The organism is Microbacterium sp. NPDC059771, from assembly GCF_042732495.1.
GTDB classification, from domain to species: domain Bacteria; phylum Actinomycetota; class Actinomycetes; order Actinomycetales; family Microbacteriaceae; genus Microbacterium; species Microbacterium sufflavum.
Window position 1 is genome coordinate 2,068,666 of sequence record NZ_JBHWHK010000001.1, and the last position, 56,499, is coordinate 2,125,164.

At 69.9% G+C, this 56,499-nt stretch carries 54 protein-coding genes (1 of these 54 only partly in view); 36 read left to right on the top strand and 18 right to left on the bottom strand.

The features are described from left to right. Nucleotides 1-143: 143 nt before the first annotated feature. Nucleotides 144-1,223: a GNAT family N-acetyltransferase gene (locus ACFV3I_RS09820; RefSeq protein ID WP_247638731.1), complete on the bottom strand. Its 1,080-nt coding sequence runs from the start codon at nt 1,221-1,223 to the stop codon at nt 144-146. 131 nt (nt 1,224-1,354) lie between these two features. Next, nucleotides 1,355-1,639, bottom strand: a complete 285-nt coding sequence (locus ACFV3I_RS09825) for a hypothetical protein (protein ID WP_136034554.1) — start codon at nt 1,637-1,639, stop codon at nt 1,355-1,357. A 550-nt stretch (nt 1,640-2,189) separates the two neighbouring features. Between ACFV3I_RS09825 and smc the strand changes: the two genes are divergently transcribed. From smc to ACFV3I_RS09840, 3 genes are read left to right on the top strand one after another with little or no spacing between them, the layout of a single operon-like run. Further along, nucleotides 2,190-5,738, top strand: a complete 3,549-nt coding sequence (smc, locus tag ACFV3I_RS09830) for a chromosome segregation protein SMC (RefSeq protein ID WP_247638732.1) — start codon at nt 2,190-2,192, stop codon at nt 5,736-5,738. A 35-nt stretch (nt 5,739-5,773) separates the two neighbouring features. Continuing rightward, a complete protein-coding gene (gene ftsY, locus ACFV3I_RS09835) occupies nt 5,774-6,646 on the top strand; it encodes a signal recognition particle-docking protein FtsY (protein ID WP_136034558.1) in 873 nt (290 codons plus the stop codon). Between the two features lie 43 nt (nt 6,647-6,689). Beyond that, on the top strand, nt 6,690-7,190 hold the full coding sequence (locus ACFV3I_RS09840; RefSeq protein WP_136034560.1) for a DUF2004 domain-containing protein: 501 nt from the start codon (nt 6,690-6,692) through the stop codon (nt 7,188-7,190). 20 nt (nt 7,191-7,210) lie between these two features. Here the strand turns inward: ACFV3I_RS09840 and lipA are convergent, their stop codons facing one another. Beyond that, nucleotides 7,211-8,200, bottom strand: a complete 990-nt coding sequence (gene lipA, locus ACFV3I_RS09845; protein ID WP_136034562.1) for a lipoyl synthase — start codon at nt 8,198-8,200, stop codon at nt 7,211-7,213. Next, a complete protein-coding gene (gene lipB, locus ACFV3I_RS09850) occupies nt 8,197-8,850 on the bottom strand; it encodes a lipoyl(octanoyl) transferase LipB (protein WP_136034564.1) in 654 nt (217 codons plus the stop codon). Before lipB ends, lipA begins: the two co-directional genes overlap by 4 nt. A 93-nt stretch (nt 8,851-8,943) precedes the next feature. Here lipB and ACFV3I_RS09855 point away from each other — a divergent pair, with 93 nt between their 5' ends. Then, nucleotides 8,944-9,531 carry a TetR/AcrR family transcriptional regulator gene (locus ACFV3I_RS09855; protein ID WP_136037014.1) on the top strand — a complete coding sequence of 196 codons (588 nt, stop codon included), beginning with the start codon at nt 8,944-8,946 and terminating at the stop codon, nt 9,529-9,531. Between the two features lie 36 nt (nt 9,532-9,567). Beyond that, nucleotides 9,568-11,124: a signal recognition particle protein gene (gene ffh / locus ACFV3I_RS09860; protein ID WP_136034568.1), complete on the top strand. Its 1,557-nt coding sequence runs from the start codon at nt 9,568-9,570 to the stop codon at nt 11,122-11,124. 3 nt (nt 11,125-11,127) lie between these two features. Here ffh and ACFV3I_RS09865 read toward each other — a convergent pair whose 3' ends face one another. Then, nucleotides 11,128-12,042 carry an EamA family transporter gene (locus tag ACFV3I_RS09865; protein ID WP_136034570.1) on the bottom strand — a complete coding sequence of 305 codons (915 nt, stop codon included), beginning with the start codon at nt 12,040-12,042 and terminating at the stop codon, nt 11,128-11,130. A gap of 78 nt (nt 12,043-12,120) precedes the next feature. On the opposite strand from ACFV3I_RS09865, the gene ACFV3I_RS09870 reads away from it, so the two are divergent. Next, nucleotides 12,121-13,014 (top strand): LysR family transcriptional regulator, encoded by an 894-nt coding sequence (locus tag ACFV3I_RS09870; protein WP_247638734.1) that lies wholly within the window; start codon nt 12,121-12,123, stop codon nt 13,012-13,014. A 52-nt stretch (nt 13,015-13,066) separates the two neighbouring features. Here ACFV3I_RS09870 and glpK read toward each other — a convergent pair whose 3' ends face one another. The 3 genes from glpK to ACFV3I_RS09885 form a co-directional block, all read right to left on the bottom strand. Next, complete coding sequence (gene glpK / locus ACFV3I_RS09875) at nt 13,067-14,581, bottom strand: glycerol kinase GlpK (RefSeq protein ID WP_136034574.1); 1,515 nt, start codon at nt 14,579-14,581, stop codon at nt 13,067-13,069. 33 nt (nt 14,582-14,614) lie between these two features. Further along, nucleotides 14,615-15,370, bottom strand: coding sequence for an MIP/aquaporin family protein (locus tag ACFV3I_RS09880; RefSeq protein ID WP_136034578.1), 756 nt, complete (start codon nt 15,368-15,370; stop codon nt 14,615-14,617). Between the two features lie 91 nt (nt 15,371-15,461). After that, nucleotides 15,462-17,171 (bottom strand): FAD-dependent oxidoreductase, encoded by a 1,710-nt coding sequence (locus tag ACFV3I_RS09885; RefSeq protein ID WP_378822759.1) that lies wholly within the window; start codon nt 17,169-17,171, stop codon nt 15,462-15,464. Nucleotides 17,172-17,274: 103 nt separating this feature from the next. On the opposite strand from ACFV3I_RS09885, the gene ACFV3I_RS09890 reads away from it, so the two are divergent. After that, complete coding sequence (locus tag ACFV3I_RS09890; RefSeq protein ID WP_136034582.1) at nt 17,275-18,246, top strand: sugar-binding transcriptional regulator; 972 nt, start codon at nt 17,275-17,277, stop codon at nt 18,244-18,246. Nucleotides 18,247-18,261: 15 nt separating this feature from the next. Here ACFV3I_RS09890 and ACFV3I_RS09895 read toward each other — a convergent pair whose 3' ends face one another. Beyond that, a complete protein-coding gene (locus tag ACFV3I_RS09895; RefSeq protein ID WP_136034584.1) occupies nt 18,262-19,413 on the bottom strand; it encodes a glutamate--cysteine ligase in 1,152 nt (383 codons plus the stop codon). Between the two features lie 207 nt (nt 19,414-19,620). On the opposite strand from ACFV3I_RS09895, the gene rpsP reads away from it, so the two are divergent. Genes rpsP through ACFV3I_RS09925 form a run of 6 tightly spaced genes read left to right on the top strand, consistent with a single transcriptional unit; the run spans nt 19,621 to nt 22,828 of the window. Further along, nucleotides 19,621-20,055 carry a 30S ribosomal protein S16 gene (rpsP, locus tag ACFV3I_RS09900; protein WP_136037018.1) on the top strand — a complete coding sequence of 145 codons (435 nt, stop codon included), beginning with the start codon at nt 19,621-19,623 and terminating at the stop codon, nt 20,053-20,055. A gap of 6 nt (nt 20,056-20,061) precedes the next feature. Next, on the top strand, nt 20,062-20,292 hold the full coding sequence (locus ACFV3I_RS09905) for an RNA-binding protein (RefSeq protein WP_136034588.1): 231 nt from the start codon (nt 20,062-20,064) through the stop codon (nt 20,290-20,292). A 1-nt stretch (nt 20,293) separates the two neighbouring features. Beyond that, entirely contained in the window at nt 20,294-20,902 is a 609-nt protein-coding gene (rimM, locus tag ACFV3I_RS09910) for a ribosome maturation factor RimM (RefSeq protein ID WP_136034591.1), read from the top strand. Between the two features lie 12 nt (nt 20,903-20,914). Further along, nucleotides 20,915-21,622: a tRNA (guanosine(37)-N1)-methyltransferase TrmD gene (gene trmD, locus ACFV3I_RS09915; RefSeq protein ID WP_247638736.1), complete on the top strand. Its 708-nt coding sequence runs from the start codon at nt 20,915-20,917 to the stop codon at nt 21,620-21,622. A 43-nt stretch (nt 21,623-21,665) separates the two neighbouring features. Next, nucleotides 21,666-22,400 (top strand): class I SAM-dependent methyltransferase, encoded by a 735-nt coding sequence (locus ACFV3I_RS09920; RefSeq protein WP_378822760.1) that lies wholly within the window; start codon nt 21,666-21,668, stop codon nt 22,398-22,400. Continuing rightward, nucleotides 22,397-22,828 (top strand): pyrimidine dimer DNA glycosylase/endonuclease V, encoded by a 432-nt coding sequence (locus ACFV3I_RS09925; protein WP_136034598.1) that lies wholly within the window; start codon nt 22,397-22,399, stop codon nt 22,826-22,828. Before ACFV3I_RS09920 ends, ACFV3I_RS09925 begins: the two co-directional genes overlap by 4 nt. A 9-nt stretch (nt 22,829-22,837) precedes the next feature. Here ACFV3I_RS09925 and map read toward each other — a convergent pair whose 3' ends face one another. After that, the gene (map, locus tag ACFV3I_RS09930) at nt 22,838-23,620 is read right to left on the bottom strand and encodes a type I methionyl aminopeptidase (protein WP_136034600.1); all 783 of its coding nucleotides are present in this window, start codon (nt 23,618-23,620) and stop codon (nt 22,838-22,840) included. A 109-nt stretch (nt 23,621-23,729) separates the two neighbouring features. Between map and ACFV3I_RS09935 the strand changes: the two genes are divergently transcribed. The 9 genes from ACFV3I_RS09935 to ACFV3I_RS09975 all read left to right on the top strand — a co-directional run bounded on the left by ACFV3I_RS09935 (nt 23,730) and on the right by ACFV3I_RS09975 (nt 30,805). Next, complete coding sequence (locus tag ACFV3I_RS09935; RefSeq protein WP_378803661.1) at nt 23,730-24,218, top strand: MFS transporter permease; 489 nt, start codon at nt 23,730-23,732, stop codon at nt 24,216-24,218. A 169-nt stretch (nt 24,219-24,387) separates the two neighbouring features. Then, nucleotides 24,388-24,735, top strand: a complete 348-nt coding sequence (gene rplS / locus ACFV3I_RS09940; RefSeq protein ID WP_136034604.1) for a 50S ribosomal protein L19 — start codon at nt 24,388-24,390, stop codon at nt 24,733-24,735. 118 nt (nt 24,736-24,853) lie between these two features. Then, nucleotides 24,854-25,579, top strand: coding sequence for a signal peptidase I (gene lepB / locus ACFV3I_RS09945; protein WP_136034606.1), 726 nt, complete (start codon nt 24,854-24,856; stop codon nt 25,577-25,579). Continuing rightward, a complete protein-coding gene (locus ACFV3I_RS09950) occupies nt 25,576-26,235 on the top strand; it encodes a ribonuclease HII (RefSeq protein ID WP_136037023.1) in 660 nt (219 codons plus the stop codon). The genes lepB and ACFV3I_RS09950 overlap by 4 nt, the downstream gene beginning before the upstream one ends. Nucleotides 26,236-26,288: 53 nt before the next feature. Continuing rightward, on the top strand, nt 26,289-26,615 hold the full coding sequence (locus ACFV3I_RS09955) for a DUF2469 family protein (protein ID WP_017204525.1): 327 nt from the start codon (nt 26,289-26,291) through the stop codon (nt 26,613-26,615). Nucleotides 26,616-26,762: 147 nt separating this feature from the next. Beyond that, complete coding sequence (locus tag ACFV3I_RS09960; RefSeq protein ID WP_247638740.1) at nt 26,763-27,125, top strand: YraN family protein; 363 nt, start codon at nt 26,763-26,765, stop codon at nt 27,123-27,125. Continuing rightward, entirely contained in the window at nt 27,122-28,651 is a 1,530-nt protein-coding gene (locus tag ACFV3I_RS09965) for a YifB family Mg chelatase-like AAA ATPase (protein WP_247638741.1), read from the top strand. Before ACFV3I_RS09960 ends, ACFV3I_RS09965 begins: the two co-directional genes overlap by 4 nt. Continuing rightward, nucleotides 28,648-29,826: a DNA-processing protein DprA gene (gene dprA / locus ACFV3I_RS09970; protein ID WP_136037399.1), complete on the top strand. Its 1,179-nt coding sequence runs from the start codon at nt 28,648-28,650 to the stop codon at nt 29,824-29,826. The genes ACFV3I_RS09965 and dprA overlap by 4 nt, the downstream gene beginning before the upstream one ends. 76 nt (nt 29,827-29,902) lie before the next feature. Beyond that, nucleotides 29,903-30,805 (top strand): tyrosine recombinase XerC, encoded by a 903-nt coding sequence (locus tag ACFV3I_RS09975; protein ID WP_247638743.1) that lies wholly within the window; start codon nt 29,903-29,905, stop codon nt 30,803-30,805. Between the two features lie 95 nt (nt 30,806-30,900). Here ACFV3I_RS09975 and ACFV3I_RS09980 read toward each other — a convergent pair whose 3' ends face one another. Beyond that, nucleotides 30,901-31,548 (bottom strand): murein hydrolase activator EnvC, encoded by a 648-nt coding sequence (locus tag ACFV3I_RS09980; protein ID WP_247638744.1) that lies wholly within the window; start codon nt 31,546-31,548, stop codon nt 30,901-30,903. A gap of 304 nt (nt 31,549-31,852) precedes the next feature. On the opposite strand from ACFV3I_RS09980, the gene rpsB reads away from it, so the two are divergent. The 9 genes from rpsB to ACFV3I_RS10025 all read left to right on the top strand — a co-directional run bounded on the left by rpsB (nt 31,853) and on the right by ACFV3I_RS10025 (nt 38,579). Next, nucleotides 31,853-32,794, top strand: coding sequence for a 30S ribosomal protein S2 (gene rpsB, locus ACFV3I_RS09985; protein ID WP_136031920.1), 942 nt, complete (start codon nt 31,853-31,855; stop codon nt 32,792-32,794). Between the two features lie 43 nt (nt 32,795-32,837). After that, nucleotides 32,838-33,665 (top strand): translation elongation factor Ts, encoded by an 828-nt coding sequence (tsf, locus tag ACFV3I_RS09990; protein ID WP_136031810.1) that lies wholly within the window; start codon nt 32,838-32,840, stop codon nt 33,663-33,665. Nucleotides 33,666-33,755: 90 nt separating this feature from the next. Beyond that, a complete protein-coding gene (gene pyrH / locus ACFV3I_RS09995) occupies nt 33,756-34,472 on the top strand; it encodes a UMP kinase (protein ID WP_136031812.1) in 717 nt (238 codons plus the stop codon). A gap of 66 nt (nt 34,473-34,538) precedes the next feature. Beyond that, nucleotides 34,539-35,093 carry a ribosome recycling factor gene (frr, locus tag ACFV3I_RS10000; protein ID WP_136031814.1) on the top strand — a complete coding sequence of 185 codons (555 nt, stop codon included), beginning with the start codon at nt 34,539-34,541 and terminating at the stop codon, nt 35,091-35,093. 6 nt (nt 35,094-35,099) lie between these two features. Beyond that, the gene (locus tag ACFV3I_RS10005; RefSeq protein ID WP_205814445.1) at nt 35,100-36,242 is read left to right on the top strand and encodes a phosphatidate cytidylyltransferase; all 1,143 of its coding nucleotides are present in this window, start codon (nt 35,100-35,102) and stop codon (nt 36,240-36,242) included. Next, nucleotides 36,242-36,823 carry a DivIVA domain-containing protein gene (locus ACFV3I_RS10010; RefSeq protein ID WP_247981632.1) on the top strand — a complete coding sequence of 194 codons (582 nt, stop codon included), beginning with the start codon at nt 36,242-36,244 and terminating at the stop codon, nt 36,821-36,823. Before ACFV3I_RS10005 ends, ACFV3I_RS10010 begins: the two co-directional genes overlap by 1 nt. A gap of 65 nt (nt 36,824-36,888) precedes the next feature. Further along, nucleotides 36,889-37,563, top strand: coding sequence for a transglycosylase SLT domain-containing protein (locus ACFV3I_RS10015; protein WP_136031819.1), 675 nt, complete (start codon nt 36,889-36,891; stop codon nt 37,561-37,563). A gap of 9 nt (nt 37,564-37,572) precedes the next feature. Beyond that, on the top strand, nt 37,573-37,860 hold the full coding sequence (locus tag ACFV3I_RS10020; protein ID WP_136031821.1) for a hypothetical protein: 288 nt from the start codon (nt 37,573-37,575) through the stop codon (nt 37,858-37,860). Next, entirely contained in the window at nt 37,857-38,579 is a 723-nt protein-coding gene (locus ACFV3I_RS10025) for an alpha/beta hydrolase (RefSeq protein ID WP_168442836.1), read from the top strand. Before ACFV3I_RS10020 ends, ACFV3I_RS10025 begins: the two co-directional genes overlap by 4 nt. Before the next feature lie 27 nt (nt 38,580-38,606). On the opposite strand, the gene ACFV3I_RS10030 is transcribed toward ACFV3I_RS10025, so the two are convergent. Continuing rightward, nucleotides 38,607-39,668, bottom strand: a complete 1,062-nt coding sequence (locus ACFV3I_RS10030; protein ID WP_136031823.1) for an AI-2E family transporter — start codon at nt 39,666-39,668, stop codon at nt 38,607-38,609. Between the two features lie 177 nt (nt 39,669-39,845). Between ACFV3I_RS10030 and ACFV3I_RS10035 the strand changes: the two genes are divergently transcribed. Further along, complete coding sequence (locus tag ACFV3I_RS10035; RefSeq protein WP_378822761.1) at nt 39,846-41,807, top strand: glycosyl transferase; 1,962 nt, start codon at nt 39,846-39,848, stop codon at nt 41,805-41,807. Next, on the top strand, nt 41,804-42,739 hold the full coding sequence (locus ACFV3I_RS10040; protein WP_378803665.1) for a tetratricopeptide repeat protein: 936 nt from the start codon (nt 41,804-41,806) through the stop codon (nt 42,737-42,739). The genes ACFV3I_RS10035 and ACFV3I_RS10040 overlap by 4 nt, the downstream gene beginning before the upstream one ends. Nucleotides 42,740-42,790: 51 nt before the next feature. Here ACFV3I_RS10040 and glgB read toward each other — a convergent pair whose 3' ends face one another. The 3 genes from glgB to glgX all read right to left on the bottom strand — a co-directional run bounded on the left by glgB (nt 42,791) and on the right by glgX (nt 49,204). After that, nucleotides 42,791-44,998: a 1,4-alpha-glucan branching protein GlgB gene (gene glgB / locus ACFV3I_RS10045; RefSeq protein ID WP_136037392.1), complete on the bottom strand. Its 2,208-nt coding sequence runs from the start codon at nt 44,996-44,998 to the stop codon at nt 42,791-42,793. Beyond that, nucleotides 44,995-47,067 carry a maltotransferase domain-containing protein gene (locus ACFV3I_RS10050; protein WP_378803666.1) on the bottom strand — a complete coding sequence of 691 codons (2,073 nt, stop codon included), beginning with the start codon at nt 47,065-47,067 and terminating at the stop codon, nt 44,995-44,997. Before ACFV3I_RS10050 ends, glgB begins: the two co-directional genes overlap by 4 nt. Nucleotides 47,068-47,131: 64 nt before the next feature. Continuing rightward, nucleotides 47,132-49,204 carry a glycogen debranching protein GlgX gene (gene glgX / locus ACFV3I_RS10055; protein ID WP_378822762.1) on the bottom strand — a complete coding sequence of 691 codons (2,073 nt, stop codon included), beginning with the start codon at nt 49,202-49,204 and terminating at the stop codon, nt 47,132-47,134. A 104-nt stretch (nt 49,205-49,308) separates the two neighbouring features. Here glgX and ACFV3I_RS10060 point away from each other — a divergent pair, with 104 nt between their 5' ends. From ACFV3I_RS10060 to ligA, 3 genes are read left to right on the top strand one after another with little or no spacing between them, the layout of a single operon-like run. Beyond that, entirely contained in the window at nt 49,309-50,484 is a 1,176-nt protein-coding gene (locus ACFV3I_RS10060) for a cysteine desulfurase family protein (protein WP_378803668.1), read from the top strand. A 9-nt stretch (nt 50,485-50,493) separates the two neighbouring features. After that, the gene (mnmA, locus tag ACFV3I_RS10065; RefSeq protein WP_136031836.1) at nt 50,494-51,591 is read left to right on the top strand and encodes a tRNA 2-thiouridine(34) synthase MnmA; all 1,098 of its coding nucleotides are present in this window, start codon (nt 50,494-50,496) and stop codon (nt 51,589-51,591) included. 38 nt (nt 51,592-51,629) lie between these two features. Then, on the top strand, nt 51,630-53,945 hold the full coding sequence (gene ligA, locus ACFV3I_RS10070; protein WP_378803669.1) for an NAD-dependent DNA ligase LigA: 2,316 nt from the start codon (nt 51,630-51,632) through the stop codon (nt 53,943-53,945). A 15-nt stretch (nt 53,946-53,960) separates the two neighbouring features. Here the strand turns inward: ligA and ACFV3I_RS10075 are convergent, their stop codons facing one another. The 3 genes in view from ACFV3I_RS10075 to ACFV3I_RS10085 are tightly spaced (at most 46 nt apart) and all read right to left on the bottom strand, a layout consistent with a single transcriptional unit that may run on beyond the window. Beyond that, on the bottom strand, nt 53,961-54,422 hold the full coding sequence (locus tag ACFV3I_RS10075) for a GNAT family N-acetyltransferase (RefSeq protein ID WP_378822763.1): 462 nt from the start codon (nt 54,420-54,422) through the stop codon (nt 53,961-53,963). A 2-nt stretch (nt 54,423-54,424) separates the two neighbouring features. After that, a complete protein-coding gene (locus ACFV3I_RS10080) occupies nt 54,425-56,275 on the bottom strand; it encodes a DEAD/DEAH box helicase (protein WP_378822765.1) in 1,851 nt (616 codons plus the stop codon). 46 nt (nt 56,276-56,321) lie between these two features. Continuing rightward, nucleotides 56,322-56,499: the final stretch of a long-chain-fatty-acid--CoA ligase gene (locus tag ACFV3I_RS10085; RefSeq protein ID WP_378822766.1), read on the bottom strand. Its footprint extends 1,523 nt past the window's final position; only the last 178 of its 1,701 coding nucleotides appear in the window; its start codon lies off the right edge, out of view; its stop codon occupies nt 56,322-56,324.

Genomic DNA, 56,499 nt, shown 5'->3' on the forward strand with positions numbered 1-56,499 from the left:
GATTCTTTTTGCAGGATTGCGACTTAAAATCACGACCGTTTTCATTCCTCCCCCCCCCTCCCCCCCTCCCCCCCCTTCCTCCCCCCTCCGGGACCCCCCCTGGGACAGGCCCCCCCCGGGAGCCCCCCCCCGCTCCCGCGGGATCAGAGCTTCTTCTGCCACGCGCCCGCGTACGAGACCGGGCGGAACCCGATCGCCTCGTTGATGTCGAGCATCGGCCGGTTCTCCTCCGCGTTGAAGGTGGAGACCACGGTGGCATCCGGCACGAGCTCACGCCAGCGGAGCAGGTTCGCGCACTTCACGATCATGCCCAGACGATGCCCGCGGTGGTCCTTGGACACCAGGGTGCCGAACTGATGCGTGACGCCGGTGCGCTCCGCTCCGATGACCAGCTCGTTGTACGCGACGATGTCGCCGGTGGGCACGTGCTCCACGGCGACGACGGACACCGTCTGCCCGGCGCCCGTCAACCGCGCATCTCGCCGGGCCACCCGGTCGGCGTCCCAGACCTCCGCGACGAAGTCCATGTCGCCGCTCGGAGCGTCCGTCGACAGCCGCGCCAGCACCGCCGCGTACCCGGAGCGGAGCTCGGGCGGTGTGGGCAGCAGCCACTCCACCACGCGGTAGTCGGGTCCTGCCGCCTGCGTGGCCTCGGCCAGAGCGGCCTCCAGAGGAGCGGGGTCCGCGCGCAGGTTGAATTCACTGTTGCGCTCGACCTGCTCCAGTGTGAATCCGTGGGCGTCGACGAGGTCGCTCAGCGGCGTCGCCGGAATGCGGCCCCATCCGGTCCGAGGAACCAGCATGCGAGATGTCTCCTCCGGACGATGCAGGCTCCAGATCTGCAGCACGCTGCGCCCGCGGGCCCGTGCCTCGCTCTCGGCTCGCGCGAGGAGCGCGTCTTCGATGCCTCGGCCCCAGTGTGCGTCAGACACGAGCAGGTCGACCTCGGCAGCGTTCGCGTCCGCCTCCTGCGCGAAGGACACCGTCACCATGCCCACGATGTCGGCACCGTCGCGGGCGACGAAGCCGAGGTCGAGGGAGTCGGTGTCGTCTTGCCAGCCCGGGAGCATCTGCGCGGCATCCGGCGCGAGATCCGGGATACCGACCTGCTCGTCGCAGATCTGCCGGTTGAGTTCGCCGTACGCGCGGAAGTCGGCGGCGTCGTCAGCGTCGAGCGCGGCGGGGACGGTCAGCGGTGAGATGGTCAGTTCCGCGATGGTCATGTCGGTTCCTTCGGGGTGGCGGGCGGCTGCGGGGGAGACGGCGAAGGGCCGTCCACGGTCTCCTCCGCCCACGGACGGGGCGGAGGAGACCGATGGTGCGGTGTCGACGGCGTGCGATGCGGTCATGCGGATCAGCGCATTCCCCGCTGCATGTCGAACATGAGCATGGCGTTCGACTCCGCTGCGGAGCGGTGACGCTGCTCTCCGACGAGGAACAGGTCGGCCGGGTCGAGGGTCAGCCCTCGGCGCGGCCGCCGCGGCCGCTGAGCCCGCTGGAGCAGCCAGAGGCCGATCCGGAGGGAGAGGCGGTCCGTCAGACGGAGCTGTCGCCGTTCGTCGTCGCGGGGGAGGGGGAGGACCTCACGGTCCTCGATATCGGGCGGGTGGGTGGTGCTGCGGTACAGCGTGGTGTTCACGATGATTCCTTCGAGGTTGCGTGATGGGAGGGGGTGCGGAAGCACCGGCGCAGGCCGAGGATCCGGCCGGAGACGGTGCGGACGGTGGCGACCGCTCGGGGATGCGCTGACGCGAGAATGCGAGAGCGCGTGCCGAGGGTGGCGGGGAATCCATGACTCCGCGGTGCGGGTCAGAGGGTGGTGGCGCGGGGGAACCGGCAGGACGGATGGCCTCGGAGAGGCGTCACATCCCGGGCGACGGTTCTAGCAGATCGTGCCGAGGCGGTCGCCGGCGGTTACCGAGTACGCACGGTTCGGCGCGGTGTGCGCGGGCGCGGTGCGGCCGTTGGCCTTCGCGGTGTGCTGAGTGATCATCATCGGTAACCTCCTTTCGTGTGGCGATCCGGAGGCCAACCGTAGCGAAACTCTCAGCCGATCGTCAAGCATTTCGTGCTAGCGCCGGCGTGTCGCCGCCGGAGGAGCTCGCTCCGAGACCCGCGCGGGATCCGTGGGAATCCGCGCGATTCCGGTAGCGTAGCGACGTGATTCTCCCCCGACGAGCGGTGCCCGCATGCATCTGAAGAGCCTGACGCTCAAGGGGTTCAAGTCGTTCGCCCAGCCGACGAGCTTCGTCTTCGAGCCCGGCGTGACCTGCATCGTGGGTCCGAACGGCTCCGGCAAGTCCAACGTGGTCGACGCCCTCGCCTGGGTCATGGGGGAGCAGGGCGCGAAGACCCTCCGCGGCGGCAAGATGGAGGACGTCATCTTCGCCGGCACCTCCACGCGAGGGCCCCTCGGGCGAGCCGAGGTGCAGCTCACGATCGACAACGCCGATGGAGCACTGCCGATCGAGTACGCCGAGGTCACGATCAGCCGCACGCTGTTCCGCAACGGATCGAGCGAGTACGCGATCAACGGCGAGGGCTGCCGACTGCTCGACGTGCAGGAGCTCCTGAGCGACTCGGGTCTCGGCCGCGAGATGCATGTGATCGTGGGTCAGGGGCGCCTCGACACCGTGCTGCAGGCGTCGCCGGAGGATCGCCGTGGCTTCATCGAGGAGGCGGCGGGGATCCTCAAGCACCGACGCCGCAAGGAGAAGACCCTCCGCAAGCTCGACGCCATGGAGGCCAACCTGACGCGTCTGAGCGACCTGGCCGGTGAGATCCGGCGGCAGCTGAAGCCGCTGGGCCGTCAGGCCGAGATCGCCAGGGAGGCCCAGACGATCGCGGCCGTGGTGCGCGATGCGAAGGCCCGGCTGTTCGCGGACGACGTGGTCGCCCTGCGCACGGCCCTGGCCGACCACACCCGCACGGAGCAGGAGCGTCACACGGAGCGCCTCGTGCTGTCGGATCAGGCCGAGGCGGTGCGTGCGAGCATCGCGCGGCTCGAGAAGGACCAGAACTCTGTCGCCGTCGATGCGGCGCGCGGCGTGGCCTTCGGGCTCGAGCAGGTCCAGGAGCGCATGCGGGGGCTGTACACCCTCGCCAATCAGCGTCTTGCTCTGCTCGGCTCGGAGGAGGACGATGCCGCCGTGACCGCGGTCACGGTGACGCAGGCGACGATCGACGAGGCGAAGGACGACATCGAGACGATCTCCTCGGGGCTGGGCGATGCGCAGGATGCCGCGGTCGCGGCGAGCCGCGAGGTCGTGCACGCCAGGGCGGAGCTCGACACGCTCGACGTCGACATCGCGGAGCAGAGCGCGCTCGTGTCGGAGTACGACATGCGCCTGACGGCCCTGCGCGGTACGGCTGATGCGGCGGCGTCGGCCCTTGCCGCGGTGCGTGGTGCCGTGCTGCGCCAGGAGAATGCGCTCGAAGCGGCGAACGAACGGCGGCGGGAGGCGGCGGAGGCACTGGAGGCGATCGAGGACGCCGAGGCCCCGCAGGGCACAGCCGTCGAGCACGCTGCCGCCTATGAGAGCGCGCAGCGGGCGGCGACGGCGGCGGAGGCCGAGCGCGAGACGCTGCGCGAACGGCTCCACGCCGCGGAGCGCGAGGTCGACTCGCTCACGGCGAAGGCGGCGGCGCTGAGCAGCGCGCTGTCGCTGTCCGGTGGTGCCGCCGAGATCGTGAAGGCCGGTGGCGCGGGAGTCCGCGGACTGGTCGGCGACGCGGTGCAGGTCAGGCCGGGGTTCGAGGCGGCGATCGCCGCAGTCCTCGGTCCGCTCGCGGAGGGCGTGCTGATCGACAGCGCGGACGCCGCGTTCACGCTGGCGGCCCTGGCTGCGGCGGAGCGCCGTGGGGTCGTGGATTTCGTGGTGGCGGATGCTCTGCGCCCCGAGTCGACCGCGCCTCCCGTCGACGGTGTCACGTCCGCGATCGACGTGGTGACCGCACCCGACGGCGTCCTGGGCATCCTGTCGCATGTGCTGATCGCCGAAGACCTCGATGCGGCGCGCTCGGCGCGAGCCGCTCTGGATGCGCTGTCCGACACGCGCACGACGATCGTGACGACCAGCGGCGAGGTGATCACCGCGCAGACGCTGCGCACGGGCTCCGGTGGTGAGCGGTCGCGTCTCGAGCTCGCGGCCGAGCGCGACGCGGCGACGGAGCGGCTCGCCGAGATCCAGATCGTCGTCGACTCGCTCCGGGAGGCGCGGATCGAGGCGGACGAGCAGGTGGAGGCGACACGGCGTCAGGCCAAGGACGCGTTGCGGGCGCTGCGCGAGCACGATGCCGCCCTGGCCACGCACGCCGAGCAGGTCAACCGCGTCACGGTGCGGCACGAGTCCGCCGTGGCCGAGTGCGAGCGCCTGGAGTCGGGGCTCGCGCAGGCCCAGGCTGCGGTCGCGGATGCCGAGGCGAAGGCGAAGTCGGCCCGTGCGGAGCTCGACGAGGCCGTGGCCGCGCCGCGTCCCGTGCTGGACGCGTCTGCCCGCGACGGTCTGCTCGAGGCTCTCGAGCTCGCCCGCGAGGGAGAGGTGCGCGCGCGGCTCGAGGTCGAGACGCTGCGCGAGAGGGTGCGTGCGGCGCAGGCGAGGGTCGCGACGCTCGAACGGCAGCGCGAGCAAGAGCGGGACGCCGCCGCCGAGGCCGCCCGCCGCGCAGTGATCCGTCGGGCACAGCGGGAGGCCGCCTCCGGGGTGGCAGAGGAGCTTCCGCGCATCCTTGACTCGCTGGACCGCTCGGTGACCGAGGCCCGCGTGGCTCTCGCCGAGGCGGAGGCCGCCAGAGCAGCGCAGAACGAGGAGCTGGTGGCGCTCCGGAAGCAGGAGACGTCGCTGCGCGAGCGGCTCGCCGGCCTCACCGAGAGCGTGCACGGCCTGGAGCTGCAGATCCACGAGAAGAAGCTCCACCTGCACAGCCTGCTGGAGCGTGTGTCCTCCGAGCTGTCGCTCGACGAAGATATTCTCGTTGCGGAATATGGACCTGATCAGCTCGTTCCTCGCGATCCCGGAGTGGAGCCCCCTGCGGACGAACTGCTCGACGACACGGCGATCCCGTTCGATCGTCGTATCCAGCAGCGCCGGCTGGCCGAGGCCGAGCGGAAGCTCGCCCAGCTGGGCCGCGTCAATCCGCTCGCTCTGGAGGAGTTCGCCGCGCTCGAGCAGCGCCACGCCTTCCTGACGGAGCAGCTCGCCGACCTGACCCAGACCCGTCAGGATCTGCTGACGATCATCGCGGACCTCGACGAGCGGATGCAGACCATCTTCGCCAGTGCGTTCGAGGACACCAAGGAGGCGTTCGGCCAGGTCTTCCCGCTGCTGTTCCCCGGTGGGACGGGGAGCATCTCCCTGACCGACCCGGACAACATGCTCACGACCGGCATCGAGGTCTCGGTGCGGCCCGTCGGGAAGAAGATCGAGCGCCTGTCGCTGCTCTCCGGAGGGGAGCGGTCGCTGGCCGCTGTCGCGCTGCTGGTGGCGATCTTCAAGGCGCGTCCCAGCCCGTTCTACATCCTCGACGAGGTGGAGGCGGCCCTCGACGATGCGAACCTCGGCCGGCTGCTCACCGTGTTCGAGCAGCTGCGGGAGACATCTCAGCTCCTGGTGATCACGCACCAGAAGCGCACGATGGAGATCGCCGACGCGCTGTACGGCGTCTCGATGCGCCAGGACGGCGTGTCCGCTGTCGTCGGTCAGCGCGTCGGTGACCGCGCGGCCGCCGCGGCGAGCTGACCGGCGTAGCGAACCGCTACCCGTAGGCTGGGGGGATGGCAGAGAAGTCCTGGTCTCTCGGTCGCGCCCTGCGCGGCATGTTCGTCAAGCCCACGATCGATGAGACGACGTGGGAAGACCTGGAGACCGCCCTGATCACGGCCGACTTCGGGCCGGACATCAGCGAGCGCATCGTCGACGAGCTCCGCGACAAGGTCGCGAAGTACCGCACGACCGACCCCCGCGACCTCCAGCGCATGCTGCGCGAGACGCTCGAGGAGCACTTCGCGAAGTTCGACACGACGCTCAAGCTCACCGAGCGCCCGGCCGTCGTGCTCGTCGTCGGCGTCAACGGGGTCGGGAAGACCACCACGATCGGCAAGTTCACCAAGTTCCTGCGCGGCTACCAGCGCAGCGTCGTGGTGGGGGCCGCCGACACGTTCCGTGCCGCCGCCGTGGACCAGCTCGCCACGTGGGCGCAGCGCGGAGGGGCGGCGATCGTCCGCCCGCAGCACGAGGGGCAGGACCCGGCGTCTGTGGCGTTCCAGACCGTGGAGTACGCCAAGCGCGAGGGCATGGAGATCGCGATCATCGACACGGCCGGTCGTCTGCACACCAAGGGCGGGCTGATGGACGAGCTCGGCAAGATCCGCCGGGTCGTGGAGAAGCAGGCCCCGATCAGCGAGGTGCTGCTGGTTCTCGACGCGACGACGGGGCAGAACGGGGTCATGCAGGCGGAGACGTTCCTGCAGCACGCCGGTGTCACCGGGCTCGTGCTGACCAAGCTCGACGGGTCGGCCAAGGGCGGCTTCGTTCTCGCGGTTCAGGAGCGCACCGGGATCCCGGTGAAGCTGCTCGGACAGGGCGAGGGCATCGACGATCTGACCGGTTTCACCCCGCACGTGTTCGTGCAGGCGCTGGTCGGCTGACACAGGGCTACCGCCCTGAGCACGAGGCTGGTTTCATAGCGTTATGGCGATCGAACACGACTACTTCGGACTGCTGTCGTCGGGCCCCGACGGCTCGATCTTCTGGTCGGAGACCGTCGAGCTCGGTGACCAGAGCGTGACGGTCGACCTCACCGCTCCGGACCAGGACGACGTGTCCGCTGATGCCCTCGACATCGCCGCCGCGCTGATCGCGGGACTGGAGAACGTCGACGCCACGGCCCGCCGCGGCATGTTGTCCGAGGTGGATGACCGGACGAGCGAGGTGACCGAGTACATCCTTCAGCAGCAGGAGGCCTTCGGCGACGACCTGCCGGACGTGCTGGTGGACGTGTCCGGCGATGCAGCGGTGGACATCATCCGCTCGTTGCGCCTGATGAGCATGACGATCCTGGCGGACGAGCATGGCGGGTCCGAGCCCTTCGCGGTGCTCGAGTACGCGCTCGACGACAGTGCGACCGACGACGTGCTGCTCGTGAACCTCGGCTCGGACGGAAGCGTGCAGTCCGTGATGAGCGCTGACTGACCCGGCGCTCACCCCGCAGATCACACGGCCTGGGCGAACCCGAGGTCGGCGCCCTCGGCGATGTGCGCGAGGTGCGGCGGGATCTCCCGCCCCTTCGAGACCATGGACTGCGCCCAGAGGCGTCCGGCACGGTACGAGGAGCGCACCAGCGGTCCGGCGAGCACCCCGAGGAAGCCGATCCGCTCCGCCTCCTCCTTGAACTCGACGAACTCGGCCGGCTTCACCCAGCGGGCGACGGGGAGGTGCCGCGGCGACGGCCGCAGGTACTGCGTGATGGTGATGATGTCGCAGCCGGCGTCGTGAAGATCCTGCAGGGCCTGCACGACCTCCTCCGGCTCCTCGCCCATGCCCAGGATCAGGTTCGACTTGGTGATGAGGCCCGCGTCGCGCGCCTGGGTCAGCACTCCCAGCGAGCGCTCGTAGCGGAAGGCCGGCCGGATGCGCTTGAAGATGCGCGGGACGGTCTCGACGTTGTGGGCGAACACCTCGGGCCGGGACTCGAACACGACACCGAGCTGATCCGGGTCGCCGTTGAAGTCGGTGGCGAGCAGTTCGACGCCGGTGTTCGGGTTGAGGCGATGGATCTGGCGGACGGTCTCTGCGTTGAGCCAGGCACCGCCGTCGGGAAGGTCGTCGCGGGCGACGCACGTGACGGTGGCGTAGCGGAGGTTCATGCGCACGACGCTCTCGGCGACGCGGCGTGGCTCGTCGGTGTCGTAGTCCGCGGGCTTGCCGGTGTCGATCTGACAGAAGTCGCAGCGCCGAGTGCACTGGGATCCGCCGATCAGGAAGGTCGCCTCGCGGTCCTCCCAGCACTCGAAGATGTTGGGACAGCCCGCTTCCTGGCACACGGTGTGGAGGTCTTCGCTCTTCACGAGCGAGTGGAGGGCGGTGTACTCCGGACCCATCTTGGCCTTGGTGCGGATCCACTCGGGCTTGCGCTCGATGGGGGTCTCGGCGTTGCGGATCTCGAGTCGGAGGAGCTTCCGGCCCTCGGGGGCGGCGGTCATGCGGGGACTCCCGTCCGTGCGATGTCGGTGTATTCGGCGAGGAAGGCGGCGCGGACGGCGTCCACGAGGTCGCGGGGTTCGACGACGGCCCCGGAGACCTCGCTGACCGTGGTCACACCGGCGTCGGTGATGCCGCACGGGATGATGTCGCGGAACGGTGCGAGCGAGTTGGCGCAGTTGATGGCGAAGCCGTGCATGGTCACGCCCTGCTGCACGCGCACCCCGATGGCGGCGACCTTGTCCTCGGAGAGGGGGCGGCGAACCCACACCCCGCTGCGACCGGGCACCTGGTAGCCGTCGACGCCGAACGGTCGCAGGACGTCGATCAGCAGATGCTCGAGCCGGCGCACGTGCGCGACGACATCCATGGGCTCAGGGAGGCGGACGATCGGGTAACCGACCAGCTGCCCCGGGCCGTGCCAGGTGATCTTGCCGCCGCGGTCGACGTCGACCACGGGGGTGCCGTCCTGCGGTCGCTCGTGCGGCTCGGTGCGCTTGCCCGCCGTGTAGACGGCCTCGTGTTCGAGCAGGATCAGCGTGTCCGGACGCGCGCCGGAGAGCACATCGGCGTGCACGCGGCGCTGCAGGTCCCAGCCGTCGAGGTACGGCACGGGGGTCGGGGAGAACCCGGGGGTGAGGATGTCGAGCATGAAGTCTCGCCTCCGAAATAGTTGGATTGCGTCTAAGAATACGCCCTGTTGTGACGCCCGAGCGCGACTCGCCGCGCGCGGTAGCGTGAGGGTATGAACTCCACCGGCCGCGCTGGCCGCCCCAAGGCGTCGTCGCGCGAGACGCTCGCGGAGGCGGCGTGCGAGCTGTTCCTGGAGCGCGGGTACGACGCCACGTCGGTCGCCGACATCACGCAGCGCGCCGGGGTGAGCCGCTCCAGCTTCTTCAACTACTTCACCTCCAAGAGCGACGTGCTGTGGTCCGCCGTGGACGAGCGCATCGAGGAGGCCGTCAAACGCCTGCAGGGCCTCGGGCGCGAGGCGGACGGCGACGCCGTGCGCGGGATCCTGCGGGGCATCGTGCGGGACTTCGCGCCGGACCCGCTCGCGCTCGCTCTGCGCAACGCCGGCGCGATGGGACTGCAGGATGAACTCGTCCGCGACACCGGGGTGCGCCTGGCGCGGCTGTCGGAGGCGATCGCCACCGCGGCCCGTGGCTCCGGCGTCGACGCGATCAGGGCGGACATCCTCGGCGCAGCCCTCGCGGCCGCCGTGTTCTCCGCGTTGCGCGTGTGGGCCGAGCAGGGCGCGGGGCTCGGAACCCCGCAGGCCGTGCTCGACGACGCCCTCGGCGCGATCCACGACCTCCCGTGGTCCGGCTGAGCGAGTCGTCGGCGCTCGCGTAGAATCGGGAGCACCATGGCTACCTTTGGAACGCTCTCCGACCGTCTCACCGAGACCTTCCGCAACCTCCGCACGAAGGGGAAGCTCACCGCCGCCGACGTCGACGGCACCGTGCGCGAGATCCGTCGCGCGCTGCTCGACGCGGACGTCGCTCTTGCGGTCGTCAAGGACTTCACGGCGAAGGTGCGCGAGCGCGCGCTCGGCGACGAGGTCAACAAGGCGCTGAACCCCGCCCAGCAGGTCGTGCAGATCGTGAACGAGGAGCTCGTGCAGATCCTCGGCGGGGAACAGCGTCGTCTGCAGTTCGCCAAGACGGCGCCGACCGTCATCATGCTCGCCGGGCTCCAGGGCTCCGGAAAGACGACGTTCGCCGGCAAGCTCGCGAAGCAGCTGGAGGGGGAGGGGCACACCCCGCTCCTGGTCGCCGCCGACCTGCAGCGTCCGAATGCCGTCAACCAGCTGCAGGTCGTCGCGGAGCAGGCCGGTGCGACCGTGTACGCACCCGAGCCGGGCAACGGCGTCGGCGATCCGGTCAAGGTGTCGCGCGACGGCGTGGAGCACGCCCGTCGCCAGCAGCATGACGTGGTGATCATCGACACCGCCGGACGCCTCGGTGTCGACGCCGAGCTGATGAAGCAGGCCGCCGACATCCGCAAGGCGGTCGACCCGGACGAGGTGCTGTTCGTCATCGACGCGATGATCGGTCAGGATGCGGTCAACACGGCGAAGGCCTTCCAGGAGGGCGTCGACTTCACCGGCGTCGTCCTGTCGAAGCTCGACGGTGACGCCCGCGGTGGTGCGGCGCTCTCGGTCGCCTCCGTCACCGGCCGGCCGATCATCTTCGCCTCGACCGGTGAGCGCCTCGAAGACCTCGAGCCGTTCCACCCCGACCGCATGGCGAGCCGCATCCTCGACCTCGGCGACATCCTGACCCTGATCGAGCAGGCGCAGCAGGCGTTCGACGAGGAAGAGGCGCTGAAGGTCGCCGAGAAGCTCGCCAACGAGGCCTTCACGCTGGAGGACTTCCTCGAGCAGCTGCAGCAGATGAAGAAGATGGGCTCGATGAAGAAGATGCTCGGCATGCTGCCGGGCATGGGCCAGATGAAGCAGCAGCTGGAGGACTTCGACGAGCGGGAGATCGATCGCACCGAGGCGATCATCCGCTCGATGACGCCGGGGGAGCGGCGTAACCCCAAGATCTTGAACGGGTCGCGTCGTCTGCGCATCGCCCGGGGCTCCGGCATGACCGTGACCGACGTGAACCAGCTGGTGCAGCGTTTCGACCAGGCGGCGAAGATGATGAAGACGGTCGCGCGCGGTGGCACGCCGAACATCCCCGGCATGGGTCCCGTGCCCGGCATGGGCAAGCCGGGAGCATCGTCCAAGCGCGGCAAGAAGGGCAAGGGGTCTCAGGGACGCTCGCGCTCGGGTAACCCCGCCAAGCGGGCGGCCGAGAACGCTGGCCTGGCAGCATCCGCCTCCGCGAACGGCTCGGGCTTCGGTCTCGGCGGAGCTCCTGCGCCCACCGAGGCGGATCTCGCCGAGATCCAGAAGCTCTTCGGCAAGAGCTGATCCTCAGGCGCGTGCCGCCGGCACCGGTGGCTCCTCGCCGATCGTCGGCGTCGTCGGTGTTCGCCGTGGCCGCGCCGTCAGCTGTCCCACCACGAGCGCACCCAGAGCGAGGGCCAGTCCGACGCCCTGAACCGCGGTGAAGCTCTCCCCGAGGACGATGACGCCCAGCAGGGCGGCCACGAGCGGCGAGAGCAGGGCGAGCAGGCCGGGCGCGATCACCGGCAACTGCTGGATGCCCCGGAACCAGAGGGTGTAGGCGACGATGCCCCCGACCGTACCCAGCCAGAGGTAGCCGAGCGCTGCGGCCCCGTCGATGGACGACGGCACGCCCTCCACGGCGAGGGTCACGGGAAGCAGGAGCAGACCACCCGCGGTGAGCTGCCATCCGGCGTAGACCACGGGGCCGATGTCCCGCGGACGGCCCCAGCGCTTGGTGAGGATCATGCCGAGGCCCGTCGCGGTGACGCCGCCGAGCGCCGCGAGCACGCCCCAGAGGTCGAGCTGCGCCGCCGGACCGAGGACGACCAGTGCGACACCGCCCGCTCCGGTCACGGCGGCCGCGGCGGACACCGCCCTGATCCGCTCCTGGAGCACCAGGGCACCCAGCACCAGCACGATGAGCGGCTGCGCCCCTGCGACTGCGGCGGCGACCCCGCCGGGCAGCCGCTCGGCGGCGAGGAAGAGCAACGGGAAGAACGCGCCGATGTTGAGCGCGCCCAGCACGAGCATCTTCGGCCACCACGTGCCGCGCGGCAGGCGACGAGCGAGAAGCACGGCCACGAGACCCGCCGGGAGCGAGCGGAGCAGCCCCGCGAACAGCGGGTGGCCAGGAGGGAGGAGCTCGGTCGTGACGAGGTAGGTCGTGCCCCACGACAGCGGGGCCAGAGCGGTCAGCAGCACGATGCGCCATCTGTTCATGGCTCCAGCGTGGGGGCTTCCCGCGCATGAGTCCAACGCGGGCTTGTCATCCTATCCATGAGGCGCGATCATGATCGGATGGATCTGCAGCAACTGCGGTACGTGGTCGCGGTCGCGGCGACCGGGAGCTTCACCCGCGCGGCGGAGCAGTGCTTCGTGACGCAGTCGGCGCTGAGCCACCAGATGGCGGCGCTCGAGCGCGAGCTCGGCCATCGGCTGTTCGCGCGATCGAGCCGCAGTGTGCGCCTCACGGAGGCGGGCGAGGCGTTCCTCGAGCATGCACGGGTCGCCGTCCGCGCCGCCGAGCAGGCGAAGGACGCCGTCGCTGCGGTTGCCGGCGAGGTGACCGGAACGCTCCGCCTCGGCGCGATCCCCACCGTGACAGCGATCTCGGTGCCGGAGCTTCTGCGCGCGTTCCGGGAGGCGTATCCCGCGGCACGGGTGGAGCTGCGCGGTGGCAACAGCGACGAGCTCATCGCCGCGCTCCGCCGCGACGACCTCGACATCGCGCTGCTGGGCTTGCGCGGCGACCTGGAACCCGCGGGGGTCGCGTCTCGCGCGGTACAGCATCAGCGACTGGTCGCGGTGCTGCCGCATGACCACGGGCTCGCGACGCGGCGGCGGCTCCGGCTCGCCGATCTCGCCGGGTGCGCCTTCGCGGACTTCCCCGCCGGGACATCGGGTCGGGCGCAGAGTGACGCCGCCTTCACCGCCGCAGGACTCGAGCGGGACGTGGCCTTCGAGGTCGACACCGCTCCGCTGCTTCTCGGACTCGTGAGGGCGGGGCTCGCCGTGACCCTTCTGGCCCCGGGGGTGGTCGACGGCGCAGAAGGTGTGGTCGCGGTGGCGGTGAGCGACGGGCCCGAGCGGACGGAATACGTCGCGTGGGATGCCGTGGCTCCGAGGGGCGTGGCGCGGGCGCTGCTGGCCGTCCTGGACGGGATGCGGAACCAGGAATCGGAGCGCGGGTGAAACGAGAAGCGGGCCCGGGGGAGACCCCGGACCCGCTTCATCCTTCCTCGGACTACTTCACGTCCTCGTCGACCCAGTCCATCGACTTGGTGACGGCCTTGCGCCACAGCCGCAGCTGGCGCTCGCGCTCGGCGTCGTCCATCGTCGGCTCCCAGCGCTTGTCCTCCTGCCAGTTGGCGGAGAGGTCGTCCAGCCCGTTCCAGAAGCCGACGGCGAGACCGGCGGCGTAGGCGGCACCGAGCGCGGTGGTCTCGGCGACGACCGGGCGCACGACCGGGACCCCGAGCACGTCGGCCTGGAACTGCATGAGCGCGTCGTTGGCCACCATGCCGCCGTCGACCTTGAGCTCGCTCAGGTCCACGCCCGCATCCGCGTTGACGGCATCGAGCACGTCGCGGGTCTGGAACGCGACGGCTTCGAGCGCTGCGCGCGCGATGTGGTTCTTGTTCGCGTAGCGGGTGAGACCCACGATCGCGCCGCGGGCGTCCGGACGCCAGTACGGCGCGAACAGACCGGAGAACGCGGGGACGATGTACACGCCGCCGTTGTCCTCGACCTGCTCCGCCAGCTTCTCGACCTCGGGCGCCGAGGAGATGATCCCCAGCTGGTCGCGGAGCCACTGGATCAGCGAGCCCGTCACGGCGATCGACCCTTCGAGCGCGTAGTGCGTCGGCTGGTCCCCGAGCTTGTACCCGACGGTCGTGAGCAGCCCGTTCTTCGAGTGGACGACTTCCTCGCCCGTGTTGAAGATCAGGAAGCAGCCCGTCCCGTAGGTGTTCTTGCTCTCGCCCTTCTGGAACGCCGCCTGACCGAAGGTCGCCGCCTGCTGGTCGCCGAGGATCCCGGCGATCGGCGTCTCGCGCAGCAGCGACGAGCTCTCGGCGGTGCCGTAGACCTCGGAGGAGGAGCGGATCTCCGGCATCATCGACCGCGGCACGCCGAACACCTCGAGGATGTCGTCGCGCCACTCGAGCGTCTCCAGATCCATGAACAGCGTGCGCGAGGCGTTGGTGACGTCGGTGGCGTGCACGCCGCCGTCCACACCGCCGGTCAGGTTCCAGAGCACCCAGCAGTCGGTCGTGCCGAACAGCAGGTCGCCCGCCTCGGCCTTCTCGCGCGCACCCTCGACGTTCTCCAGGATCCACGCGATCTTGGTGCCGGAGAAGTAGGTCGCCAGCGGCAGGCCGACGACCGGCTTGAAGCGCTCGACGCCACCGTCGGCTGCGAGACGGTCGACGATCTCCTGCGTGCGGGTGTCCTGCCACACGATCGCGTTGTACACCGGCTTGCCCGTGGTCTTGTCCCAGACCACCGCGGTCTCGCGCTGGTTGGTGATGCCGACCGCGGCGATGTCGTGCCGGGTCAGGTCGGCACGGCCGAGCGCCAGTCCGATGACCTCCTGCACGTTGCGCCAGATCTCCGCCGCGTCGTGCTCGACCCAGCCAGCCTTCGGGAGGATCTGCTCGTGCTCCTTCTGGCCGGTGGCGACGATGCTGCCCTTCTTGTCGAAGATGATCGCGCGGCTCGACGTCGTGCCCTGGTCGATCGCGATGATGTAGTCAGCCATGTGTTCTCCTTTGAATTCGCTTGCGGGTAGGGATCAGCCGGCGAGGCCGAGCAGAACGGGTGCCGCGAGGGCGGCGATGACACCACCGATGAGCGGGCCGACGACCGGGACCCACGAGTAGGACCAGTCGCTCGCGCCCTTGCCCTTGATCGGGAGGATGGCGTGAGCGATGCGCGGGCCGAGGTCACGGGCGGGGTTGATGGCGTAGCCGGTCGGGCCACCGAGGGAGGCGCCGATCGCGACCACGAGCAGGGCGACCGGAAGCGCCGTGAGCGGGCCGAGGCCACCGGGGGTGCCGATCTCGATGTCGCCGTAGTCGGCGAACGCGAAGATCACGAACACCAGCACGAACGTACCGATGATCTCGGTGACGAGGTTCCAGCCGTAGGAGCGGATGGCAGGGCCGGTCGAGAACACGCCGAGCTTGTTGGCCGCTTCGGGCTCCTCGTCGAAGTGCTGCTTGTAGGCGAGCCACACGACGATCGCACCGAGGATCGCACCGAGCAGTTCCGCCCCGGTCGCGGTCAGGAACATCGCGAAGTCGATCTTGCCGGCGACGAGCAGGCCGATGCCGACGGCGGGGTTCAGGATGGCGCCCGAGTAGGCCGAGACGAGGACACCGGCGAACACCGCGAGACCCCACCCCCAGTTGACCATCAGGAAGCCGCCACCGAAGCCCTTGTTCTTCGCCAGGGCGACGTTCGCGACGACACCGCAGCCGAGCAGCACCAGCATCGCCGTGCCGACGAGCTCGGACAGGAAGTAAAGACCGAGATTGACGTCAGTCATGTCTTCATTGACCTTTCTTACGGGTCGGGGCCCCTCTGCCCCGACCCCCTATGGGGGTAGCACCGCGAGGAGGGCGGTGGTCGGACTTCCGTCAGCCGCGGGCGCGGGACGGAAGGTGGAGTCCGTGTCGTTCGTTGAGGAGGAGGCGGGTCTGCTCGACTTCGGCATCGTGCCGCTCGCGGTCCCAGCCGAGGAGGGGAGCGAGCGCCTCAGCGATCTCGTCGAGCACCTCGGCGTTGGCGCCGCCCGTGAAGGCGATGCTGGTGCGGCGCAGGATCACGTCCTCCAGCCGTGCGACCATCTCGTTCTGCACCATCCATTCGAGCTCCCGTGTGGAGAGGTCGCCGCCGGCGAGGGGCGCGTCCGGTCCCTGCTCGACGTGCGCCCAGACCTCGGCCGCCCGCGTGCCGTAACGGGCCAGCAGCTGCTCGGCACGTGCTCCGGCGCCCGGCAGGTTCTCCTGGATCCAGATGCGCTTGGCCTTCTCGGTGCGCGGGAACTCGCGTCCGCCGCCGATGGCACGACCCGCGGTCGACACCGTGCGCGTGCGACCCAGGAGGTCGAGCACCTGGTTGGACAGCGATTCGCCGAGCGCGCGGAACGTGGTCCACTTGCCACCGACCAGGCTCACCAGCGGGACGGCGCCCTGGCGGTCGACCTCGACCCGGTAGTCGCGCGAGACGAACCCGGGGGCCGTGTCCTCGTGGCGGGGGAGCGGGCGGATGCCGGAGAAGTTGTAGACGATCTGCTCGCGGGTCACCGAGATCGTCGGGAACACGTGGTGGATGAGGTCGAAGAAGTAGTCGATCTCCTCCTCGGTGCACACCGGGACCTCGCGCGGGTCGGCGTCGATGTCCGTGGTGCCGACGAGCACTCGGCCCTTCAGCGGATAGATCAGCACGATGCGGCCGTCGGAGTGCTCGAAGAAGATCTCGCGGCCGCGGGTGGCGTCCAGCAGCTCCGGGTGGTCCAGCACGATGTGCGAGCCCTTGGTGCCGCCCATGAAACGGCTCTGGAGGCCGAGCTCCTCGTTGGTGAGGTCGGTCCAGGGGCCGGACGCGTTGACGATCACGTCGGCGGACACGACGAACTCGGTGCCGCTCTCGCGGTCGCGCAGCAGCACGCTGTCGCCGTCGCGACCGACCGCCTCGACGTAGTTGAGAGCCACGGCGCCGGGGTGCGCGGCGCGCCCGTCCTGCAGCACGTCGAGGGCGAGCCGCTCCGGGTCGTGCATCGAGGCGTCGTAGTACGTCGCGGTGTACTTGATGTCCGGGTCGAGCGACGGCAGTTCAGCGAGCGACTTCTTACGTCCGAGGAAGCGGTGGCGCGGCACGGTGCCGCCGTCGCGCGAGAAGGTGTCGTAGATCGTGAGGCCGACCTTGATCAGGAACGCTCCGCGCTCCTTCGGCTTGCCGCTCTTGTGGGTGAGGAAGCGGAGCGGCGCGGAGAGGATGCCCGAGAACGTCGAGTAGATCGGGATCGTGGTCTGCAGCGGCTTGACGTAGTGCGGCGCGATCTTGAGCAGACCGTTGCGCTCCTCCACCGACTCGCGGACGAGGCGGAACTCGCCGTTCTCCAGGTAGCGGATGCCCCCGTGGATCATGTGGCTGGAGGCGGCGGAGGCCCCGGACGCGAAGTCGCCGCGCTCGACCAGGAGGACATCGACCCCCTGCAACGCCAGGTCGCGGAACGTGGAGATGCCGTTGATGCCACCGCCGATGACGAGGACGGTGGTGCGTCCGGACTCGCGGACAGCGCGGACGTCCGCGCGCTCGGGGGACGCGTGTGTGGAATCGATCATCGTCGACCCTCTCTTCCTTGCTTGCCACCAGCATCGACCCGTCTGACGTGGGCGCGCAAGTCCGCTGCACATATGTGCAAGGATCGAAGGACAGGAGGAAGTCATGGCAGGTTCCGGCGCGCAATCCCGCGACAGCAAGCTGATCGCGGCGCTCACCGCCGCTCAGCTCTACTACATGCAGGACAAGACCATGGAGGTCATCGCCACGGAGCTCGGCACGTCGCGGTCCTCGGTCTCACGGCTGCTGAGCTTCGCGCGGGAGAGCGGACTCGTCGACATCCGCATCAACTCACCGCTCGAACGGCTCGGCATGCTCGAACAGCGCATCCGCGATCGCCACCGCGTCGTCGCACACGTGGTGCCGATGGCCGAGATCGTGAGCGAGGTGGAGCGGCTGGAGCGCGTCGCCCTGACGGCGGGACGACTCCTGTCTCAGTTCGTCGACTCCAACATGATCGTGGGCGTGGCGTGGGGATCGACCATCAGTGCCGTCAGCCGTGGTCTCACGCAGAAGGAGACGCACAACACCACGTTCGTGCAGCTCAACGGCGCCGGCAACACGCAGACCAGCGGTGTGGAGTACTCCAGCGACATCCTGCAGCGCTTCGGCAGTGCGTTCGGCGCGCAGGTGCAGCAGTTCCCGGTCCCGGCGTTCTTCGACGACCCCGCGACGCGAGAGGCGATGTGGCGGGAGCGCAGCACACGGCGGGTGCTCGACCTCCAGGCGAAGATGGACATCGCGGTGTTCAGCCTCGGCTCGCCAGCGGCAGAGGTCCCCAGTCGCGTCTACGTCGGCGGGTATCTGGGGCGTGAGGACTACCGGAGCCTCCGCGAGGATCACGCGATCGGCGACGTCGCGACCGTGTTCTTCCGCGCGGACGGCTCGTGGCGCGACATCCGCGTCAACGCCAGGGCGACCGGGCCGGGCCTCGACCGCCTGCGGCGCGTGCCCCGGCGGGTGTGCGTCGTGTCCGGGGTGCCGAAGCTCGCGAGCCTGCGGGCGGCGATCGCCGCGGAGCTCATCACCGACGTCGTGCTCGACGAGGGCCTCGCGCGCCGGCTCATCGAGGACTGAACCGCCGACGGGGCGTCACTCGCCGTCGATCGACGACTCCGGCCCCGAGCGGAACTCGCGGATCAGGTGCTGCACGACCGCGGCGAGGTCGCCGTCCGTCGCGTCGGCGACGGCCAACTGACGCGCATAGCTCGCGCCTCCCTCGAGGATGCCGCCGATGCTCGCGAACTCCCGCCCGCAGCCGAGCTCGACCGCGACCGGGGCGAGCTCTTCGATCTTCTCCGCCAGATGATCTCCTACGAGACGCTGCGTTCCGATCGCGTCGACGATCACGCGAGCGTCGAGGCCGTAGCGGGCGGCGCGCCACTTGTTCTCCCGGTGGTACCAGGCGGGAAGCTCCGGAAGCGCCGCGCCCTCGTCCAGCAGCCGCGAGAAGTGCTCGACCAGCACCTGCACGAGAGCCGCGACGGCGGCCATCTCGGACAGCGTGGACAGCCCGTCGCACGCCCTCACCTCGATTGTGCCCCAGCGCGGTGCGGGGCGGATGTCCCAGCGCACCTCGGTCGCGTCGGCCATGACGCCCGTGCGGACCATGTCGTCGAGGTACCGCTCGAACTGTGCCCAGTCGCGCAGCGGCCAGGGGAGCCCAGCGGTCGGAAGCTGCTGGAACACCAGGGCGCGGTTGGAGGCGTATCCCGTGCGCTCCCCGGCCCAGAACGGGCTCGACGCCGACAGAGCCTGGAGGTGGGGGAGGTAGGCGGACAGGGCGTTGATGATCGGGAACACCTTGCGCTGGTCCTCCACGCCCACGTGCACGTGGATGCCCCAGATCATCATGTTGCGTCCCCACCACTGGGTGCGCTCGATGAGGGTGTGATACCGGGTCTTGTCCGTCACCTGCTGATCGAACCATTGCGCGAACGGGTGGCTGCCGGCGGAGAGGAGCTCGATCCCCGCCGGGTCGGTGGAGGCCCGGACCGCGGAGATGGCGTTGGCGATGTCGTCGACCGCGTGGGCCACCGAGTCGCCGATGCCGCTCGTGACCTCGATCGTGTTCGTGAGGAGCTCCCCGGTCACGGTGTGGCGTTCGTCCTCGCTCTCCGCTTCCAGCGCGGCGAGGAGCTCGGGCGCGCGGCCGACCAGATCGCCGGTCGCGGGATCGGCGAGCATGATCTCCCATTCGAGACCGACGGTGGAGCGGGCCGAAGCGGCGAAGTCGAGCTGCACGACCACAGTCTGACACGGCGTCGCCGACACGCGGCCACGCCGTGTCGCCGCGTTTCGCGCGGGGCCGGTGCATCTGGCAGAATAGAGGGTCGGACGACGTGCTCGACCCTCTATCCAGCATTCGTCCTCCCTATTGAGCTTCCGCCGGGTGTGCACCCCACTCTCCAGGCGATCGGTTCGTTTCCTTCCACACCATTCAGGAGAATCGTGTCTGTCAAGATTCGTCTCAAGCGCCTGGGCAAGATCCGCGCGCCTTACTACCGCATCGTCGTCGCCGACTCGCGCACCAAGCGCGACGGTCGTGTGATCGAGGAGATCGGCAAGTACCACCCCACCGAGGAGCCCTCCTTCATCGAGGTCGACTCCGAGCGTGCGCAGTACTGGCTGTCCGTCGGCGCTCAGCCGACCGAGCAGGTCACCGCCATCCTCAAGATCACGGGCGACTGGGGCATCTTCAAGGGCGACAAGGACGCGAAGTCCACGCTCAAGGTCGCCGAGGAGAAGACGGCGTTCGAGGCCGACTCCTCGAAGAAGTCGGTCATCAAGCCGAAGGCGGAGAAGAAGGAGGCTCCCGCTGAGGAGGCTCCCGCCGCTGACGCCGACGCGGAGGCCGCCGAGGCTCCCGCCGCCGACGCCGAGTAATCCATCGTGCTTGCCGCCGCGCTCGAGCACATCGTCAAGGGGATCGTCGATCACCCGGAGGATGTGCGCATCACCGAATCCACCTCGCCGCGAGGCGACCTCCTCGAGGTGCGCGTGCACCCCGACGACCGTGGACGCGTGATCGGGCGTGGCGGCCGCACGGCCAAAGCCCTGCGCACCCTCGTCAGCGCTCTCGCGGACGGGCGTCGCGTTCGTGTCGACGTCGCGGACGACTGACGTGGTGGCGAAGGACCGCAGCCAGGGCAGGAACCAGCTCCGCGTCGGACGGCTCGTCAAGGCGCACGGGCTGAAGGGCGCCCTGAAGCTGGAGCTGTACACCGACAACCCCGAGGGCCGATTCACCCCGGGGGCCGTGTTCACGTTGCAGGTGCCCGAGGCATCTCCGTGGCACGGCAAGGAGATCACCGTCCGCGAGTACCGAGTGATGAACGGGAACCCGGTCGTGTTCTTCGACGACGTCGACGACCGCACGGCCGCCGAGAGCCTCGTGCGCGCGATCCTCTGGATCGATCAGGACGAGGACGAGGTCGAGGAGAACGCCTGGTTCGACCACCAGCTGGTCGGACTCGACGTCGTCCGCGACGAGACCGTGGTCGGTCGCGTCGTCCGCGTCGATCACTTCCCCGCCCAGGACCTTCTCATCGTGAAGGCGGGCGAGCAGGAGATCATGGTGCCGTTCGTCGAGGCGATCGTGCCGACCGTCGATGTCGCGGGCGGCCGCGTTATCGTGACGCCGCCGTCCGGTCTGTTCGAGGAACTCCCCGACTCGGAGGATGCCCAGGCGGACGAGTCGACGGAGGCGGACGACGCTTCCGAATCGCGCTGATACGGTTCCCCCGTGCGCATCGATGTCGTCTCCATCTTCCCGTCGTACTTCGACGGCCTGACGCTGTCGCTGCTCGGAAAGGCTCGGCACACCGGTCTGCTCGATCTGCGCGTCCACGACCTCCGCGACTGGACGCACGACCGCCATCGCACGGTCGACGACACCCCGTACGGCGGGGGAGCGGGCATGGTCATGAAGCCGGAGCCGTGGGGGCTCGCCCTGGATGAGATCGCCGGTTCCGACGTGTCCGGCACCGAAGCTCCCACCTTCATCTTCCCGTCTCCGGCGGGGGAGGTCTTCACGCAGGCGACGGCGCGCGATCTCTCGACGCGGGGACATCTCGTGTTCGGTTGCGGCCGCTACGAGGGGATCGACGAGCGCGTCTTCGAGTACGCGTCCGGCCTGGGCGAGGTCCGGTTGCTCAGCCTCGGCGACTACGTGCTGAACGGCGGCGAGGTCGCCGCGATGGCGATGATCGAGGCTGTCGGACGGCTCATCCCCGGTGTCGTCGGCAATCCGGAGAGCCTCGTCGAGGAGTCGCACGAGGACGGGCTGCTGGAGTACCCGTCGTACACGAAGCCCTCGGTCTGGCGCGAGCGTGCGGTGCCGGAGGTGCTGCTCAGCGGCAACCACGGGGCGATCGCGGCCTGGCGCCGCGAACAGCAGATCGAACGGACTCGGCGCCGTCGGCCGGACCTCCTGCCACCGGCGGAGGCCTGAACCGACCTCCGAACGCGTGTCGCGCACCTGTTAGCGTCGGAGCATGGTGGACAGGGCACTCGCGCAGTCGTTCGAGACGATCGGCGAGGAGTACGACTGTCATCGGCCAGGATTCCCCGTCGCCGCGGTCGAAGCCATCCTCCCCGCCGCGGTTCCTACGGTGCTCGACCTCGGCGCGGGGACGGGCAAGTTCACCGAGCTCCTGCTCGAGCGCGCGGATCACGTGGTGGCCGTCGAGCCTTCCGCGCCGATGCGCGAGGTGCTTTGGTCCAAGCTGCCAACGGTCAGCGCTCTCGACGGTACGGCTGAGCGCATCCCCCTGGGCGACGGCGCCGTCGACGCGGTCTGCGTTGCGCAGGCCTTCCACTGGTTCGACCGAGACACGGCCGCGGCGGAGATCGCGCGGGTGCTGGTGCCGACGGGTGTGCTGGGTCTGCTCTGGAATCGCGCGGATCCGACGTGCGCGTGGGACGTCGCATGTCACCGCATCGCGCACCCGGCCGTGGGCGATGCCGATGCCACGACCGCGACCGCCGTGGAGCTGCCGGGCTTCGACTTCGTCGGGCACCACGAGATCCGCTGGAAGGAACGGATCAGCCGTGCCGGCTACGTCGCCCGGTGGGCCACGGTCAGCAGCTATCTCGTCGCGAACGAGTCCGGGCGCCGCGCGATGCGTGATGCGATCGAGGCCGTGCTCGACGACAGCCCGGAGACGGCGGGCAGGGCGGCCTTCGACCTTCCGCATCTGACTGACGTCTTCCGCTACCGGCGCGCATGAGGATCTGGTCGTTGCATCCGGTGTACCTCGACCGGCAGGGCCTCGTGGCGTGCTGGCGCGAGACCCTGCTCGCTCAGGCTGTGCTCGCCGGAACGACGAAGGGCTATCGCGAGCACCCGCAGCTGGCGCGCTTCCGCGAGGCACCCGAGCCGTCGACGGCGGTGTCGGCCTATCTGCGCGGTCTTGCGGACGAGGCTGACGCGCGTGGCTACCGCTTCGATCGCTCGCGCATCCGTACCCTCGGCACCACTGTGCCGCCCCTCGAGGTCACCACCGGTCAACTCGACCTGGAGTGGCGCCATCTGCGTGCCAAGCTCGCCGCCCGAAGCCCGGACCGCCTGGCCCTGCATGCGCACACGCACCGTCCGGCGCCTCATCCGCTGTTCGTCGTGGTCGAGGGCCCCGTGGCGTCGTGGGAACGGGCGTGACGTCGCGGGTCAGTCGACGCCGAGGAAGGAACGGTCGGTGAGGATGATCGGCCCGTCATCCGTGATCGCGATGGTGTGCTCCGAATGCGCACCGCGGGAGCCGTCGACGCTGCGCAGCGTCCAGCCGTCGGGGTCGGTCACGAGCTCGTCGGTGGTCGCGAGGAACCACGGCTCGAGAGCCAGGACCAGGCCGGCGCGGAGCGGGAAGCCGCGGCCCGCTCTGCCGTCGTTCGCCACATGCGGGTCTCCGTGCATGGTGCGTCCGACGCCGTGCCCGCCGAAGTCGGTGTTGATGGAGTAGCCCTCGCCGTGGGCGACGTCGGCGATCGCAGCGGAGATGTCGCCGATGCGGTTGCCCACGACAGAGGTCTTGATCGCGGCCGTGAGAGCCCGCTCGGTGGTGTCGATCAAACGCAGGTCCTCGTCGCGCGGCGTGCCGACCACGAACGAGACGGCGGAGTCGGCCACCCATCCGTCGACGGAGACCGCGAAGTCGAGGGTGACCAGATCGCCGTCGCGCAGGGTGTAGTCGTGGGGGAGGCCGTGCAGGACCGCGTCGTTCACGGAGGTGCAGATGACCTTGCCGAAGGGGCTCGCCCCGAAGGACGGGTGGTAGTCGATGTAGCAGGACTCCGCGCCCGCTCTGCGGATCATGTCGTGGGCGCGACGGTCGATCGCCAGAAGGTTGGTGCCCACTTTCGTCTCGTCGCGCAGGGTCGCCAGGGTCTCGGCGACGAACCGGCCTGCCGCGCGCATCTCGTCGATCTCGGCAGGGGTGCGCAGTTCGATCATGGGTGTCCTCTCGTTTCCTCCATTCTCCCTGATCGAAGCGCCCAGGGGAGCCGCGCGCTCAGAGCGAACACGCTGACCCGACGAGGGGCGATCGACGTAGCATCGGAGCATGTGGTTGCGTCAGGCGTTCTTCCGGTGGCTCCTGCCGTCTGCCTTCGTGCTCCCGCTGTGGCTCCTCGTCGGCTGGGGCGTGTTCCAGGGCGGCTGGGCCATCCTGTGGGTGTTGCTCATCGCGATTCCGTCCGTCTTCATCGGGCAGCTCCTGCTCACACTGCTCACGCGTTCGCGGCCGTCGGTCCGCGCTGAGCGTGCCGTGTCCTGGTGGGATGTCGCCGGCTTCGCGCTGTGGCACGGCCTCACCATCGCGGTGGGGTTCTTCATCGACGGCGCGTTCGGCTGGTTGCTCGCGGCGGCGATCGTCGTCGGGATCGCGCTCGTCTGGCTGCAGCTGTGGCAGCTGTGGAACGAGGCCCGTGGCAGTGGGGCGCGCATCAGAGAGACCATCACGTGGTCCACGATCCCCGCCGCGGACGAGCCGACCGTGCGCGCGGAGCCCCATGAGATCATCGTCGTGCGCGAGAGTGATCCCCGGGACTGAGTGACCGTTTTGGTCGCATCTGCCATCCGTGGCAGAATGGATTCTTGTGCCGTGACCGGCTCTGCCTCAGGGGAGCCCGCGGACGCGTCAGCGCCGTTCAGCACACACCCGTTCTTGTTCCTTCCATCATCATGCATCCGACCTGTGGCGAGTGCAGAGAGAGACGATCATGCAGATCCTCGACGCCGTCGACGCGGCTTCGCTCCGTTCCGACATCCCCGAGTTCTTCCCCGGTGACACCGTCAAGGTGCACGTCAACATCACCGAGGGCAACCGCTCCCGTATCCAGGTCTTCCAGGGCGTCGTCATCGGCCGCCAGGGCGACAGCGTGCGCGAGACCTTCACGGTCCGCAAGATCAGCTTCCAGGTGGGCGTGGAGCGCACCTTCCCCGTGCACTCCCCGGTGATCGACCACATCGAGGTCGTCACGCGCGGTGACGTTCGTCGTGCGAAGCTCTACTACCTGCGCGAGCTGCGTGGCAAGAAGGCGAAGATCAAGGAGAAGCGCGACAACTGAGTCGCAGCTTCCTCACAGCACCCCGGGACACGATGTCCCGGGGTGCTTTGTCGTGCGCGGGGTGTGCGACCCTTGTTACTGCCGTGTGCCAACGGTGCTCCACTCGAGAAGGAACCAGATGACTGACTCTCCGTCCGCACGTCCGACGAGAAGGCGCCGCGGGTTCCTGGTCTTCCTCCGTGATGTGCTGGTGATCGTCCTGATCGCGGCGCTGGTGTCGTTCGTCATCAAGACGTTCGTCGTCCGCTCGTTCTACATCCCCTCGGCCTCGATGGAGCGGACGCTGCTCATCAACGACAGGATCCTCGTCGACGAGCTGACCCCACGCTGGACCGGCTACGAGCGGGGCGACGTGGTCGTGTTCAAGGACCCCGGGGGATGGCTCGACGGTCAAGTGCAGACACCGGCGCAGCCGCCTCTGATCCAGGCCGTGGATTGGGTGCTGAACTTCGTGGGTATCTCGGCGACGGACTCGCAGGACCATCTCGTCAAGCGCGTGATCGGGGTCGCGGGCGACCACGTGGTGTGCTGCAACGCGCTGGGGCAGATCACGATCAATGGTGCACCGATCGACGAGCTCGGATACCTCAACCTCCCGCAGGGCGACACCGCCGCCTCCAACGAGCCGTTCGACGTGGTCGTGCCTGAGGACTCGGTGTGGCTCCTGGGCGACAACCGCGATCGCTCGCGAGACGCGCGCGCCCACCAGGATCTCCCGAGCGGCGGCTTCGTGCCCGTCGGCAACATCGTCGGCAAGGCGTTCCTGACGACCTGGCCGCTCGATCGGTTCGGCACGATCGACGGGCATCACGAGATCTTCAACGGGGTACCGGAGTCGGAATGACCGTCGTCGCGCCCCGTCTGACGCTCGAGCGACGGCTCCTCGGCGAATGCGAGCTGATCATCGCGCTCGACGAGGTCGGTCGCGGTGCCCTCGCGGGGCCGGTCGCCGTGGGGGCCGCCGTGATGGACGCCAAGGGAGCGCGCCGGCGGGTTCCCGAGGGTCTGCGCGATTCGAAACTCGTCACGGAACGACGGCGCCCTGAGGTGGCTGCGCGCGCCGCGGCGTGGGTCCAGGCCTCCGCCGTCGGCTGGGCGACGGCGAGGGAGGTCGACGAGGTGGGGATCATGCGGGCGCTCGGTCTCGCCGCGTCGCGGGCCGTTCAGGCCGTGGTGGACCAGGGGGCCGCCCTCGAGAATGCGCTGGTGCTGCTCGATGGGAATCACGACTACGTGTCCCGCGTCCATCCCGTCCCCCTCCGTGTGCGGCCGGTGGTCAAGGCCGACCGCGACTGCGCCTCCGTGTCGGCCGCCTCCGTGATCGCCAAGGTCGCACGCGACGGGCACATGGCCGAGCTGCACGAGGGTCATAGCGGCTATCAGTGGGATCGGAACAAGGGCTACGCGAGCCCCGAGCATCGGGACGCCATCCGCGCTCTGGGCCTGTCACCGTTCCACCGGTCGTCCTGGGCGATCGCCGATGCCCCGACGCTCTTCTGAGGGCGCCCGCGGATACCGCTCCGTGCGGTCCGCCGCCATAGGATGGAGTCATCATGGATGAGGAAGCCTTCGACGACTACGACCGCGAGCTCGAGCTGGCGCTGTTCCGTGAGTACCGTGACGTCGTCTCGCAGTTCCAGTACGTGGTCGAGACCGAGCGGCGCTTCTACCTCGCCAACGAGGTCAACGTCGTGCGACGCGACACCGAGCACGACTTCTACTTCGAGATCTCCATGAGCGATGTCTGGGTCTGGGACATCTATCGCGCGGACCGCTTCGTGAAGGCCGTGCGGGTCCTCACCTTCAAGGACGTCAACGTCGAGGAACTGCAGCGACGCGAGTTCGAGCTCCCGCAGGAGCTGTCCCTCGACGGCGAGTGACCTGACGCCGTCGGAGAGGTCCCGACCCGCCGGTCGGCTGCGACTCCCGTTCTGCACCGACCGCAGGAACGAGGGTCTTCTCCGCGGCGTCCCTCGCAAAGCCCGACAGCCCCACGGCGCAGGGCGGGAGTGCGGGATCCTCTCCGCATGGCAGCGAAAGACGAGCTCGGACGAGCGGGCGAACAACGTGCGGCGGAGTACCTCCGATACCGCGGGTACACCATCCTGGACCGGAACTGGCGGTGTGCGCAGGGCGAGATCGACATCGTCGCCCAGCGGGACGGATGGCTCGCGATCGTCGAGGTGAAGACACGGCGGAGCGCCGCATTCGGGCATCCGCTCGAGGCGATCGATGCACGGAAACGCCGTCGTCTCTGGCAGCTCGCGTACGCCTGGCGAGCCGCGCACGTGGATGCGGCGACGGGCCTGGCGGTGCGGCTCGAGGCGATCGGGATCACCGGTCCGGACGCCGCGCAGGGCGTCGTCGACCATCTCGAGGACGTCGCGTGACCACCGCGCGCACCTGGTCCGTCGCCCTCAACGGTGCTGTCGGACACCTCGTCGAGGTGGAGGCCGATCTGTCCAATCAGACGCCCGAGTTCCGCATCATCGGGCTTCCGGACAAGTCGCTCGGCGAGGCCGTACAGCGGGTCCACAACGCCTGTCAGAACTCCGGGCTGGATCTCCCACGGCGCCGTCTCACCGTCAACCTGTCGCCGGCCAGTCTCCCGAAGCACGGCTCGGCCTTCGACCTCGCCATCGCGATCGCCAGCCTCGCCACGGGCGGCACTCTGAACCAGCGAACGGTTCGACGGACGGTACATCTCGGCGAACTCGGGCTCGACGGGAGGATCCGCCCGGTGCCCGGCGTCCTCCCGGCGGTCTTCGCCGCCGTGCGGGCGGGGTTCACCCAGGTCGTGGTGCCGCGCGGCAACGAGCCGGAGGCGCGGTTGGTTCCCGGTGTGGAAGTGCGGTCCGCGGCGTCGCTGGCCGAGGTCGCCGTCTGGCATGGCGCCGCCGTGGACGTGGACGACGTCGAGCCGGTCCTGCTTCCGGCCCCCGTCTCCCGGCGCGAGGATGAGCACGACCTCGCAGACGTCATCGGACAGGACGAGGCGGTCGAGGCCCTCATCGCAGCCGCCGCGGGCGGCCATCATCTGCTCCTCAGCGGTCCTCCTGGCGCGGGGAAGTCCATGCTCGCCGCACGTCTGCCGGGGATCCTGCCGCTGCTCGATGAGCGAGAGGCGCTGGAGGTCGCATCGATCCGGTCGCTGAGCGGCGAGTCCGTCACCGCTCTGGACCGTCGACCGCCGCTGGAGGCGCCCCACCATACGGCTTCCACCGTGGCGTTGATCGGCGGAGGATCGCGCTCTGCGAGGCCGGGAGCCGTGGCTCGTGCGCATCGCGGGGTGCTGTTCCTCGACGAGGCGGCGGAGTTCTCCCGCGTCGCGCTCGACGCGCTTCGCCAGCCGTTGGAATCGGGGGTGGTGGACGTGCACCGATCCGGCTTCACCGCGCGTTTCCCTGCCCGCTTCCAACTCCTGCTCGCCACGAACCCGTGTCCCTGCGGCAACTTCGGTGTGCGGAACGCGGAATGCACCTGTCCGCCGAGCGCCGTCCGACGGTATGCCGCTCGGATATCCGGCCCTTTGCGTGACCGAGTCGACATCGATCTCGGGCTCACCCGTGTTGCCGCGTCGAAAGCCATCTCCCACGAGCGTGCCCGGGTGACGACGGCGTTCGCGCGTGAGCGCGTGCAGGCAGCACGGGAGCGCGCGGCGCATCGCTGGCGTGGGACACCCTGGCAGAAGAACGCCGAGGTGCCGGGTCCCGTCCTCCGACGGGCCCCGTTCCATGTGGAGAAGACCGAGCGGATGATCCTCGATCGTGCCCTCGAGCGCGGTGCGCTCACGCTCCGCGGTTACGACCGTGTGCTCAGGGTTGCGTGGACGATGGCGGACCTCGCCGGCCGGGAGCGGCCCGGCGAAGAGGAGATCGGTCGCGCCTTGCACCTACGTCGAGGGGTGGCGGCATGATCGACGCTCTGCTCGCCGACGAGAGCACGTGCGCGGTCGCCCGTCGGATTCGAGGAGGCCAATCCGAAGGACTTGCGGACGTCGTCGCCCGCGCGGCCTGGAGCGTCATCGCCGAACCCGGAGATGCCGTCGCCGGAGTCTTGACGCAGGAGTTCGGAGCGGTGGGTGGGCTCCGCTACGCCTTCGACGCGAGTGCGCGCACGAAACCCGAAGTGCGCCGTGCCGGAGCTGTACGCGCGCTCGCTGAGGCACGGAGGCGCTGGGCACCCCGCGCGTCACCAGCAGCGGTGTGTCGTGCGTTCCGCGCGGCGGAATCGGTCGGGGCTCACCTCGTCGTGCCCGGTGACGCCTGCTGGCCGGTCCGTCTGTCCGATCTCGGCACACAGGCACCCGCGGCTCTCTGGGTGCGCGGGCGCTGCGAGCTCCTGGTTGCGCAGCCCCTGGTCGCCGTCGTCGGCGCGCGGGCTGCGACCGGGTACGGCGACCGCGTGGCGTCGGAGCTGGCGGGAGACCTGGCGACGACCGGCGCGGTGATCGTGTCGGGTGGTGCGTATGGCATCGACGGAGCGGCACACCGCGCTGCTCTCGGGGTGGGAGGGGAGACGGTCGCGGTGCTCGCCGGCGGCGTGGACCGTCTTTACCCCGCCGGTCATCACGACCTGTTGACGCGCATCGCGGAGCGCGGTGCCGTGGTGAGCGAGCCCCCGTGCGGGGCCGCTCCTACCAAGTGGCGGTTCCTCGCTCGAAACAGACTCATCGCGGCGCTGGGGCATGCGACGGTCGTCGTCGAGGCGGGGTGGCGAAGCGGCTCCCTGAACACCGCGGGCCATGCCGCGACTCTCGGACGGCCCCTCGGCGCGGTGCCGGGACCCGTGACGTCCGCATCATCGGCCGGGTGCCATCGGCTCCTGCGGGAGTACGATGCGACCTGCGTGACGTCGGCCGCGGAGGTCAGAGAGCTCATGGGGGAGTCGGTGGGGGCGCCTCCTGGCGTCTCCTCCCTCGGCCCCGATCGGAGTCGTGTCGAGGCAGCGATGAGCACGGCGGTCTCCCTGACGATCGCCGACATCGCGGAACGAGCGGGGGTCGAGGCAGGGCGAGCGCGCGCGATCCTCGGGCTTCTCGATCTGGAGGGCACCGTGCGCCGAGACGAGCGGGGGTGGCGCCGCCGCTGAGTTGCCCGTGTACCGCCGAACGTCGCGGTGCGGCGGGGCGCGACGAACTCGCCGACGATCCGGGCAAGCTGGAGACGTGGATTACGCAGTCGCGGTGGAGGCGTTCACCGACCACCTGGAGAAGGTGCGCCGGCTCTCGCCCGCGACCGTGCGCGCCTACGGTGCAGACCTGCGAGACCTCGGGTCCACGGTGGGCATCGGGCCGGTGGCCAGCGTGGACCTGGAAGATCTTCGGGAATGGCTCTGGCACGCGACCCAGCGTGGCGACGCCCGCTCCACCCTGGCACGACGCGCGGCCGCCGCACGATCCTTCTTCGCCTGGGCGCGCGAACGCGAGCTGATCGCGACCGACCCGAGCATCCGCCTCGTGGCCCCCAAACGAGCGAAGACGCTGCCGACCGTGGCGTCGAAGGACGCGATGACCCAGTTGCTCGACGCGCACCGCGCGGCCGCGAGCGAGGGAGACCCGGTGGCACTGCGAGATCACGCGATCCTGGAGCTCCTGTATGGGGCAGGCATCCGCGTCTCCGAGTTGTGCGGCCTCGACGTCGACGATGTCGACCTCGAGCGCGGGACCGTCCGCGTCCTCGGCAAGGGCGCGAAGGAGCGGGTCGTGCCCTTCGGGGCTCCGGCGGTCGTGGCCACAGGTGCGTACCTCACCCGTGCCAGGCCCACGCTGCTCGCCCGCGCCATGTCCCCCGGAACGGCAGTCTTCCTCGGAGCGCGAGGGGGACGCATGGGACCGCGAGCCGTGTACGCCCTGGTGGCCCGAGCGCTGGCGCCGGTCGTGGGGGCGGAGACGATCGGCCCGCATGCGCTGCGACACAGCGCGGCGACCCACCTCCTCGACGGAGGCGCGGATCTGCGTGCCGTGCAGGAGATCCTCGGCCACGCCAGCCTGGGCACGACCCAGATCTACACGCATGTCTCCGCGGAGCGCCTCACGGCGACCTATCGTCTCGCTCATCCCCGCGCCTGACGGCGCCCGAGCCGCTCACGTCCCGCACCCCTGTTGCAGCACCCCGGGGGTGCGACGGGCACGCGAGGAGGCTGCCGGTCGTCGGACTCGCCGGATCACTCGCGACAGCAGGGGAGGAGCACCGCGCGTCGCACCTCTCCGAACAGCGTCAGTGGATCGACGTACAGGCCTTGCAGCCGCACGCCGAGATGGACGGTGCCATCGGCCGCGTGTCCGCCCCGCGCGACCGTGCCGACCTGCTGTCCACGTGTCACACGTTCGCCCGGCGAGAGTGAAGAGTCCACCGGCTCGAACGTCGTGACCAGACCGCCGGCGTGAGTGATGGTCAGAAGAGGCCGATCGACGACGACACCTCGGAAGGCCACGACACCGTCCGCCGGAGCCATCACCGCGGCCCCGACGGGCGCAGCGATGTCCACACCGCGATGACCCGGGCCGTACGGCTGCGTCGGAGCACGGAAGCGGACCACGACGGAGCGCGCGCCCTCCACGGGCCAGTGCCAGTCGCCGGCGGGTTCGCGCGTGCGGTCGCGCGGCCTCCCGGTGCTCGAACCCGCCATCCGTACGCGCGACACCCCGAGGGAGAGACCGGTCGGCGCGCGATCAACCGCCGCGACGTTCGTCAGCTCCGGGCCCGAGCCCGCGACGGGAGCGGTCGTGGCCGCCGCGCCGCTCAGGGTGCCCGAGAGCACGGCTGCGACCAGCCCGAGAGCGAGGACGACCGATCGGTGTTCTGAGGTCATGCGGCGAGTCTGAGGGGAGCGGCGGACGCATGGCGGGCGGGCGAGTCGCTGGTTCGGCGGCCGGGAACAAGTCGCGCGAGCTCCAGGCTGTGCAGTGCGAGCGCCGCACCGTGATCCTGTATGCTGGACGAGCACCTCGATCTCGGGGTGACTACGCGTGCCCACAGCGATTCTCTCGTGGCATCCACTCCCGCAGGTCCTGCTTCCCGCAGGTGGGCGTGAGCCGGGCACCAGGGCGTCCGATCATCCGGTCGGCGTGAACAACCTCAACGGCGCCTTCGAGCGCCAGAACCAGGAGACGACCATGGCTGTGGTCACCATCCGCCAGCTGCTCGACAGCGGCGTGCACTTCGGACACCAGACCCGTCGGTGGAACCCGAAGGTGAAGCGCTTCATCCTCACGGAGCGCAGCGGCATCCACATCATCGACCTCCAGCAGTCGCTCGGCTACATCGACAAGGCGTACGACTTCGTCAAGGAGACCGTCGCGCACGGCGGCACCATCCTCTTCGTCGGCACCAAGAAGCAGGCGCAGGAGATCCTCGCGGAGCAGGCCACGCGCGTCGGCCAGCCGTTCGTGAACCAGCGCTGGCTGGGTGGACTCCTCACCAACTTCTCCACGATCGCGAAGCGTCTCGCCCGCATGAAGGAGCTCGAGGAGCTCGACTACGAGAACCCGGCCGCTTCGGGCTTCACCAAGAAGGAGCTGCTGCTCAAGAAGCGCGAGCTCGACAAGCTGCACAAGTCGCTCGGCGGCATCCGCAACCTCACCAAGACGCCGTCGGCCCTGTGGGTCGTCGACGCCAAGCGCGAGCACCTCGCGATCGACGAGGCCAAGAAGCTCGGCATCCCGGTGATCGGCATCCTCGACACCAACGCGGACCCGGACGACTTCCAGTACCCGATCCCCGGCAACGACGACGCGATCCGCTCCGTCTCGCTGCTGACCCGCATCATCGCTGACGCCGCGGCCGAGGGCCTGCAGCAGAAGCACAACCCCGAGTCGGGTGACGCCGAGCCGCTCGCCGAGTGGGAGAAGGAGCTGCTCGAGGCTCCGGTCGAGGAGTCGGCCGACGCCGCTGAGGTGGTCACCGCCGCCGATGAGGCCGCTGTCGTCGAGACGCCCGCTGCCGACGAGACCGCCGCCGACAAGGCCGGTGCCGAGGCGCACGACGAGGCGATCGCCGCCGCTTCCGGTGAGGAGACCGCTGAGGTCGCCGCCGCCGAGGCCGCAGACAACAAGTAACCCCTCGTTCACACCCACATCACGAAGCAAGGAGCCACCACACATGGCCAACTTCACCATCGCGGACCTCAAGGCGCTGCGCGAGCAGCTCGGCACCGGAATGGTCGACACCAAGAAGGCGCTCGAGGAGGCCGACGGCGACGTCGAGAAGGCCACCGAGATCCTGCGTCTCAAGGGTGCGAAGGGCAACGCCAAGCGCGCTGACCGTTCCACGAGCGAGGGCCTCGTCGTCGCTCGCGAGCAGGACGGCGCCGTGACCCTGATCGAGCTCGCCTGCGAGACCGACTTCGTCGCGAAGAACGACCGATTCATCGCGCTGGCCGACAAGGTCGCCGACGCCGCGGCCGCGGTCAAGGCGGACTCGGTCGAGGCCGCGCTGGCCGCCCAGGCCGGCGACAAGAGCGTCGAGCAGGTCATCTCGGAGGAGGCGGCGATCATCGGCGAGAAGGTCGAGCTGCGTCGCGTGCGCACGATCTCCGGCGACAAGGTCGAGGTCTACCTGCACCGCACCAGCAAGGACCTGCCGCCGCAGATCGGCGTCGTCGTCGCCTACTCGGGTGACGACGCCGAGACCGCGCGCAGCATCGCTCAGCACATCTCGTTCGCGAACCCGTCGTACCTGTCCCGCGAGGACGTGCCGGCGGACGCGGTCGAGAAGGAGCGTGAGATCGTCACCGAGATCTCCCGCAACGAGGGCAAGCCCGAGGCCGCCCTGCCGAAGATCGTCGAGGGCCGTGTCGCCGCGTTCATCAAGCAGGTCGCCCTGCTCGAGCAGGACTACGCGAAGGACAACAAGCTCTCCGTCGCCCAGGTGGCGAAGGACGCCGGTATCACCGTGACGGACTTCGCGCGCTTCAAGGTCGGCGCGTAACACCGTCGAAGGGGTTCGGATCGCATGATCCGAACCCCTTCTTCATGCCCACGAGGCACTATCTTGAATCGGGACGAGAGGACACCACCCATGACTGAACGCACCGGACGCCGCCGCGTCCTGCTCAAGCTCTCCGGAGAGGCCTTCGGAGCGGGGCAGTTGGGGGTGAACCCGGACGTCGTCAGCCAGATGGCGCGGGAGATCGCGGCGGCGGTGGATCGGGTCGAGGTCGCCGTGGTCGTCGGCGGTGGCAACTTCTTCCGCGGCGCCGAACTGAGTCAGCGCGGCATGGACCGCGGCCGCGCGGACTACATGGGCATGCTCGGCACCGTGATGAACGCTCTCGCGCTGCAGGACTTCCTCGAGCAGGCGGGGGCGGCGACCCGCGTCCAGTCGGCGATCGCGATGACGCAGGTCGCCGAGCCGTACATCCCGCGGCGGGCGGAGCGACACATGGAGAAGGGGCGCGTCGTGATCTTCGGCGCGGGTGCCGGACTGCCGTACTTCTCGACCGACACCGTCGCGGCGCAGCGCGCCCTGGAGATCGGTGCGCAGGAGGTGCTCGTCGCCAAGAACGGCGTCGATGCCATCTACACCGCCGACCCGAACAAGCACGCCGACGCCGAGCGCATCGAACGCGTGACGTACCGCGACGCGCTGCAGCAGGGCCTCAAGGTCGTCGACTCCACCGCCTTCAGCCTGTGCATGGACAACAACATGGACATGCGCGTCTTCGGGATGGAGCCGGCCGGGAACGTCACCCGCGCGCTTCTGGGCGAGACGATCGGCACGCTCGTCACCGCCTGACGGCCTGCGCGGTTCGAGCACGCCCGACCGATAGAATTTCTGAACACCCCGACGATAGGAGTCACCGTGATCGCGGATGTCCTCGCTGAAACCACTACCCGCATGTCTCGCGCCGTCGAGGCTGCCAAGGAGGACTTCTCCACGGTGCGCACGGGCCGCGCCAACCCCCAGCTCTTCCAGAAGGTGCTCGTGGACTACTACGGCACCCCGACGCCGCTCGCGCAGCTGGCCTCCCTGGCGAACCAGGAGGCGCGCACGCTCATCATCACTCCGTACGACAAGTCGGCGCTGAAGGCGATCGAGCAGGCCATCCGCGAGATGCCGAACCTCGGTGCGAACCCCACCAACGACGGCAACCTCGTGCGCGTCACGATGCCGGAGCTCACGGCTGAGCGTCGCAAGGAGTACGTCAAGCTCGTGAAGTCCAAGGCCGAGGACGCGAAGGTGCACGTGCGTGGCATCCGTCGCAAGGCGAAGGACGAGCTCGATGCGCTGAAGAGCGAGCTCGGTGAAGACGAGATCGCCCGCGGCGAGAAGGAGCTGGACGCGCTGACGCGTCAGCACGTCGATCTGATCGACGACGCGCTCAAGCGCAAAGAGGCCGAACTCCTCGAGGTGTAAGCCCGCATGACCGACGAAACGCGAGACGCCGAGGAGGGCAAGCCGCTCACGCGCCGCGATGCGCGTGACGATGGCGTGTCCGAGGCCGGCGCCCCGCTCGCCGATGCAGCGTTCCCGGGGTTCGACGTCGCCGCGGTGCCGCCCCGCCCGCCGCTTCCCGAGCCCGAGACGCCGGCCGGTCCGGCGCGACGCCTCGACACGGCCGATCACAACGCGATCCGCGAGCAGTGGCGCGCCGCCCGCGACGAGTTCGGCACGCACGTGTCGCACGCACGGGATCAGTTCGATCAGGCGAACGAGCGGATCAAGCAGCGGACGGGGCGCGACCTCATGCTGGCGATCCTGATCGGGCTCGCGTTCGGCGGTGCCCTGCTCGCCTCGCTTCTCTTCATCAAGGCGCTGTTCGTGCCGTTCGCCCTCGCCGCCGCGCTGCTCGGTGTGTACGAGCTGTCCCGCGCGCTGCGGGCGGCAGGACGCCGTGTGGACGTCGTGCCGCAGCTGATCGCTGCGACGTTCCTCGTCCTCGGCGCCTACTTCGCGGCGCCGTGGCTGTCGTGGGTCATGCTGTTCGTGTCGGTGGCGTTCGTCATCGTCTGGCGTCTGGTGGCCCAGATGATCGCCAAGGACGGGCGCACCTACGGCGACGTGCTCACCGATGCGGTCATCGGCGGTTTCGTGCAGGTGTACGTCCCGTTCCTGGCGGGAGTGGCGCTGATCCTGCTCGAGCAGGAGGGCGGGCAGTGGTGGGTCCTGAGCTTCATCGCCATCGCCGTCGCCGCTGATACCGGTGCCTATGCGGCCGGTCTCGCGTTCGGACGCCATCCGATGGCACCGCGGATCAGTCCCAAGAAGACCTGGGAGGGCTTCGGCGGTGCTGTCGTGGCGTCGCTCGTCGCCGGTGTGCTCCTCGCGATCCTTCTGCTCGATCTGCCCTGGTGGGGCGGACTGATCTTCGGAGCAGCGATCCTGCTGTCCGCGACGCTGGGTGACCTCGGCGAGTCCATGCTCAAACGCGATCTCGGCATCAAGGACATGAGCTCCTGGCTGCCCGGTCACGGCGGTCTGCTGGATCGACTCGACAGCATCCTGCCCTCGACGATCCCCGCGTTGTGCCTCTACTTCCTCCTCTCTCCCTGGGTGGTGCTGTGATGACCGACAACCGGACCGACGAGAAGACCCGGCCTTCGGCGCCCCCTGCGTTCGCGGTGACGTCGGGGCGCACGCGCGGATATCACCGTGCAGCCGTCGACACGTTCCTCGCGTCGGCGCGCCGCGCGTTCGAGACCGGGAGCGACGAGCTCACGGCGGACGCCGTCCGCACGGCCTCCTTCCCCCTCGTCAAGGAGGGTTACGTCGTCGCTGACGTGGACGCCGCACTCGGACGGGTGGAGGACGCCTTCGCTGCACGCGAGCGGGAGCGCGCCGTGCGATCGCTGGGTGCGGGTGCCTGGGTCGAGCAGGCGAGGGCGGACGCGCAGGTCATCCTCGATCACCTCGCGCGGCCGGCGCGCCACCGTTTCGGCCGGACCGGCATCCTTACCTTCGGCTACCGCGTCGACGAGGTCGATCATGTGATGTCGCGCATCGTCCGCTACCTGCGCGACGGCGACCCCCTGACCGCGGAGCAGCTCCGATCCGCGGCGTTCCGCATGCAGCGCGGGGGGTACCGGGAGGAGCAGGTGGACGCGCTCCTGGACGCGACGATCGACGTGATCCTGGCGGTCCGCTGAGTCGTGGATGGCCTGTCCAGGCTCCTGTGCGTAAACTGTCTCCCATCGTGTACTCCCGAAACGACATGAACCTCGATCGAACCGCTGCGTCGCCGGTGCCTGCCGCGACCGCGACGTCGGTGTCCCGAGGAGCCCGCCGGTGGACGCGACGTCGTGGCGTCGCCGGTGCCTTCAGCGGGCTGGCTGTCGTCGGATTGGCCGCCGCGATGGTCGCACCGACCGGCGTCGCTCTCGCAGAGCCCGCCCCGCAGGAGTCGCCGGAGTCGGTCTACGCCGCTGCCCTCGCCGACACTCAGGACCTGACGGTGACGGTGAAGGGCGCCGAGATCACTCCGCTCGCCCGTGGCACGTTCGAGATCTACGTCAAGCCGAAGCCGCCGCCCCCGCCGCCCGCCCCGACCGCGACGAGCGGATCGAAGGGCAAGCCCTCCGGCGGTGGATCGCTCCCGCCGTACAGCGGTGGCGGTGCGCCGGCCGAGTGGATGGCTGCGGCGGGCATCGCTCAGAGCGACTGGCAGTACGTCGACTACATCGTGTCGCGCGAGAGCGGCTGGAACCCCAACGCGACGAACAAGTCGTCCGGTGCCTGCGGTCTCGTGCAGGCGCTGCCGTGCAGCAAGGTGCCCGGAAACGGCTACAACCCGGTCGACAACCTGCGCTGGGCCACCGGCTACGCCACGGGTCGCTACGGCAGCTGGGCTGGCGCGTACAACTTCTGGACCACCAACCACTGGTGGTGAGCAGGCAGCATGCCCCGCTCACGTCGACGCCCTCCGGCGCGCCCTGACCCCGACGCGTCGCTCGATCGCCTGCTGGCGGGGTGGAAGCGCACGGAGATCCGTCGCGGTGTCGAGTGGACCGTTCAGCCCGTCTCCGCGGTGCAGGCGCTGAAGGAGTACGTCTGCCCGGGGTGCGGACGGGTGATCGAGCCCGGTACCGCGCACGTCGTCGCCTGGCGGGCGGACGGGGTTCTGGGGGAGGCTGCCGCCCTCGCCGACCGCCGGCACTGGCACAACCACTGTTGGAGGATCGCATGACCATCGAGATCCGGGGACCGCTGCAGTTGCCGGCGCGCCGCGAGGACATCGAGCTGACGACGGCGGACGGCCTGACCCTGGTCGGGGAGCTCGCCCTGCCCGCGGAGAGCGAGCCGGTCGCGACGCTCGTCACGCTGCATCCGCTTCCCACGGCCGGCGGATTCATGGATTCGCACATCCTGCGGAAGGCGGCGGCTCGTCTGCCCGCCCTCGCCGATCTCGCGGTCCTGCGCTTCAACACCCGTGGCACCACGTCTCCGCGCGGCACGAGCGATGGTGCGTTCGACGGCGGGGCTCTGGAGCAGTTCGACGTCGCCGCGGCCATGGAGTTCGTGCACGCTCGCGCGCTGCCGCGCCCCTGGCTGCTGGGCTGGTCGTTCGGCACGGAGCTGGCGCTCAAGTACGGCCGCGACCACGCGATCGAGGGCATCATCCTGCTGTCGCCGCCGCTGCACCGCGCGACGGACGAAGAGGTCGCCGCCTGGGCGGAAGCCGATCGTGAGGTCGTGGTCCTGGTTCCGGAGTTCGACGACTATCTGCGGCCGGCCGAGGCCGAGAAGCGCTTCGCCTCGATCCCGCACGCGCGTCTGATCCCCGTGGAGGGCGGCAAGCACCTCTGGGTGGGGGAGACGCAGACGCGACGCGTGCTCACCGAGGTGGTCGCTGCCGTGAACCCGTCGGCGCTCCCGCTGCCGACGCACTGGTCCGACGACTCCTGACCGTCGCGCGGCGCGTCGGACGACGCGTCAGAGGTCGTTCATGCGCGGGATCAGCACCTGGCGGTAGATGATCAGGATGCTCGCCGCGACGGGGATGGCGATGAGCGCCCCGAGCAGACCCAGCAGGCTGCCGCCGGCGAGGGCGGCGACGACGACGACCGCGCCGGGGACGGAGACCGCGCGGCTCATGATGCGCGGGGAGATGACGTACGCCTCGATCTGCATGTAGATCAGGTAGTAGATCCCCGCGGCCAGCGCGGTGGCGGGGGAGCCGAGCCCGGGGATCAGGCACACCAGCACGATGATCGTGGAACCGGTGAGTGTGCCCACCAGCGGGATCAGGGAGAAGAAGAACGCGATCACCGCGAGGACGGCGGGGAACGGCGCCTCGATGATCGTCAGGTAGATCGCGCTGAGCACGCCGTTGATGACGCCCTGGGACACCTGGCCCATGACGTAGTAGCCGACCGAATCGGTGATCTGCTCGGACAGGTCGATGAACCGGTCGCGCTTCGACGACGGCACCAGCTGGTACACGGCTCGCTTGAGCGACGGGGTCGACGCCGTGAGGTAGATCGTGAGGATCAGCACGATGAAGGCCCCGAACACGCCGCTCAGCACGGCGCCGCTGGCGATCAGCACTCCCTGTCCGATCGATCCCCCGATCTCCGCCAGGTTCGTGGTCAGCCAGTCCTCGATGTAGTTGAAGACGTCGTCGACGAGAAGGTTCGGGAACGTCTCCTGGATCCAGTCCTTCAGGTCGTCGATCGCGGTGCCGCGCTGGACGATCGTGGTGATCTGCGCGATCAACTGCGAGATCTGGTCGACGAGCACCGGCAGCACGATCAGGATGATCCCGACGAAGACCGCAAGGACCGCGAGGATCGTGACGAGCACGGCGAGCCACCGGGGGAGTCGCCGTCGCTCGAGGAACGAGACGAGGGGATCGAGGCCCAGGCTCAGGAAGAGCGCCGTCCCGATGTAGAGCAGCACGGTCGAGAGGGTCTGCACGCTGCTGATCAGCAGGATCCCGAGTCCCACGCCGAGCGTCGCCACGAGGGCGGTGCGGAACGGATTGTGGATCTTCATCGGTGCTCCTCGAGACGGCTGCAGCAAGGCTATCGAGCCCGGAGCACGGTGCCGCGACGACGTGCCGTCCGTTCCCCACGGGAACTGCTCGTGGGCAACACACAGGTGACTTCGCTAGTCTGAAATGTCGAGTGTGGCGTCGCGGGCGGGTATTCGCGATGCGTGAGGAGACTATTCGTGCGTTTCGTATGGGCCGTGGTGGCCTTCGTGCTGGCTGCCGTGCTGATCGGCGCGGGTATAGCTCAGCGGACCGTCTTCATGGGCCCATCGAACCAGCAGGAGCGCGTCTCGATCGAGGAGCCCGCGCCGTTCGTGCTGATGGACGGCGACGTGCTGCGGACCAACCCGGGCTCGCAGAAGCTCGTGGTGAGCGGCGAGGGCGAGATCTTCGCCAGCTACGGCCGGACCGCCGACATGCAGGCCTGGCTGGCCGACTCCGACTACAACCACGTCTCGGTCGGTGACGACGGTGAGTTCGTGGTGGAGCACGTCTCGGCTCCTGCTGAGGAGGAGCCGACGGAGCCCGGCGACGAGGCGGGAGCGACGCCGGCACCCGAAGAGACGCCGGCCACCGACGCCGAGACCGAGGAGCGCGCAGGTCGCGACCCGGTCGGCTCCGACCTGTGGCTGGACTCCTTCAGCGAGGAGAACCTGCTCACGGCCGACAACATGCAGCTCCCGGAGGGCACGAGCGTACTCATCGCCTATGACGGTACGAAAGACGCTCCGGACGACATCGTGGTCTCCTGGCCCCTCGACAACAGCACCCCGCTCGCCGGACCGTTGATGGTCGCGGGTGGGATCGTGCTCGTGATCGGCCTCGTGCTCTACATCCTCGCGATCCGCCACCAGCGCCGCGGACGTGGGCCGCGCCGGAAAGGCCCCGGGCCGCTCCCGATGACGGAGCCGATCGAGGTCGCCGCACTGCCCGCGGGCGAGCGCGCGGCTCTCCATGCGGCCGACGCGAAGCCGACGTCCGACCCCGGTGTCGAGGACGCCGAGGTGGTGGAGGACGAGCCGACGCCTCGCACAGAGCCGGAGGGGAAGTCCTCCCTGCGCGCCGCCGGAGCGACGCGCCGCCGTCGGATGCTGGTCCTGCCCGCCCTGGGACTCACCGCGCTCCTGGCCGCCGGGTGCTCGGCCGACTCCTGGCCGCAACTGGGCGACGCCTCGGCCACGCCCTCGCCGTCGCCGACCGTCATCGCCCCCGAGAACCAGAAGCCGCCGGCGGTCACCGAGGCCCAGGCGAAGCGCATCCTGAAGAGCCTGGCCGACACGGTCGCCGAGGCCGACAGCACCCTCGACGCCGACCTCGCGGCCACCCGCCTCGTCGGCCCCGCGCTCGAGGAGCGCGTCGCCGACTACGCCATTCGCGCGAAGGTCACCAACGACGCGCCTCCCGTGGCCATCCCCACCGACGACGTGCGGGTCGTACTGCCCGAGGCCACGGACCGCTGGCCGCGCACCGTTCTCATGCTCTCGCAGAGCGCCGACGACGACACCGTCCCGCCCGTGCTGCTCACGATGACGCAGGACGACCCGTGGTCGAACTACAAGGTGACCAACCTGGCCCAGATGGCCGCCGACGCACAGTTCCCGGAGGTCGCGGCGAGCTGGCTCGGCACTTCCATGGTGCCGGCCGACTCCGCGTTCCTGACGCTGCCGCCCGACCAGGTGGCCACGGCGTTCTCCGACGTGGTCGACAACGTGGAGAAGAGCCAGTACTACGGCCAGTTCGACGATCTCTCGCTGGCGGTCGCCCAGTCTATCCGTGATGGGCGGCAGACCGTGGTGCAGGGGCTCGTGGATGCCAATGCCGCCGAGACATCGAAGACGGCGTTCAAGGCGGCGCCCACGACCGCCGAGCCGGTCTCCATGACCACCCTCGACAGCGGCGCGATCGTCGCCGTCTCGGTGCTCGACGTCGAGACCATCACCCCGGTCAACTCCGACGTCGTCATCCGCTTCGGCAACAACGAGCAGGCCAAGGCGCTCACGGGCGTGACCGAGTCGTCGACGGGTGTCGAGACGACGTATTTGAGTCAGTTGTTCTTCGCCGTCCCCTCGCAGGGTTCGAGCGAGCCGATCAAGCTCCTGGCCTCCACCCAGGACCTGCTCTCCGTGAAGGTGATCAAGTGACCGACATCTCTCCCGCGGCGCTGCGTGGCGCCGTCGACCTCTCGAGTCTCCGCAACCGCCCCACCCCGTCCTCCGGGGGCGGCCCCGCGACGCAGGGCCAGGGCATCACCGATGTGGTCGTCGATGCGACGGACGAGACCTTCGGCGAAGTCCTGGAGATCTCCCGCACCGTCCCGGTCGTGGTCGACCTGTGGGCCGAGTGGTGCGGGCCGTGCAAGCAGCTGAGCCCGATCATCGAGAAGGTCACCCGCGAGCTGGGCGGTCGCGTGCTGCTGGCGAAGGTGGACGTGGACGCGAACCCGCAGCTCGCCCAGAGCTTCCGCGCGCAGTCGATCCCGATGGTGGTCGCGCTGATCGCCGGGCAGCCGGTGCCGATGTTCACGGGTGCCGTGCCGGAGCAGCAGGTGCGCGAGGTGTTCGCCCAGCTGCTCCAGGTAGCGGCGCAGAACGGCGTGTCCGGGACGCTCTCGATCTCGGGCGATGCTGTAGCGGATGCGCCCGAGCCGGTCGAGCCCGAGCTGCCCCCGCTCCACGCCGAGGCGTACGCCGCGATCGAGGCGGGCGACTTCGCCGCCGCCATCCGCGCATATGAGAAGGCGCTGGCCGAGAACCCGCGCGATGAAGACGCCATCGCCGGGCTCGGGCAGGTGCGCCTGCTCCACCGCGTGCAGGGCCTCGATCTGCAGGAGGCGCGGGCCGCGGCCGCCGCCGGACCGCTCGACGTGCAGGCGCAGTTCGACGTGGCGGATCTCGACCTCGCCGGAGGGCACGTGGACGACGCGTTCGCGCGGCTCCTCGATCTGTTCGCTCAGCTCCCGTCGGACCAGCGGGCGCCGGTGCGCGAGCGGCTCGTGGAGCTGTTCGGCCTCATCGGCCCCGCCGACCCGCGCGTCGTGTCGGCGCGCAACCGGCTGTCCTCGCTGCTGTTCTGAGGCGTCCGCGCCCCGGGCGAGGTCGTCCTCGCGGGGCGCGGCCGGCGCAGCTCAGCCGTTGTTGACGGTGGGGACGTGCGGCTCGGGCTGGTAACGCAGCCAGAGGGTCGACAGCGCGGGGAGCGTGATCGCCGCCGTCGCGGTGCCGCTGTCGTCGCGCACGGCGACCACCATGCCGAGGTTGCCCGATCCGTGTCCTCCGTACTCCGCGGCGTCCGAGTTGAGCACCTCCTGCCACACGCCCTCGCGGGGGAGTGCGAGTCGGTAACCGGTGCGCTCGACCCCGGCGAAGTTGCTCACGACCACCAGCCGCCCGCCGTGGGCGTCGCGGCGCTCGAAAGCGATCACGGAGGGGTCCCAGCTGGGGGCGCCGAGTCGCGTGAACGACGATCCGTCGCTGTCCCGCTCCCACAGCGGCGCCTGGGCGCGGTACACGCCGTTGAGCGCGCCGACGAAGTCCTGCAGCTGGGCGTGCGAGGGCTGCTCGCGCAGCCACCAGTCGAGTTCCCGCCCCTCCGACCACTCGGCGAGCTGCCCGAACTCCTGGCCCATGAACAGCAGCTTCTTGCCCGGGTGTCCCCACATGTAGGCCAGGTAGGCGCGGACGTTGGCGAGCTTGTGCGTGTGGTCGCCGGGCATCTTCGCGAGCAGGCTGCCCTTCCCGTGCACCACTTCGTCGTGACTGATGGGCAGCACGTAGTTCTCTCCGAAGGCGTAGACGAACGAGAACGTCATCTCGCCCTCATGGTGCGCGCGATACATCGGGTCGCGGGCGATGTACTGCAGCGAGTCGTTCATCCAGCCCATGTTCCACTTGAACCCGAACCCGAGTCCCGCGTGATCCGTGGGCGCGGTGACGCCGGGGAAGCTCGTCGACTCCTCCGCGATCATGAGGATCCCGGGGTGCAGGCGGTAGGCGGTGGCGTTCACCTCCTGGAGGAACCGGATCGCCTCGAGGTTCTCGCGACCCCCGTGGACGTTGGGCTCCCACTCGCCGTCGCGGCGCGAGTAGTCGAGGTACAGCATCGAGGCGACCGCGTCGACGCGCAGCCCGTCCACGTGGAACTCCTCCAGCCAGTAGAGGGCGTTCGCGACGAGGAAGCCGCGGACCTCGGGGCGACCGTAGTCGAAGATGAGCGTGCCCCAGTCCTGATGCTCGCCGCGGCGGGGATCGGGGTGCTCGTAGAGGGGCTGGCCGTCGAAGCGGGCGAGCGCGAACTCATCCTTCGGGAAGTGGCCGGGGACCCAGTCGAGGATCACGCCGATGCCCGCCTGGTGCAAGCGGTCGATGAGGTAGCGCAGATCGTCCGGCGTGCCGTAGCGGCTCGTCGGCGCGTAGTACCCGCTGACCTGGTAGCCCCAGGAGCCGCCGAACGGGTGCTCGGCGAGCGGGAGGAACTCCACGTGGGTGAACCCCGTCTGCTGCACGTGCTCGATGAGGGGATCGGCGACCTCACGGTAGCCGAGGCCGCCCCGCCAGGAGCCCAGGTGCACCTCGTAGACCGAGAGCGGCTGCGCGACCGCGTGGGTCGCGGCGCGCCGGGTCATCCACGCGCCGTCCTGCCACGCATAGGTCGAGGCGGTGACGACCGACGCGGTCTCCGGCGGCAGCTGCGCGGCGAGCGCCATCGGGTCGGCCTTGAGGATCCACGCACCGGCGCGGGTGCGGATCTGGTACTTGTACCGGGTGCCGAGCGGCAGGTCGGGGATGAACAGCTCCCAGACGCCGCTCACGCCCATCGACCGCATGGCGTGCGTCTCGCCGTTCCACCCGTTGTGGTCTCCGACCACGCGTACGGCGCTGGCGTTCGGCGCCCAGACCGCGAACGCGACACCCGCCTCGCCGTCGTGCGTGGTGGGATGCGCTCCCAGCACCTCCCAGAGCCGCTCGTGCCGTCCCTCCGCGATGAGGTGCAGGTCGAGCTCGCCGAGCGCGGGGGAGTGACGGTACGGGTCGCCGGTGATCGCTTCGTCGTCCACGTCGCGGTAGCGCGTCGCCAGTCGATAGGGGACGGGCGGCCCGGGGTGACGGCCCTCCCACAGCCCGTGGGTCACGTGCGAGAGCTCGAGCCGGGTGCCGTCGGCGAACACGGCGGCGACGGAGGAGGCCAGCGGGCGGCGGGCGCGGATGATCGTGACCGTCCGCCCCGCGGCGTCCTCGGCGGGATGGGTTCCCAGCACGGCGTGCGGATCGTGGTGCTGTCCCTCGGCGACGGCGACCCACTCGGCGGATGCGATCGCTTCTTCGGCAAAGCTCATGCTCTCTCCCTCACCTTCAGGATGTGCACCGGCTCGGCGAAGGCGTCGAGCCGCACGTAGTTGTGGTCGCTCCAGGTCCAGACACTGCCGGTCAGCAGATCCTCGACCTCGAACGGTTCGCCCGGGGGGACACCCCAGCGGGTCGTGTCGAGGTGGACCGTGGTCTCCCTGACCGAGTGCGGGTCGACGTTCGCGACCACGATGATCGTGTCTGCCTGTCCGGTGCCGGTGAACGCCGCATCGAGGTGCTTGCTGTAGACCAGGACGGCGTCGTCGTCGCTCCAGTGGGTCTCCAGGTTCCGCAGCTGCCTCAGCGCCGGATGCTCGGCGCGGATCGCGTTGAGCCGACGCAGCAGCGGGGCGAGGGACTCACCGCGCTCCTCGGCACCGCGCCAGTCGCGGAACTTGTACTCGTACTTCTCGTTGTCGATGTTCTCCTCCGAGCCGGGACGCGCCACGTTCTCGAAGAGCTCGTATCCCGCATACACCCCGTACACCGGCCCCGCGGTGGCCGCGATGCAGGCCCGGATGCGGTAGGCCGCCCGGCCGCCGAACTGGAGGTACTCGGTGAGGATGTCGTGCGTGTTCACGAACAGATTCGGTCGCATGTAGTCCGCGGTGTCGTGGGAGATGCTGGTGAGGAACTCCTCCAGCTCCGCCTTGGTGTTGCGCCAGGTGAAGTAGCTGTAGCTCTGCTGGAAACCCACCGCAGCGAGCGCCCGCATGACGGCGGGACGGGTGAAGGCCTCCGCGAGGAACACGACCCCCGGATCGCTCTCGTTCACGGTGCGGATGAGCCACTCCCAGAACCGGAGCGGCTTCGTGTGCGGGTTGTCCACCCGGAAGATGCGCACGCCCTGTGCCACCCAGTGCTGCACGACCCGCAGCATCTCCGCGGCGATGCCCTCGGGGTCGTTGTCGAAGTTGAGCGGATAGATGTCCTGGTACTTCTTGGGCGGGTTCTCCGCGTAGGCGATCGTGCCGTCCGGCAGGGTCGTGAACCACTCCGGATGCTCGCGGACCCACGGGTGGTCGGGGGACGCCTGCAACGCGAGGTCGAGCGCGACCTCGAGCCCTTCCTTCTCAGCAGCCCGGACGAAGGCCCGGAAGTCCTGGGCGCTACCGAGGTCGGGATGGATGGCGTCGTGCCCGCCCTCGGCCGCACCGATCGCATACGGGGATCCGGGGTCGCCCGGCTCGGCCACCAGCGTGTTGTTGCGTCCCTTGCGGTTGGTCGAGCCGATGGGGTGGATGGGCACGAGGTAGATCACGTCGAACCCCATGGCCGCCACGTCGGGGAGCCGCTTCGCAGCCGTCCGGAAGGTGCCGCTCCGCACCGAGCCGTCCTTCAGCCGCCGCGCCCCCTCCGAGCGGGGGAAGAACTCGTACCAGGCACCCACCCCTGCTCGCGTGCGATCGACGTGGAGGTGCTGGTCCGCAGAGGCGGAGCGCAGCGACATCAGGGGACGCTCGGCGAAGACGACCGCGAGCTCCGGGTCTGCCGCGAGGGAGGCGGCGATCGCGGCGTCTCCCGTGCGCAGCGCCTCGGCGCCCTCGCGCAGGCGGCGACGCTGGGCCGCTGGCCGGTCCTTCTCGGCGGCAGCCCTGGCCAGCAGCTCGGCGCCGAGTGCGGCCACGACCGGGACATCGACGCCGGCGGCGAGCTTGAGCCGTGCGGCATGCGCCCAGGTGGCGTAGTCGTCGGAGAAGGCCTCGAAGCGATACCGCCACGGACCCTCCAGGTCCAGCGCGATCGAGACCATCCACGTGTCGGTGCCGTCCGCGAGCGCGGTCAGGCGGTGCAGGCTCCGCTCTCCGGTGGGGGCGGTGAGGCGCACGTGCACGCCGATGAGGTCGTGCCCTTCCCGGAACGACACCACCCGGAACGGCACGACCTCGCCGGCGAACGCCTTCGCGGGAAAGCCGCCCGGGACCGAGGGCGAGCCGTCGAGGAGCGGGATCCGCGTCGTGCGCAGCTCGCCGGGGAGGTCTGCGCCGTCGAACTCGCGCGGCGGGATCTGAGCGGGGCTCCGGAGAGCCGGGGGCCGGGTACCAGCACGTGCAGTCACAGTGCGAATCTACCGCTCCGGTGTGCCGGAGCCTACCGCTCGACCCGGGCGCAGAACCGTGCTATCACTCGACGCGGAACAGGCGCATCGAGGTGCCGGGAACGGACAGGACGTCGCCGGGCTCGAAGACCTCCGCGTGCGCGGAGGGGTGCTCGTCGGCACTCGACCAGAGCGAGACGAACCGGTTCGCGCCGTCGATCTCCAGCGGCAGTCGCACGTCGATCGGCGCCTCCGTGCCGTGCACGATCAGGAGGATGCGGTTCGCCGCCTCGGTGTCGGGCGTGGAGGCGGCGACGTACTGCAGCGTGCGGTTGCCGGGATCGTTCCACTGCCCCGGTTCCATCGTCTCGCCGTTCTGGTCGTACCAGTCCATGACCGACGCGTTCGGGATGTGCTCGCCGAGCCGGGCGTAGCGGCTGGGGCGCAGAGCGGGATTCTCCTGTCGCAGCCGGATGAGCCGCGTGACGTGCGCCCGCAGATCCTCCTGCCACGGCTCCAGCTCCCATCCGAGCCACGTGAGGGGAGAATCCTGGGCGTAGGCGTTGTTGTTCCCGCGCTGAGTGCGCCCGACCTCATCGCCGGCGGTGAGCATGGGGATGCCCGCGGACAGCAGGACCGTGCCCAGGAGGTTGCGCATGGCCTTCCGGCGGGCAGCGAGGATCGCAGGATCGTCAGTGGGGCCCTCGACGCCGTGGTTGAAGGCGCGGTTGGTGTCGGCGCCGTCGCGGTTGTTCTCGCCGTTCGCCTCGTTGTGTTTGACGTCGTACGAGACGAGGTCGTGGAGCGTGAAGCCGTCGTGCGCCGTGACGAAGTTGATGCTGGCGAGCGGACCGCGCTCCTCGCTGAAGGTGTTGGAGGAGCCCGCGAGGCGCGTGGCGAAGCCGCCGATGCCCACCGGGGCGGAGGCGCGACGGGCGTAGTCGATGTCGCTCAGCCAGAAGTTCCGCACCCGGTCGCGGTAGCGGTCGTTCCACTCGTGCCACCCCGTGGGGAAGTTGCCCGTCTGCCAGCCGCCCAGCCCCACGTCCCACGGCTCGGCGATGAGCTTGGTGTCGGCGAGCACGGGGTCGGCGGCGATCGCCCGCAGCAGCGGATGCTCCGGGTTGTATGTGTGGGCGGCGTCTCGGGCGATCGCGGTCGCGAGGTCGAAGCGGAAACCGTCGATCTGCATCTCCTCCGCCCAGTACCGCAGCGAGTCCAGGACGAGGCGGGCGCCGGCGTCGGTGCTGGTGTCCAGCGTGTTGCCGCACCCGGTGGTGTCGATGTAGACGCCGTTCCCGTCCTGCCGGTAGTAGCTCGCATTGTCGATCCCGCGCAGGCTCGAGCGCGGGCCGCCGATGCCCTCCTCCGAGGTGTGGTTGTAGACGACGTCGAGGATGACCTCGAGCCCGGCCTCGTGGAGCAGCTTCACCATGCCCTTGAACTCGGCGATGATCGCCTCCGGTCCGCGCTTGCGGGCGTCCTCGGTGGCGTACGCGGCGTGAGGCGTGAAGTAGTTGAGGGTGTTGTAGCCCCAGTAGTTGGTGAGGCCGCGCTCGAGCAGGCGCGGCTCCGGCACGAAGGCGTGCACGGGCAAGAGCTCGACGGAGGTGATGCCGAGCGCGTGGAAGTGCTCGATCATCGCGGGGTGTGCGAGACCCGCGTACGTGCCGTGCAGCGCGGGCGGCACCTCGGGGTGGCGCTTGGTCATGCCCTTGAGATGGCCCTCGTAGATCACGGTGCGATCGAGCGGGATGCGCGGCTTGCTCGTGTTCCCCCAGTCGAAGCCGTCGACGATGACCACCGACCGCCACTCCTGGTAGCCGTGTCCCTGGGCGAGGCCCTTCGCGTACGGGTCGAGCAGCAGCGTCTCGGGGTTGAACGTGTTGCCGGGGCCGTGCGGCCCTCCCACGCGGACCGCGTACCGGGTTCCTGGCTGGAGCAGGGCAGACGTGACCTCCCACACGCCGCCCGGCCGCCGCTCGAGCGCGGCCTGGTCCGTGACCCAGTCGAGGTCGGTGGCGTCGAAGACGACCAGCTCCATCGACGAGGCGTTGCCCGACCAGACCCGCAGGGTGCCGCCGCCGTCGTGCAGGCGGACGCCGAGATCGTCGAGGGCCGATCCGCCGGGGACGACGGGGACGCGGGAGACAGGCATGAATACACCCTAGGCGTGTTGCATTTCAGTCTCATGTCGGCGCGGACCCGGTCCCCGAGGCACGACCGTGTCCGCACGACCGGGGAACGGGGGAGAATCGAGGTATGCGGCACTACCTCGACCACGCGGCGACCACGCCTCTGCGCGCGGAGGCCCGCGACGCCTGGCTCGAGGCGGCGACCGTCGTGGGCAACGCCTCGTCGACGCACGGCGCCGGACAGGACGCGCGGCGCCTGCTGGAGGAGTCGAGGGAGCGGCTCGCCGCGGTGCTCCGCGCCGACCCGATCGAGGTCGTGTTCACCTCGGGGGGCACGGAGTCGATCAACCTCGCCGTGCAGGGGCTCTGGCGCGCACGGGACGCGGGCACCACCGCGATCGTGCTGCCCGACGGGGAGCATCACGCCACGATGGACACCGTCGCGGCTCTCGCCGAGGAGGGCGCGGAGGTCCGCGCGGTCCCGGTGTCGCCGGAGGCGCGCATCGATGACCCCCGCTTCGCCGCCGCGCTTCCGGGTGCCGCGCTCGCGACGGCTCTGGTCGCCAACAACGAGGCCGGCACGATCAACGATGTGGCCGCCCTCGCTGCGGCCGCGGCCGACAACCGCGTGCCGTTGCACCTCGACGCGGTCGCGGCCCTGGGCCACGTGCCGCTCTCCTTCCGGGGCCTGCGCGGGTCGGCGGAGGGTCATGGCGGGCTCGTCGCGCTGAGCATCGCGGGCCACAAGGTGGGTGCTCCGGTCGGGACCGGCGCACTGCTGGTCGCCCGGTCGGCTCGTCTCGCTCCGCTGCTGCGCGGCGGTGGACAGCAGCGGGGACTCCGGGCGGGCACGCAGGACGTGGCGGGCGCGGCGGCGCTGGCCACCGCGGTCGAGCTCGCCGAGAGCGAGCGCGAGGAGGAGGCGCGGCGGCTGCGTGCTCTGCGTGACCGCCTCGTCGAGGGCGTTCGCGCGCGGGTGCCCGCCGCCGAGCTCCTGGGCGACCCGCACGTGCGGTTGCCGGGCAATGCGCAGCTGCTGTTCCCGGGGGCCGTGGGGGAGAGCCTGCTCTTCCTCCTCGACGTCGCCGGGGTATCGGTGTCCACCGGCTCGGCCTGTCAGGCGGGGGTCGCGGAGCCCTCCCACGTGGTGATGGCGATGGGCCGGTCGGAGCGAGACGCCCGCAGCGTGCTGCGCTTCTCTCTGGGGCGCACCTCCCGCGATGATGACGTGGACGCCGTGCTGTCGGTGATCGCGGACGCGTATGCGCGTGCGTCCGGCGCCGGCTCAGCCGCGCGCTCGTAGACTGGACCCATGCGGATCCTTGCGGCGATGAGCGGCGGCGTCGACTCCGCCGTCGCCGCGGCGAGGGCGGTCGAGGCCGGGCATGACGTCGTCGGCGTGCACCTCGCCCTGTCCCGCGCGGGCGGGACGCTGCGCACGGGCAGCCGCGGCTGCTGCACGATCGAGGACGCGCTCGACGCGCGCCGCGCCGCCGACCTGCTCGGGATCCCCTTCTACGTGTGGGACTTCTCGGAGCGGTTCCGTGACGACGTGATCGACGACTTCATCGCCGAGTACCGCGCCGGGCGCACCCCGAACCCCTGTATGCGCTGCAACGAGAAGATCAAGTTCGCCGCGCTCCTGGAACGGGCGATCGAGCTGGGCTTCGACGCCGTCTGCACGGGGCACTACGCCACCCTGATCGAGGGGCCGGACGGCCGGGAGCTGCACCGGGCATCCGACAACGCCAAGGACCAGTCGTACGTGCTCGGTGTGCTCACTGCCGAGCAGCTCGCGCACACCTACTTCCCGCTCGGCACGACGCCCTCCAAAGCGGTCGTGCGCGCTGAGGCGGCAGCCAGGGGCCTGACCGTCGCCCAGAAGCCCGACAGCCACGACATCTGCTTCATCCCGGACGGCGACACGCGCGGGTGGCTGGCGGAGAAGGTCGGTGCGGAGACCGGGGAGATCGTCGACCGCAGCGGCGCGGTGGTCGGCGAGCACGAGGGCGCGCACGCCTTCACGGTGGGGCAGCGGCGAGGGCTCAAGCTCGGGGTGCCGGCCGCGGACGGCAAGCCCCGGTTCGTGCTGGAGGTCCGGCCGGTGTCCAACACCGTGGTCGTCGGGCCGAAGGAGGCGCTCGCGATCGCCGAGATCGCGGGGGAGCGGTTCAGCTGGGCCGGCGCGGCGCCCGTGGAGTCGTCCTTCGCATGCGACGTGCAGATCCGAGCGCACGCCGACCCCGTTCCCGCCACGGCCACCGTGACCGCGGACGGCGTCCGTGTGGCTCCGGAGGTTCCGCTCGACGGCGTCGCACCGGGGCAGACCGCGGTGTTGTACGTCGGCACGCGCGTGCTGGGCCAGTTCACGATCGACACCACGGTCTCGGCGGTTCCGGTCGGCGTCTGATCCCGGCGGATGTCGGCGGCCGCTCCTAGACTGAGCAGGTGGCGGAGAACATCTCACTGGAAGACGCTCGGATCGAGGCCGAGGAGCTGACGACCCGCATCCTCGAGGCCAAAGACGCCTACTACGGACGCGACACCTCGCTCGTCGACGACGCAACCTACGACGGGTGGATGCGGCGTCTGGAAGAGCTGGAGCGCCTGCACCCCGAACTGCAGGGCCAGGACTCGCCGACGCAGATGGTGGGAGCGGCGGAGGCCACCGGTCTCGCCACGATCGAGCACGCCGAGCGCATGCTCAGCCTCGACAACGTGTTCTCCGTCGACGAGCTGCGGGAGTGGGCGGCCAAAACCCGCGCGGCGGCCGGTCGTGACGTCGACTGGCTCACCGAGCTCAAGATCGATGGGCTCGCGATCAACCTCCGCTACGAGAACGGGATGCTCACCTCCGCCGCCACACGCGGTGACGGCCGGGTGGGCGAGATCGTGACGGAGAACGCGCTCCGTCTGCCGGAGATCCCGCAGCGACTGCGTGGTGAGGGGCATCCGCCGATCGTCGAGGTCCGCGGCGAGGTGTTCATCCCGGTCGCGGCGTTCGAACGGCTCAACGCCGCGCAGGCCGCCTTCCGCGAGCGCGCCTACGCCGACGCGCTCGCCCGGTGGGAGGCACGCGGCGGCGTGAAGAAGCCGTTCGACGAGGAGAAGGCGCGCACGGCTGCGGCACGTCGGTTCCCCGCGTTCGCGAATCCGCGCAACGCCGCCAGCGGTGGTCTGCGCCAGCAGATCGACAAGAAGGACGGGCTCGAACTGGAGGCGGGGCTCCTGCGGATCGAGTCGCTCGCGCTGTACGTGCACGGCATCGGCGCCTGGGCACAGCCGCCGGTGGCCGCGCAGAGCCAGGTGTACGACCTGCTGGCTGAATGGGGCCTGCCGACGAGCCCGCACACGCGGGTGTGCCGCAGCATCGATGAGGTCGTCGACTTCGTGGAGTACTACGGCGAGCACCGGCACGACATCGAGCACGAGCTCGACGGGATCGTGGTGAAGGTCGACGAGCTGGAGCTGCATGACGAGCTCGGCGCGACCAGCCGGGCACCCCGGTGGGCGATCGCCTACAAGTACCCGCCGGAGGAGGTGCAGACGACGCTCCTCGACATCGTGGTGTCGGTCGGACGCACGGGCCGGGCGACCCCGTTCGCGGTGATGGCGCCCGCGCACGTCGCGGGGTCGGTCGTGCGTCAGGCCACGCTGCACAATAAGGACGTCGTGAAGGCCAAGGGCGTGCTCATCGGCGACACCGTGGTGCTGCGCAAGGCGGGTGACGTGATCCCCGAGGTGCTCGGGCCGGTCGTGGAGAAGCGGGACGGCACCGAGCGCGAGTTCGTGATGCCTGCCGACTGTCCGGAGTGCGGAACACCGCTGCGGCCGATGAAAGAGGGCGACATCGACCTGCGCTGCCCGAACGCGCGCTCGTGTCCCGCACAGGTTCGCGGGCGTGTCGAGCACATCGGGTCGCGCGGCGCGCTCGACGTCGAGGCGCTGGGCGAGGTCACGGCCGCGGCCCTCACGCAGCCGACGTCACCCGCCGTGCCGCCGCTGGAGACGGAGGCCGGGCTGTTCGCGCTGACGCTCGACCAGCTCGTGCCGATCGAGGTCGTGGTCCGGGATGCCGAGACCGGGCTGCCGCGTGAGGACGAGGACGGCCTGGTGAAGACGAGGGCGCCGTTCCGCCGGAACCCGACGGCGGCCGAGAGGAAGGCGGGGCGCGAGGGCCCCCAGCCCTCCTCGCAGGCGCTCACGCTCCTCGCCGAGCTCGAGAAGGCCAAGACGAAAGACCTGTGGCGACTCCTCGTCGCGCTGAACATCCGTCACGTGGGCCCGGTGGCGGCTCGAGCCCTCGCGCAGTGGTTCGGTTCGCTGGACGCGATCCGGGCGGCCTCCCGGGAGGAGCTCGCCGCGGTCGAGGGCGTCGGCGGGATCATCGCCGACTCGCTGCTCGCATGGTTCGAGGTCGACTGGCACCAGGAGATCGTGCGGCGCTGGAGCGAGGCGGGGGTGCAGTGGGCGACGCCGGGGCACGCGGGGCCCGGGGCTGCGGTCGCCGAGGGCGGAGTGCTCGACGGGCTCACGGTCGTCGCGACGGGTTCGCTCGACGGCTACACGCGCGAGGGAGCGCAGGAGGCGATCATCAAGGCGGGGGGCAAGGCCGCTTCGAGCGTGTCGAAGAAGACCGACTTCGTCGCGGCAGGTCCGGGCGCCGGCTCCAAGCTCGCGAAGGCCGAGGAACTGGGCATCCGCATCCTCGACGCTGCACAGTTCCACCTGCTGGTGACCGAGGGACCCGACGCCCTCGGCTGAACGGGTGCCCGCGGGTCAGGTGTCCGTGGGAGGCAGGAACTGCAGCAGCCGAGGGGAGTCGGCGAAGCCGAGCCCGCGGTACAGCGTCACGGCCTCCTCGCTCGAGTGCACGGTGACGCGTCCTGCGCCGAGGGACACCGCGTGAGCGCACGCCGCCGCGACCAGCGCTCGCCCGGTCCCGCGCCCGCGGTGCTCCGGCAGCACGAACACGCTCTGCACGTCGGCCGAGACCCGGTGCGCGGCCCCGGGGCGCGGCACCCGGGGGAGCATCGCGACCCAGGCGACCCCGACGGGCTCGCCGTCGTCCGCCCTCGCCACGAACGCCGAGTGCGTGTCCTCGTGGAGGCTCCACCAGGCGGCGAGTTCCGCCGTGAACTCGTCGAACGACCGTCCCGCCGTCAGCTCGTCTGGCACGTCCTGCCACTTGAGCAGCGCGAGCCCCGCGACGTCTCGGCGGTCCGCACGGTCGATACGCACGATCAGTTCTTGTGACGGGGCTTCCGGAACGGCTTGTCCTCGCGGGGACCGCGGGGTCCGCGATCGTCACGGTCATGGCGGTCACCGCCGTAGCCGCGGCCCGCGCCGTCGTTCCCGCGGTCGCGCGGTGCTCCCCGGCGTGCCCCGGGGCCGCGGTCGGGCGCGATCTCGATCAGCCGCCCCGAGATGCGGGTGTCGCGGAGCTTCTCGAGGACGGCGGGGTCGAGGTTGGCCGGCAGCTCCACGATCGAGAAGTCGGGGCGGATGTTGATGGCGCCGAAGTCGTCGCGACCGAGGCCGCCCTCGTTCGCGAGCGCGCCGACGATCTGCCGCGGCTCCACGCGGTGCCGTCGTCCGACCTCGATGCGGTACGCCGCATAGTCGCCACGGCCCCGGCGTTCCCTGGGCTCACGCGTCTCCCGTGCGTCCCGCGGTGCGCGCTCACGCGGCGGACGGTTGTCGGCGGCCACGGCTCTGGCGAGCGGGTCGTCCGCGGGGTCGAGGAGGAGCGGTCGCTCACCCTGCGCGACCACGGCGAGAGCCGCGGCGACATCGCTCTCCGGCACGTCGTGGTGGCGCACATAGTGGGCGATGATGTCGCGGAACGCGTCGATGCGGGCGGTCTCGGACAGCGCGGTCGTGATGGCGTCGTCGAAGCGTGCGAGGCGCGTGGTGTTGACGTCCTCCGTGGTCGGCAGCTGCATCTGCGTCGGCGTCTGACGCGTGGCCCTCTCGATGTGCTTCAGCAGGTAGCGCTCGCGCGGGGTGATGAAGCTGATCGCGTCGCCGGTCCGCCCGGCGCGCCCGGTCCGACCGATGCGGTGCACGTACGACTCGGTGTCGGTGGGGATGTCGAAATTGATGACGTGGCTGATGCGCTCCACGTCGAGACCGCGCGCGGCGACGTCGGTCGCGACCAGGATGTCGAGCTTGCCGTCCTTGAGCTGGTTGACACTGCGCTCGCGCTGCACCTGCGGCACGTCGCCGTTGATCGCGGCGGCGGAGTAACCGCGAGCGCGGAGCTTCTCCGCGAGCGTCTCGGTCTCGTTCTTGGTGCGGACGAAGACGATCATCCCGTCGAAGTTCTCCACCTCGAGGATGCGCGTGAGGGCGTCCACCTTCTGCGCGTACGACACCACGAGGTACCGCTGGGTGATGTTCGTGTTGGTCGCGGTCTTGGACTTGACCGTGATCTCCTCCGGGTCGCGGAGGTACTGCTGCGCGAGGCGTCGGATCTGGGCTGGCATCGTGGCGGAGAACAGCGCGACCTGCTTCTCCTCCGGCGTCTGGGCGAGGATCTGCTCGACATCCTCCGCGAAGCCCATCTTCAGCATCTCATCCGCCTCGTCGAGCACCAGGTACTGCAGCTCCGAGAGGTCGAGCGTGCCCTTGGCGAGGTGGTCCATGATGCGACCGGGGGTTCCGACGACCACGTGCACACCGCGGCGCAGCGCCGACAGCTGCACGCCGTACCCCTGACCGCCGTACACGGGCAGCACGTGGACGCCCTTCATGCGTGAGGCGTACGACTCGAACGCCTCGCACACCTGCAGCGCCAGCTCGCGCGTGGGCGCGAGCACGAGGGCCTGCGGGGTCTTCTGTGCGGTGTCGAGGCGCTCCAGCACGGGGAGCGCGAAGGCCGCGGTCTTGCCGGTGCCGGTCTGCGCCATGCCCACCACGTCGCGGCCCGACAGCAGGGTCGGGATCGTCGCGGCCTGGATCGGGGAGGGGGTCTCGTAGCCGAGGTCTCGGATGGCCTTGAGGACGGGCCCGGTGATGCCGAGCTCCTCGAATCCGGGGGTTGCGGGGGACTCGTCGGGGGCGTCGGTGGGCACTGCGTCTTCAGGGGTCACTTCCCAAGGGTAGCGCGCGCCGGCCGCCACCACCTGTGCAGACGGCTCAGGCGCCGGTGGTGAGCGCGAGCAGCTTCTCCTTGACCTGGCGGCGCAGGACCTTGCCGATGAGCGACTTCGGCAGCTCGTCGACCACGAACACGCGGCGCGGCACCTTGTACGGGGTGAGGATGCTGCGGGCGTACGCGCGGATCGCTTCGACGTCGACATCGGCTCCTCCGTCG

Coding starts and splice junctions, on each gene's coding strand:
- mnmA (WP_136031836.1), top strand. CDS start 50,494: ATGCGGATCCTTGCGGCGATGAGCGGCGGCGTCGACTCCGCCGTCGCC.
- ACFV3I_RS10060 (WP_378803668.1), top strand. CDS start 49,309: ATGCGGCACTACCTCGACCACGCGGCGACCACGCCTCTGCGCGCGGAG.
- ACFV3I_RS09820 (WP_247638731.1), bottom strand. CDS start 1,223: ATGACCATCGCGGAACTGACCATCTCACCGCTGACCGTCCCCGCCGCG.
- ACFV3I_RS09960 (WP_247638740.1), top strand. CDS start 26,763: ATGGCAGCGAAAGACGAGCTCGGACGAGCGGGCGAACAACGTGCGGCG.
- ACFV3I_RS09935 (WP_378803661.1), top strand. CDS start 23,730: ATGTGGTTGCGTCAGGCGTTCTTCCGGTGGCTCCTGCCGTCTGCCTTC.
- ACFV3I_RS09870 (WP_247638734.1), top strand. CDS start 12,121: ATGGATCTGCAGCAACTGCGGTACGTGGTCGCGGTCGCGGCGACCGGG.
- ACFV3I_RS09880 (WP_136034578.1), bottom strand. CDS start 15,370: ATGACTGACGTCAATCTCGGTCTTTACTTCCTGTCCGAGCTCGTCGGC.
- ffh (WP_136034568.1), top strand. CDS start 9,568: ATGGCTACCTTTGGAACGCTCTCCGACCGTCTCACCGAGACCTTCCGC.
- glgB (WP_136037392.1), bottom strand. CDS start 44,998: ATGAGCTTTGCCGAAGAAGCGATCGCATCCGCCGAGTGGGTCGCCGTC.
- ACFV3I_RS09955 (WP_017204525.1), top strand. CDS start 26,289: ATGGATGAGGAAGCCTTCGACGACTACGACCGCGAGCTCGAGCTGGCG.
- ACFV3I_RS09950 (WP_136037023.1), top strand. CDS start 25,576: ATGACCGTCGTCGCGCCCCGTCTGACGCTCGAGCGACGGCTCCTCGGC.
- ACFV3I_RS10005 (WP_205814445.1), top strand. CDS start 35,100: ATGACCGACGAAACGCGAGACGCCGAGGAGGGCAAGCCGCTCACGCGC.
- smc (WP_247638732.1), top strand. CDS start 2,190: ATGCATCTGAAGAGCCTGACGCTCAAGGGGTTCAAGTCGTTCGCCCAG.
- ACFV3I_RS09890 (WP_136034582.1), top strand. CDS start 17,275: ATGGCAGGTTCCGGCGCGCAATCCCGCGACAGCAAGCTGATCGCGGCG.
- ACFV3I_RS10020 (WP_136031821.1), top strand. CDS start 37,573: ATGCCCCGCTCACGTCGACGCCCTCCGGCGCGCCCTGACCCCGACGCG.
- rpsB (WP_136031920.1), top strand. CDS start 31,853: ATGGCTGTGGTCACCATCCGCCAGCTGCTCGACAGCGGCGTGCACTTC.
- map (WP_136034600.1), bottom strand. CDS start 23,620: ATGATCGAACTGCGCACCCCTGCCGAGATCGACGAGATGCGCGCGGCA.
- ACFV3I_RS10030 (WP_136031823.1), bottom strand. CDS start 39,668: ATGAAGATCCACAATCCGTTCCGCACCGCCCTCGTGGCGACGCTCGGC.
- glgX (WP_378822762.1), bottom strand. CDS start 49,204: ATGCCTGTCTCCCGCGTCCCCGTCGTCCCCGGCGGATCGGCCCTCGAC.
- lipA (WP_136034562.1), bottom strand. CDS start 8,200: ATGACCGCCGCCCCCGAGGGCCGGAAGCTCCTCCGACTCGAGATCCGC.
- tsf (WP_136031810.1), top strand. CDS start 32,838: ATGGCCAACTTCACCATCGCGGACCTCAAGGCGCTGCGCGAGCAGCTC.
- ACFV3I_RS09925 (WP_136034598.1), top strand. CDS start 22,397: ATGAGGATCTGGTCGTTGCATCCGGTGTACCTCGACCGGCAGGGCCTC.
- ACFV3I_RS09885 (WP_378822759.1), bottom strand. CDS start 17,171: ATGATCGATTCCACACACGCGTCCCCCGAGCGCGCGGACGTCCGCGCT.
- rplS (WP_136034604.1), top strand. CDS start 24,388: ATGCAGATCCTCGACGCCGTCGACGCGGCTTCGCTCCGTTCCGACATC.
- ftsY (WP_136034558.1), top strand. CDS start 5,774: ATGGCAGAGAAGTCCTGGTCTCTCGGTCGCGCCCTGCGCGGCATGTTC.
- ACFV3I_RS09865 (WP_136034570.1), bottom strand. CDS start 12,042: ATGAACAGATGGCGCATCGTGCTGCTGACCGCTCTGGCCCCGCTGTCG.
- ACFV3I_RS09840 (WP_136034560.1), top strand. CDS start 6,690: ATGGCGATCGAACACGACTACTTCGGACTGCTGTCGTCGGGCCCCGAC.
- dprA (WP_136037399.1), top strand. CDS start 28,648: ATGATCGACGCTCTGCTCGCCGACGAGAGCACGTGCGCGGTCGCCCGT.
- pyrH (WP_136031812.1), top strand. CDS start 33,756: ATGACTGAACGCACCGGACGCCGCCGCGTCCTGCTCAAGCTCTCCGGA.
- lepB (WP_136034606.1), top strand. CDS start 24,854: ATGACTGACTCTCCGTCCGCACGTCCGACGAGAAGGCGCCGCGGGTTC.
- ACFV3I_RS09980 (WP_247638744.1), bottom strand. CDS start 31,548: ATGACCTCAGAACACCGATCGGTCGTCCTCGCTCTCGGGCTGGTCGCA.
- ACFV3I_RS09920 (WP_378822760.1), top strand. CDS start 21,666: ATGGTGGACAGGGCACTCGCGCAGTCGTTCGAGACGATCGGCGAGGAG.
- ACFV3I_RS10025 (WP_168442836.1), top strand. CDS start 37,857: ATGACCATCGAGATCCGGGGACCGCTGCAGTTGCCGGCGCGCCGCGAG.
- ACFV3I_RS10015 (WP_136031819.1), top strand. CDS start 36,889: ATGAACCTCGATCGAACCGCTGCGTCGCCGGTGCCTGCCGCGACCGCG.
- ACFV3I_RS10010 (WP_247981632.1), top strand. CDS start 36,242: ATGACCGACAACCGGACCGACGAGAAGACCCGGCCTTCGGCGCCCCCT.
- glpK (WP_136034574.1), bottom strand. CDS start 14,581: ATGGCTGACTACATCATCGCGATCGACCAGGGCACGACGTCGAGCCGC.
- lipB (WP_136034564.1), bottom strand. CDS start 8,850: ATGCTCGACATCCTCACCCCCGGGTTCTCCCCGACCCCCGTGCCGTAC.
- ACFV3I_RS09855 (WP_136037014.1), top strand. CDS start 8,944: ATGAACTCCACCGGCCGCGCTGGCCGCCCCAAGGCGTCGTCGCGCGAG.